The following is a 54,890-nucleotide window of genomic DNA, read 5'->3' as shown; positions in this document are numbered from 1 at the left end:
GGCACCGCCACCCGCCACTCCGCAGACCCCTACGACGCCTCCGCCTGGGCGCGCGCCTACCCCTCGCAGGACCGCGCCTACGTCCGCGGGGCGGGAGCCGGGGGCTCGGGATCCGCTGCCATCGTCCGGGAGGGTCCTTCCGTGAACGTGACCCAGCACATCCACCCGCAGCCGCGACAGTCCGAGCGCGAGATCGGTCAGGCCGCCTCGGACTGGACGACGATCAGACTGCGGGGGCTGCTGTGAAGCGGATCGGCGACCAGATCACCGTGGACGGTTTTGTTCTGCACACGGAAGACGCACACACCGGATTCTCGATCGAGCAGGACAAGTTCCTCGGCTGGTACGACTCCGTCGACTTCCGCCGCGACGAGACTCTCTTCGCGGCCGCGCACGGCGGGTTCGATTCACCGGGATGGCTGGGCGCGCGCACTCTCACGTGGGGCGGGCTCGCTGAGGCGCCGAGCGCGCAGGAGCTGCGGCGCAAGGCGCGGGCCTTCGCCGCGCTCCTCGCTGACGGCGGCTCCGGTCGCGTTGAGGTGCAGCGCGATGGCGAGGTGACTCACGCGCTCGCGACCCGGCAGCTCTCGAGCTTCCAGATGCTGCCGGGCGACGAGCTCGCACGATGGACGCTGCAGCTGCGGTGCGCTGACCCGCGCATCTACGGCCAGCGGTTCGTCTATGAGAACGAGCCCGCCTTCCACTACGGCTCGTTCCCGGCGTTGCCGGTCATCGACGTCTTCGGGGTGCTGCCCGCGGGGACGACGATCAACGGCCCGGAGGGGCGTCAGTACGAGATCCTTCGCCCGATCGCGGCCGGGGAGCAGGCGTCGGTCGACATGCGCGACGGCCGTCTCCGCATCAACGACCAGTTCGTCGCGGGCGGCGTCGGCCGAGCCGACACGTGGGCGATCCCGCCCGGCGTCCAGTTCCAGCACACCGCGACGAACCTCGCGGTCCTGAAGGTGACCCTCACGGACACGCACCTCGCCGGCTGATCGGAGCACACATGTGGAACTGGTGGATCTGCGACCTCCAGACCGGGCAGCGCCTCTACCGCGTGATCCCGGCCGACGGCAACTGGAACATCTCCGCCAGCCAACCCGGCGGCGGCGCGCACAGCTTCATCCTCCACGGGCCGGTGCTACCCGGCCTGAGCAAGGCGCAGTGGCAGGACATCGCGCACTCCTGGACGCGCGTGCTCGTGCAGTCCTGGAACGACGAGGACCCGATCTACGCCGGACTGCTCATCGCGTGGGAGTGGGACGAGGACGCGGCCCGGCTCATCCTGAACCACGTGGAGCTGCGCGCGCTCTTCTCCCGCCGCTTCACCTGGGGCCACCGCGGCTACGACGTCGGATCACCCCTCGAGTTCGCTGACCGCGCTCCCGCCGGCGCCCTGCGCGCGATCGTCGAGCGGGCGACGAACGACGGGGCTCCCGACGACCATCCGTGGCGACTCCGCGTCGCTCGCCCGGCTGACGCGGCCGGCGACATGTCGATGACGTGGCCGAACGACACCTTCCAGACGATCGAGGACGCCCTCGTGTCCCTCGAAGACGCCGGCACCCACATCTGGTTCCGGCCCCGCTGGGACGACGACCACCGCCTCGAGCACCTCGCCCTCATCGGCACGCCGCTGATCGCCGGGGAGACGGTCGACATCGTCGCGACGTCGCCGAGCCCGATCGCGCGGAAGCTGCGCGTGAAGAGCGACGGAGCCGGGCAGCTCACCGGCGTCTTCGCGATCGGCAACGGATCCGGCGAGTCGATGAAGGTCGGCTTCGCCGGCACCTTCGAGAACTTCACGACCCCCATCCTCGACCGCACCATCTTCGGCAAGTCAGACGAGAGCGGCGGGCAACTCGAAGCGATGGCCGCAGTGGACCTCGAGACGCACCGCGACCCCATCGAGCAGCGCACCTTCAGCGTGCTCGCCTCCTTGCTCCCCGTACCGCCGGGCCGCCTCACCATCGGCGGCCGCATCCACCTCGGCTGGTTCGGCCACGTCTTCATCGACGACGGCTGGAGCGAGCTCTACATCATCGCGATCGCCGGCGGCCTCGACGAGGAACTCGCCCTGACGACCCAGGAGGTGGCATGAGATGGGAATCGACAACCCCGAGGACCTGAGCCTCGCCGCGCTCTGGCGACTCGTGAAGCGCCTCGCGCTCGCGAACCCCCTCAACAACGGATCCGTCGACCGCGGCGCCCTCACCATCCGCTCGCCCGAGGGCCTCGTCGTCGGCGACGTCGAATCCGGCGCTGACGGCGGCGGATCCGCGAAGGTCTACGGCACCATCAACATCACCGGCCGCCTCGAAGGTGACGGCACCCTGGTCTGGGACGGACCCGCCGAGCTGACCGGCAAGGTCGACCTCGTCGGATCGATGCACGTCTTCGGCGGAGGCCAAGTCATCGTCTCCCAGGAGGGCGACGCGAACTACTCCATGCGGGTCCTCTTCGAGGACGGCAAGGGCAAGCTCGTCGCCTACGGCGTGCCCGTCGAGCTGCGCGCTTGGGCGTCCACCGTGCAGCTGAACCAGAACAGCCTTCTCGTCGAGGGCGGCGGCGGACGCTTCCAGATCGAGGACGGCGCCGTCACCATCGAGCGCGGCGCCTCCCGCATCGTCATCGGCACCGACGACGCGATCGAGATCCGCGGCAAGGACGGCTCTTTCGTCCTCATGGACGCCGGCAACGTGCGCATCAAGCAGAAGACCGGCCCCGGCCTCGAGCTGCGCGACGGCAACGCCTACGTCTCGGATGTGCCGCAAGGAACTGGCGCAGCCCTCGGGATCGAGCCTTCCGGGCGCCTCGTCCAACTCTCTGGCGGCGGCGGCAACCCCGGGGACCCCGGTGGCCCGGGGCCTCAGTCGGTGAAGACGTTCTACGCGCTCGATCACTGGGGCGACGAGTACGGCGCCGAAGAGAACCGACCAAACCCGCACCGCGGCCAAGACATCAACGGATGGGACACCGGCACCCCCGTCCCCGCCCTCTCCGGCGGGACCGTCGTTCTCTCGGAGTGGGACGACGCGCTCGGCTGGGTCGTCACGATCGACCGCGGGGACGGCCTGAACTTCGGGTACTCGCACCTCAACGCGAAGGGCATCGCCGTCGGCACCACCGTCGCGGCGGGCGATTCGGTCGGCCCGATCGGCGACACCGGATCCCTGTCTTTCGGCACGCACGTGCACTTCACCGCGTCCCGCGTCTCGATCAAGCCCTGGGAGGGCGGCGTCGAGGACCCGCGCCCGTACATCCGCGCCGCGATCGCGGCCTGATCTTGAGGAGGCCCTCGTGCCCCACAACCCGTTCGCGCGCTGGCGCATCACCGGCACGTGGGCCGCCCACGCCTCCTACTCGCTGGGCGGCGAGGATTACCCCCTCCCGTACGGCACGCTGCTGCCGGCGCCCGCGAGCGGCTCGCTCTTCACCTCGGGCCGGCCTCGTCCGTTCCCGGAGTTCCAGTGCGGCCAGGTCGGATCCGCGGGGCGTCGCTCGGTCCTGATGCTCGACGTCCCCATCCGCGATGTCGTCGCTGTCGTGCTGCAGCACCAGTCCGCCTTCGGCGCGGCAAAGCACTACGCCGAGGGCGAGACTTGCGGATTCTCGGGTGCCTCCGCGAAAGGCCACGACCGTGGCGGGGATGTGCACCTGCACATCCACTGCCTGACCGCGACCGGCCAGCGGCGCCGCTTCACCGACTACTTCCCGGCGGCCGCGACCACGCAGCCGACACGCCCAGCGGCGCCCGCCGCGCCCATTGAGGAGGACGACATGTTCACGGACGAAGACCGAGCGCTGCTGCGCACGATGAAGCAGGACCACGACAACATCGGAGACCGCCTCAACACGCTCGAGGACAACCTTCGCGCGCTGCTCCGCAACGTGATCGACATCATCGCCCGCGAGGGCCGCGGGCCGGGCGTCGCCCGCGTCTACGAGGACGTCGAGCGCGGCGAAGTGTCGATCGGCGTCTTCGGACAGTTCTGGTACACCCTCGGCGCCGGCGTCGACGCGCAGCTCACCATCGCCCTGTTCGCCGCCGACGGCTTCGTCCAGAACTGGGCGGACCGCAAGGCGTACCCGACGCTGCGCTACAACTTCGCGAGGATGCTCTGCGGATCCCCGCGCACCTACGACGCAGCCCAGATCGCCGAGCTCGCCCGCCAGATCGACGAGATCGGCGACGAGGAGCTCGAGCGCATCGACGCCGAAGCGAAGGCCGGCGACCAGCCCGTCCTCGTGCCGACGGCCGTCTAGAGCCCGCGGCATGGACCGCTACCCGATCCCCGACGAGAAGCGCCGGCGCCTCGAGGCGCTCATCCGGATCATCGACATGATCATCTACCTCGCGATCGTCGCCGGCGGCGTCTACGCGTTCTTCTTCACGCCGACGTCGGTCGTCGTCGAGCTCGCAGGCTGGGACTGGCTCATCACCGTCTGGTCTGCGCTCCTCCTCGTCGGCGGCGCACTCGGCTTCTTCGGGCGTCTCACCCGCTACTGGGTGTTCGAAGTGCCCGCAGCGCCCGCCGGCGTCTTCGGGATCCTGATCTACCTCGTGATCCTCGGCCGGACCGCGTTCGACTCGATCACCGCGGCCGTCGCGACGACGCTCGTGTTCGTCGCGATGCTCGTCCTCATCCGCCGGTACATCGAGCTGCAGATCTTCGCGTCCGACCCCACGCACAAGGACTTCCAGTCGAGGGTCGCCGAGATGCTGCGGAGGCGAACTCAGGACGTCGCGCCGCGGCTCGAGTAGGGGAGCCCATGGAGAACGTGAACGTCGTCGCCCTCGTCGTCGCGGTTCTCGGAGCGGGCGGCATCGGCGTCTTCTTCCGCGAGCTCGTCTCGATCATCACCCTCATCCGCACCGGCGTCTCCGCGAAGGAAGCGAACCGGAAGAACGACCTCGTCGCGCAGCGCGACCGCGAGTACCACCGCGCGGAAGCCGCCGACCAGCGCGCCGACGCCGAGGGCCGCAACCGCCGGCGCCTCGAGGAGTACTCCTCTGTCCTCCGCCGGCGCCTCATCGACCACGGCCTCCCCCCGGCCGAGCTCCCCAAGTGGCCCGACCTCGAGCCCATCCCCGCACCCACGCTGCCCACCGGGACAGCCACACCCATCAAGGAGACCCCGTGATCCGCAACTACCTCGCCGCGCTCCTGCCCGGCCTCATCCTGCTCGTCGCCTCCCTGCAGGCGGCCCTCGACGACCAGACCGTCGACCAGACCGAAGCCGGCCAGCTCCTCGCACTGCTCGCCGGCGTCATCACCACCTACCTCGTGCCGCTCCTGCGCGGCCGATGGGCCGGCGGCCTCAAGACCGGCGCCGCGATCCTCGCCGCGATCGCGACCCTGATCCTGCCGCTCATCCTCGGCTTCACCCCGCAGGACCTCGTCATCGTCATCTACGCCGCGCTGTCCGCGCTCGCGACCGAGATCGGCGCGAAGGTCCGCGAGGACGGCCAGCGAGACGGCCGCCACGAGGCCAAGCCGGTGACCGTCAACATCACGGCCGCCCCAGGCACCTCCGAGTCCGCCCTGGCAGCCGAGGTCCTCCGAGCTCAGAAGGAACAGGCGACCCTCGGCGCTCGCCGCTGACCCTCACCGCACCCGTGCTCCACCCTCAGCCCCTGTCGATTCCGGCGGGGGCTTTCGCATGCCCGGATGCCGGGCGCCTGACGCCCTCTGAGGAGCTTCAACATGCCCGGACCCGCCCCAGCCAAGTACGGCCCCGCCACCGACCTTCACCCCGAGCGCACCCCCACCCGCGCCGAGGCGCTCACCTTCCCCGCCTCCCGCCAGAAGGAGGCCGCGTTCACGCCGGCCGCGATCAAGGCCGCGCTCGAAGGCTTCTCTGACGCCGAGTGGGATGCGGGGGTCGTCGTCTGGCTCCTCGACGGCACCGCCGCGCCTGACGGTGCGGGAGCTGGCTCCACGATCTGGCTCGACTACGGACGCACCGGCCGCAAGCGCCGCGCGCTCGTGATCAACAAGAACCCGTGGGGCTCGGTCACCTTCTCCAAGTCGGTGCGCCTCCGCATCCCCGGTGTCGCCCTCGGCGGCATCGAGTTCAACGCGACGACCTTCGCCTTCGGCGTCAACAAGGGCGTGCTCCTCTCGGACTCGACCGAGGGCGCGATCTTCAACATGGGGAAGCTCTGGTACTTCGGCATCCAGTCGAGCGACAACAAGCCCGTCTCCGGCGTCGAGATCTGCAACATCTCGATCCCGGAGTCGACGCTCAAGAAGTACGCCAACAACAACATGGACGTCGCCGCGATCCGATCGGGCGCCAACGCGAGCATCTCCGGGATCCTCCTCAAGGGCATCCACGTCGCGCCGGCGTTCCACGAGACGCCTAAGACGCAGTCGCAGAAGGACGACCCGTCGCACACCGACTCCTGCCAGGTGTCGGGCAGCTCGGTGATGTCGAACTTCCGGTGGAAGCGGTCGATCATCTACGGCTCCACGAACGCCGCGATTCAGGCCACCGGCGCGCTCACCGGCTACCACTACGAGGACGTCCTGGTCGTCGGTGGTCAGTCGACGAACACCGTCTTCCCGCTGCCATTCGATGCGGTCGGCTACACCCCGGACGGCAAGGGCCGCGTGAACCCCAACGCGATCAACGGCGGGCCCTCCGGGTGCACCGCCACGCGCCTCGTCGTCATCGGCACGGTCGGCTCGTCCGACTTCCTCTGGCAGAAGGACTCTGTGCTCTCCGCCGCCCCGCAGGCCTCGCAGCAGCCATCCTCGGGTGCGCAGTGGGGAGTCGACACCACCCTCGCGAACATGCCGAAGTCGTGGTTCCTCGCGCAGGCTCCCGAGCAGACGCGCGAGTACCTCAAGGCGGTCTACGACAACGCCGCGATCGCGGCACCGTCGAACAAGGCACCCACCGACTTCGCGCTGTCGCAGCCGGTCGTCACGCCCACCTCCGCCACCCTCGAGTGGGGCGTGAGCACGGACCCCGAGGGCGCCGCGATCAAGTACGACATCGTGCGCACGCCCGGCGGGACCATCGCGCAGGGCCTCACCGTGACGACCTACCGCGACTCAGCGGTGCAGACCGGAAGCTCCTACGGCTACCAGGTGGTCGCGACCGACGGCACGCTGCGCACCGAGTCGAACGTGCGGAACGTGACGATCGGCTCGGGCAACCCGGTGGGCGAGCTCCCCGCGCCGGTGCTCACGCTCGTCTCGCTCGAGCCGACGTCGGGGCGGATCGAGTGGACCGCATCGGCCGGCGCGGAGGGCTACGACGTGATGTCGGGCGCCTTCCTGGTCAAGCAGGTGAGTCCGGCGGTGCTTGCGTTCGACCTCTCCGGGCTGACGCCGGGCGAGGAGTACAACGTGCACGTCGTCGCCTGGTCCGCGGCCGCGGGCCGCAAGGCGTCGAACATCATCACGCAGCGGACGCCGCTGAAGCCGACGGACACCCCACCCCCGGCCTTCACCGTCACCGCGGAGGTGCTCTCGCCGACCTCGATCAAGGCGACGGCGGGGCTCCCCGCCGGCGGCGCGTTTGACGTGCAGTGGTACATCGACGACGCCCCGAGCGGCGACGAGACGAAGGACACCGAGCGGACCTTCACCGGCCTCACGACTGCCTTCAACCGCCGCGTGCGAGCGGAGGCGACGAACGCGGCCGGCATCATGCGGCAGTCGACGAACTACGCGCTGACGGTACCCGGCGACGGCGAGGTGGAGGGCACGGTCGAGGTCTGGGGCTTCCTGACCGACTTCGCGCTCGCGCCCATGGCCGACCAGGCCGTGCGGCTCCGGTTCGTCCCCTCGGGCCCCGGGGTCGACAAGGGCCGGCTGCTCTCCGCGAAGCCGATCGATGCGACGGTCGCGTCGGACAGCGCCTTCTCGGCGGCGCTCTACCCGACGATGACCGTCTCGCCCGAGATGTGGTTCACCCCCGAGGTGTCCTATCTCGTCGCGGGGCAGGCGTCGGCGTACGAGCGACTCCCGTGGAAGCTGCGGGTGCCGCGCTCGGGAGGGCGCATCGGTGATCTGCTCCTCGCGCCGGCTCCTCCCGCGGTGATCGTGCCGGGGCTCGGCAACCCCAACATCGTGTACCCCGGGCACCGGTTCCCTGCGTACATCGACCTTCTGACCGCCACCTACTACGAGGACGGAGTCGCCAAGTGGACGAGATAACGATGATCCCGGTCGGGCAGATCGCGGTGATGGGCGATGTGACCGGCGCGATGCTGATCCTCGCCGACGGCACGCAGATGCAGGCCGCGGTCGACGGCCGGGTCCGTCTCGTCGTGGTGAGGACTCTGGCCGAGGACCCCACGATCGTGCAGGAAGGCGTCGACCAGGCGCTCGCGACGGGGCTCGCGGGCCGCGACATCCTGCAGGGCGGCATAGGAGACGATCGGGTGGCTCTGCTGGTGGACGACACGGTCACGGACGCCGCCTGGGGAATCCGCAGCAAGCGGGGATTTCTCGCTTGGAACGCGGTCGACCGCCGCACCGGCGGCCCGATGCCGCATTCGCGCAAGGTGATCGCGAAGCAGTCGGGGCACGTGTTCGTGCCGCAGGACGGCCTCTCCGGCGCGATGGACAAGCGCAGGCGAGGCAGCGAGGCTCTCACGGTCGGCGGCAAGATCACCGCCGGTGTGCTGCGCCGCTGGGCGATGCGGTTCCTCCCGCTGTGGTTCTCCCGCGGCCGCGAGATCACCGTGACGCCGGAGACACTCGAGGCCACGCTGCAGGCGATCGAGGCCGATGCGGTGAACGGCTGGTGGTACGACATCTTCCTCACCCCGGGCGTCTACAGCCTGCGGGAGCGCATCCCGCCGACGCGGGTGCGGCTCATCTCGCCGGTGCGCTACGGCGCCCGCATCCGCTTGGAGAACCCGGACACGGTGTCGGTCGCGGTGGCGAACACGGAGTCGCCGATCTGGCCGATTCACGACATCGAGCTCGTCGGCCTCGAGGTGTCGGTGAAGAACGGCCGCTATGCCGCGCACCACGACCAGGACGCGACGAACGTCAACACCCGGCAGGTGACCACCGACTGCCGCTTCGTTCACGAGGGCAACACTGTCCCCGGCTCCTGGACGGCACCGCCCGCCTGGGGATCCGGGACCGCGCGTGGCCTCGTGCAGGAGCACACCCGGACGACCTTCCAGGCGAAGGGGCACGCCTTCGCGGTGCACTCCAACCGGCCCTTCCTCGACCGGCCGTCCGTGTCGCGTCTCACCGAGTGCGTCCTCGAGCCCGGCGGCGCGCTCTCGATGCTCGTCGCGTCTCTCGGGTCGCAGACCACGGACCGCCTCGAGCTCGTCAACTGCAAGATCGGCGGGCACTACATCCGGCACGAGGCGACGCCCTGGCGCGCGACGGATGGGTCGGCTCCCCACGTCGAGTTCGCGATCACGCTGCTCGGCTGCGACGTCATGGGCTGGGAGGACACCACCGGCTCGGACTACTACCCGTCACAGCCGGACAAGGAGCTCGTCGCGACCGCCTCGGGCCCGATCGCGAAGTGGCAGGCGCTCGTGTTCGACGGCGCCCGCAACGTCGTGAAGGTCGCCCCGACCGACGCGACCGCGGACCAGTTCGTCGGAGTCGCGCTCAACGCTGCAGCCGCGGGCGAGCGGGTGCGCGTTCTCCGCGAGGCGAAGCTGTTCCCCGGCCAGACGCAGACCGGCGGCGCCTGGACCTTCGACCAGAAGGTCTACCTCTCGCCGATCACGCCGGGGGCCTTCTGGTCCGCCGGTGCCCCCGGTGCCGCGCCCGTCGGCGTCGGCGTCGGCGCGCTCAACATCATCCACATCAAGGGCAGGAGCTAACGCATGGCCTCCATCATCACTCAGTCCGACAGCGACTGGCCGGACCCCTACGAGGAGGGGCTCGAGTACGTCTCGCTGATCGACGCGCTCGAGTCTCCCGGCACGCTCGTCCTCGTCACCCCGGGCGGCTTCGGCTCGACACCTCCCGCGAACGGCGGAACCGTCACGAACCGCTTCCGCGATCAGGCGGCAACGCTCATCGGGGCGACGCCATCGGACGCGGACCTGAGCGTGTGGTCGCTCGGCGCATCCCTCGGCGTTCTGCAGGAGATCACGCCGAAGGGCGGCCTGCACGTCGGTATCCCGGTGAGCGCGACCGGCAATGCCGGCATGGACCTGAACATGAAGGCACCGCTCTACAACTACCTGCGGACGAGCGGGCACGAGTTCTACTTCTCGGCCCACTTCTTCCGCACGCGCCTCGCGCTCACCGCTCCTGGGACGCCTGGCAACGGCTCCGCGCTGATGAGCGTCAACGCGGGAGTGACGCAGCTGGCGAGCGGTCAGCTCGTCGGCATGGGCTCGGTGCCGGTCATGCCGTCGCCGCCTGCGATCGTCGGGAAGCAGCGGGGCGTCACCACCAACGTCCTCGGGCCCGTCCTCGCGGACGCGGCGGTGAAGAACACGAGCGCCGCGCTCACCGGTGCGGTCGCCTACGACTCCCAGAACGCCACGCTGTGGAACATGGGCCCCCGCAACTACAACGCGCAGAACAGCCGCCGTGGCGCGCAGGGCGCGACGATCCTGTACCGCCTGGTCGTCGAGGATCTGACCGTCTCCGGCCGCACGTGGGAGCAGGTCGACAAGATCGACCAGGCCATCTACGCGCGCGAGTTCGGCACCGGCGGCACCCTGCTCGCCGACACCTACACCGCAGCCCCCTGACCCGGACACACGAAACGCCCCCTCGCCCTCCTTCGGGAGCGGCGAGGGGGCGTTTCGTCGTGTGTGCTTAGCCGTCGAAGGAGTCGACCGTCGTTGTTAGCCTCCCGTCGCCGTTCACCACGACAGTGCAGGCATAGTTCGATCGGAGCGTCGCGCCGAAGGAGTTCTCCGCATCTACCGAACCGGTCACTTTCCACGTGCCCCCGCCGGTCGCGGAGCTATCGAATTCCGCAGTGGCTGGCGCTTTCAGCAGACGCTCGATCCGCGCCTCGCATTGAGCGATCGCCTCGTACTGGTTGTCGCCGCTGTCGGACTCGCTCGAGATCTCGCTGATGCCCTTGATGCAGCCGGCGAAGGCGAGCACGACGACGCCTACTAGGACGAGGCATCCGATCGGGGGTCGGCGCTTCGCGGGGGCTGGGGGAGTGGGGATGTCCGACACGTGTGGATCGTACCGTCAGAGGTGCGCAGTGAGGCGTGTCAGCGGTGCCCCTCATCATTGGGCCATGTCACACCACTGGACTCCGCTGAGCATGGTCTCTCGCTCGGTCAGTCCGCGCGAGTGGAGGATGGGCGACAAGCGCGAGGAGCTCGGCTGGATCCGCCTGGTCGAGTACCAGGGCCTGCCGACCTACGTCTGCGTGACGCGGGACGAGTGGGTGGTGGGCGGCGGTGACTCGCTGCGCGACGCTGCGGAGGCGTTCCTCGCGTGGCATCGAGGCCGTTCTGGCTGAGGTGCCCCCGGCAGGACTCGAACCTGCGACCGTCAGATTAGAAGGCTGCTGCTCTATCCACTGAGCTACGGGGGCGCCTCGACAGGGTACTACGCGGCCTCTGCGAGCCCTCCCGCTCGGTACCGGCCGCGGGCGGCGGTGATGGGTACGACCACGGAGGGCAGCAGCTCGAGGGCTTCGCGGGATCGGCGGTCGGAGGGTCGCGCGTACTCGCGGAGTGTCTCGCCGGTGGAGTGCCGGGCGAGGTGCTGCGCGACGTCGGGGTGGACGCCGGCCTCGAGCAGTTCCGTGATGAAGAACGCGCGGAGGTGGTGTCCGGTGTGCTCGATGCCGGCGCGCTTGAAGGCGGCGCTGAGGGTGGCGGAGACGGACTTCCCGCCGACGTGGACGCCTTCGATGATGGGGGAGGGGAACCACCATCCGGCGCGGGGGTACTTCTGCGCTTCCTCCCACACGAGGGGGTGTAGCGGGCGCCAGACCTCCTTCCGGCCCTTACCTTCGCGGGTGAAGACGCGGCGCTCTTCCCAGTCGATCGCGTCGCCGGCGATCGCGGCGATCTCGGAGGCGCGGAGCCCGTTGAACGCGTAGAGCAGGATCTTCATGCGGGTCGCGCCGTAGATGCCGCTGTCGAGGACGCGCTGCAGCTGCTCTCGAGTGACGGGGTTGGGTTCGCGCTTCTCGACGCGTGGGCGGGGGAGTCGGGCGGCGGGGTTGTCGAGGCGCAGCTGCTCGTCCTGCATCCACGTGTAGAAGGTGTGGATGTGCGAGCGGTAATTCTGTTTCGTCCGACCGGAGAGGTCGCGGCGGCCGAGGAAGCGGATCAGGTCGTGCCGGGTGAGCTCGAGCAGTGCTCGTTCGCAGAACCGCTCGAGCGCGCGCATCAGGTAGAGGCGCTCGCGGATGGTGCGTTCGCGGCAGTGCTGCGCGCGCATCTCGGCGGACCAGAGGTCGAGGAGGTCGGGTGTGGAGAGCATTCGGTTATCCCCCAGTGGATCGTCGTCGGCGTCCCGCCAGGTGCGGGATGTCCGACGTTAGGCGGATACCCCCCGTCAGGGGCGGCCCCTTTGTGGGCGTAGAGCGACAGGTGTTGTCTAGACCAGAAAGAAGCTGTGTGTCTACTCAGGCGCCGCACGCCAGACGAGCTCGTTGAAGAGCGCGTCGTACTCGGAATGCTCAAGGTGCCCGCAGCGCGAGCATCGTCGAGTGTCGCCTGATGTCGTCCACCTGTGTGGGAGGAGGCACCTTGACCGCTGGGTAGTCACAACCAGCCGGGGCGGACGTCGCTCGGGTGCCAGCGTTCGATCGTGCCGTTCGCCGCGATGCGGACTCGCAAGCCCGACTTCGAGACGCTCAGGAGCGTCGCGTGCGCTCGGCCGTCGCCCAAGATCCCGACGTGGGTGACGCGACGGTAGCCACTCGCCTTCCAGGCTGACCAGTCGGTCAGCGCCATCTCTTGCGCCGCCATCACGCGACCGCCTTCTCTGATCCGAAGAGCGGCGTGACCGGGGCCAAGTAATCTCTTGGCCGCAGGTTCGATTCCTGCCGGGGGCACCCCACTGATACGAGCGGGCGCGACGCGCGCCCACGGCTTAAAGTCACCTAACACACCTCGAATATCGAGGCAACACCGGCGTGTTTCCGAGCAACTGCGTCTTGAGTGTGTTCCAGGCACCTACTGTGGAGGTGTCCGGAATTACAACGACGTAAGGAACGGAGGTACGACCATGCTGCTCCTCGCCATTCTCGGTGGAATCGCCGTTGCGTGGACGATCGTCGCGGCGCCCCTCGCCGTGCTGGTCGGCCGAGTCGCTCGTGCACGTGATGCACACGTCTGAGGCGTACAACCTGCACCATCCGCACCAGGGAGAAGGCCCCCGCCGCATCTGCGGCAGGGGCCTTCTCTCGTTGTCCGATCGGCCTCCGTCGGCCGGCGCCGTGTCAGTCGGCGCTGCGAGCGGAGGGCGCGGTCGTGGGCGACTCCTCGCGGGTCTCGTCGTTCGAGGCCGGGGACGGCTGCTCCACCGGGGGCAGCTCCTCGACCGGGCGCTCCCGCGAGGGCACGTCGAGGCGGTCCACGTCGTCGAGAAGCTGGCGCGTTTCATCGTGTGAGGACGCCGATGGCGCGGGCGGGAGCACGATCGTCGGAGTCGACGGCCGCTGGTAGGAGGTGTCCGACGACTCGGCGGTGCCGGCGCCGATGACGACCGGGGCTGCCGGGGGAGCGGGCTGCGCCGTCGAGGGCTCGGTCGCGACGCGGGTCGTCGGAGCGGTCTCGGACGAGGGGGCCCGCTCGGATCCGGGGGCCGCGGGAGTCTCGGGCCGAGAGGTCTCGGAGAAGCGCCAGCGCTCGAGGTCGGCGAGGAAGGCCTTGCGCGCGCGGCTCGGCTTGTCGCGCCACTGCACGAGGCGGTCGCGGAACTCGCCGATGCTCGCCTGCGTCTGGTAGCCGCCGGTCGAAGAGGTGTGCTTGAGATCGGCGAGCTCGTGCGCCGCCCAGTTCGCGGCGACTCCGGACCCCTTGATCGGGAGCAGGCGGAGGTGCGTCTCGGCCTGCGCGGCGGCGCGGTCGCTGAGGATGCGCTCGGACTGCGTGAGGACGTTCCAGGCGGAGGCGTCGACCGCGGCATCGATGAGCGTCGCGATCACCGCGTTCTTGCGCTCGTGCTCCTGCTGCCGGATCAGGCGCGCGATCGAGCCGCGGAAGACCGCGGCCGTCACGATCACTCCGATCACCACGGCGAGCAGGATGACGACGGCGAGGAACACCGATCGGTGCCCGTCGGTCGTCTGGATCCAGGTCACGAACTCGTTCCACCACTGCATGAGGCGAACGCTAGCCCGCCGTCGTGCCGCCGCCCGTGTGCCGCGCCGACCGACTGGCGATCGGCGCGGCGCGCGGGGGCAGCCGCACGGGACAGCAGCACGGGGGAATGGCACGGCGGCCGCCGAACAGGAGCCTCAGGCGACGCGGAAGACCTCGGCCGCGTCGTCGACGCTCCAGAACTCGCCGATCTCGGCCCCGGACGGCATGCCGTCGCGGAGGAGCCGGGCGCGGAACCGCTCCCCCCGGGGGTCGTCGACCAGCTCGATGTGGCCGACGACGGCACCGGAGGTCGCGGCGACCCGCCAGAGGCGGGGGTTCACCCGCGTGAGAGTGGGCGGGACGCGGGTGGCGTGCAAGGTGGACAGGGACATCGGGACCTCCTGCTCGAGTGCTCGGCGCACCCCGCGGCCGAGTGCCTTCGCAGACTACGAGCGACCACCGACATTCCCCGAGGGCGGCTCAGAGCCCGGTGCCGTGCACGGCGAACTCCTCGATCTCCTCGATCTCCTCTGCGCTGAGCGGGCCGGCGTCCAGGGCCGCCACGTTCTGCTCCAGCTGGCCGATGCTCGAGGCGCCGATCACCGCGCTGGTGACGGCGGGCGAGCGCAGCACCCAGGCCAGGGCGAGCTGCGCCACCGACTGCCCGCGGGCCTGGGCGATCGCGGCGAGACCGCGCACGCGGTCGAGGTAGGCCTGGTCGATGCGCTCGGAGGAGAGGAAGCGCGAGGTCGCGGCGCGCGACCCCTCCGGAATGGCGCCGTCGAGGTAGCGGTCGGTCAGCAGCCCCTGCGCGAGGGGCGAGAAGACGATGCAGCCGGCACCGATCTCCTCGAGGACCGGGAAGAGGCCGTCTTCGACGTGACGGTCGAACATCGAGTAGCGGGGCTGGTGGATCAGCAGCGGCACGCCGGTCTCGGCGAGAGCGCTCTGCGCGGCCCGCGTCTGCTCGGGGTCGTAGTTCGAGATGCCGACGTAGAGCGCCTTGCCCTGCTGCACGGCAGAGGCGAGCGCCCCCATCGTCTCCTCGATCGGCGTGGCCGGGTCGGGGCGGTGCGAGTAGAAGACGTCGACGTAGTCCACTCCGAGGCGCTCGAGGCTCTGGTCGAGCGAGGAGAGCAGGTACTTGCGCGAGCCTCCGTCGCCGTAGGGCCCGGGCCACATGTCGTAGCCGGCCTTGGAGGAGAGCACGATCTCGTCGCGGTAGGGGCGGAAGTCCTCGGCGAAGATCCGCCCGAACGCCGTCTCGGCCGCGCCGTAGGGAGGGCCGTAGTTGTTCGCGAGATCGAAGTGCGTGATCCCGAGGTCGAAGGCGCGGCGCAGGATCGCGCGCTGGGTGTCGAGGGGGCGGTCGGAACCGAAGTTGTGCCACAGTCCGAGTGAGAGGGCGGGCAGCTTCAGCCCGCTCCTTCCCACTCGTCGGTAGTCCATGCGGTCGTAGCGGTCGGGGGCGGCGTCGTAGCTCACCTGTGGACTCTATTCCAGGCCTCCGCCCGGCGGAATGCGCGGGCGTCACAGGGTGTTGACTCGAGTGACGCGACCGGCGCCCCGGCTGCGTCGCTGCGACAGGAAGTGAGCCACACGCAATGCGCACATTCGTACTCGCCGGAGGATGCTTCTGGTGTCTCGACGCCGTCTACCGCGTCCTCGACGGCGTGACCGACGTCGTCTCCGGCTATACCGGCGGATCCACGCCGGACCCGTCCTACGAGGCCGTCTGCACGGGCCGCACCGGCCACGCCGAGGCGGTCGCCGTGACCTTCGACCCCGACGTCATCCCCGAGTCGGTCATCCTCGACGTCTTCTTCACCCTGCACGACCCGCGCCAGCTGAACCGCCAGGGCAACGACGTCGGCACGCAGTACCGCTCGGCGATGTACTACTCGAGCGACGAGGAGAAGGAGCTGTTCGAGACGGCTCGCGACCGCGCCGCCGAGTGGTGGGACGGCCCGATCGTCACCGAGATCTCGCCGCTGGGCGTGTACTTCGAGGCCGAGGACTACCACCAGGACTTCTTCACGAAGAACCCCGGCCAGGGCTACTGCCTCGCCGTGGCGCTGCCGAAGGTGAACAAGATCCGCAAGTCCTACTCGTCCTACATCACGGCGTCCTAGCGCTCCTCCCCAGGCGCCGTCTCGATCGGCTCCTCCCCAGAACGGCCCGCACTCCGAACGGAGGCGGGCCGTTCGTCGTGACACTGTCCCTGCGGCGCCCGGTCGGTACCAGCCCCCTCCGATCGGGCGCCGTTCGATCGCACCCGCGATCACCGACGAGAGGACACGACAATGACCGACACCATGACCGTCATCGGAGTCATCGGCACCGACCCGCGCAGCATCGACACAGCGAACGGCACTGCGATGACGACCTTCCGGCTGGCCTCCGCCCAGCGGCGCTACGACCGCGCCGCACAGCGCTGGGTCGACGCCGCGACCAACTGGTACACCGTGAACGCCTTCAACGGACTCGCCGGCAACGCGCTCGCATCCCTGGCCCGCGGCGACCGCGTCATCGTCACCGGCCGCCTCACCGTGCGTCCGTGGGAGGCGGGAGGCAAGACGGGCACCGACGTCGCGGTCAATGCCGACGGGATCGGCCACGACCTCGCCTGGGGCACGACCAGCTACAGCAGGACGGTCGGCAAGTCCGCCGCCCCCGCAGCTCCCGGCGCCGCGCCCGCGTGGAGCGAGACCGCCCCGTCCGCCGACGGAGCGGAGACCTCGGGCGACTGGGGTGCGGTGTCGCCCGGTGCGGCCGCGGAGCCGTCGTTAGAATCGGTGGACACCCCGTTCTGAGAGCTCCTTCGCGAGCGTCCGCGCGCGGTGGGTCCGGCTCGAGATCCGCTGCCGGCGAGAGGAGCCCCGTGCCACCGAGGAGCAAGGTGCCGCCGCGGGCCGCGGCGTCCTCCGTCATCGCGCAGGGTGCGCTCGTCCTGGGGATGCTCCTGCTCGCGGGCTGCACCGCCTCCGACACTCCTGCTCCGACGGTCTCCTCGTCGGCCGCGGCCGTACCGACCGCCTCCGAGGCTCCCTCCGCTCCGGTCGCCCTCGTGCCCGGGGGCACCGCGGAGGAGAACCGCCCGTTCTTCGAGCAGGTCGTCACCGGAGTCGTCGGCGCCGATCCGTCCGCGCCCGGCCGCAGCGTCGTCGACGCCCTCGTCGCGAACGGATTCGCGAAGGAGTCGATGCAGCTGACGGCCGACGAGACCTCGATCGGTCTCGAGGCCGATTCGGTCCAGGTCTCCGTCAAGATGTCCGACGCGTGCCTCATCGGGCAGTACGGGCCGAAGAGCGACGGTGTGCACGTCGTCGTCGCGGCGCCCATCGCCACCGGCGCCTGCCTGATCGGCCAGACCGTCCCGCTCGACGGCTGACCCGCTCGGAGTCCGGCCGATCGGAGTCCGACCCGCTCGGGGGAACGAGCCGGTATCCTCGAACGGGTCCCCGGCCATCGACTCCGCCGCTCACTCGAGCGGTGCGGCGGTCGACAGACGGCGTCATCCGGCCGAGGCCCTCCCGATCCACGGGACCTGCCCGGCGGAGAGCGGGGCACCGAGAACGTACGAGCGGTTGAGGACTGAAGTGGCTGAATACAATCAGGCGCAGCTAGTCCTAATGCCTGCTGACCTCGTGGAGGTCATCGCCCAGGTCGACGGGCTCGTCCGGCCGGGTGAAATCGTTCGGCGCGAGCTCGCCCGTCGAACGGACGGAATTTTCGTGGCCTACGACGTCGCGGAGGGGGACCCACGATTCGATCTGCGATACGTCTGTCTGCCGTCGTCCGGTTATCCGCGTCTGTGGCAGCGGACGACTGCGCGCGTTCGCGTCGGGGGTGGCTCGCGTGCGTGGACCTCACTCGATCGCGAGTTTGCTCACGACGCTGCACTGCTGTCGAAGCTCGGAGCGGACGAGGTCGCCGTGAAGGTGCGGGTGGAGCGAGTCCGCTTCACGTCAAGAACCGGACCGCGTAGAGGCGAGCAAGTCGATTTGCTGCGGCCAAGGCTGGTCCTCGCGAGCTAGGCCGCCGCGGGCAGCCAGTCGACGACGGTCCCGTCGGGCTCGACGCGCGCCAGGCCGCAACCGAGGCCGCGGGCGCCGGCGGGGATCCAAGCCGAGAAGGAGCCGTCGGCGAGGCTGATTGCGCGTAGCTCGCCCTCGCGACCGGGCCAGGGCTCGATGCGGATCACGTCGGCTGTGGACAGGTGGTCGGTGATCTCGAGGACGAGGGCGTCTGCGGCGCGAGCGACGGTGCTCTTCCGGCGAGTGCGAGTGGTGAAGGTCATGCGCTAAATAGTGCCCTATTAAGTCGGGGCCTGCAACCGTTAATGTGGCGCCATGAGCGAAGCTGCGCGCCTTGGGCGCCCCCCTGTTGAAGACCGCCGCGAGCGGGAGCGGCGCCTCCGCTTCACAGCTGATGAGGACCGCGAGATCGAGGAGGCGGCGAAACGCGCCGGCGTGCCGTTTGCGCGGTGGGTGCGAGAGCGCGCACTCGATGCCGCGCGGTCCGCCCGCTGACCCCTGAACGCCGAAAGGGCCCGCCCCGGATGATGAGTCCAGGACGGGCCCTAGGCGCGTCAACAAACCGCAGGCGTTTTGTCAGAGTGTCTTAGGGTCGCGAGCGGCGCCGGGATGTTCGGCCCCGCTTGTGGTCGGTAGGGTGACGCCTGTGAGTGACGATCGAGACCACGTCCCAGCCGCCTTGAAACGCTCGCTCTACCTCGAGGCGGGGCACCGTTGCGCGATACCGACCTGCCGGAGCACGGTTGCCCTCGAGATGGCACACATCGTCCCTTGGGAGACCGTTCGAGCTCATGACTTCTCGAACATGCTGGTTCTCTGTCACAACTGCCACTGGCGCTATGACACGACGAAGGAGATCGACCGGAAGTCGATCCGCGCCTACAAGATGAACCTGTCGGTTCTGAACGCACGGTACAGCGACTACGAGCGTCGGGTGCTCGAGGCTCTGCACTTGCGGGGCGAAAACTCGTCGTTGCGGTTGTCCGGAGGCGATTCGCTCGACGTGCTGCTCCAGAACGTGCAGCGCGACGGGCTCGTGTCCCGCGAAGCCGACGTAGGGATGATGTACCGCTCCCCGGGCGGGGGGCTGGACATCGTGCTCCCCGGCGCCGTCTTCAACAATGCGGGACTTCCTCGATCTCAGGTCGACATTCGGCCAGAGAACCGCCTCGACGCTGGCCTCGAAACGGTGTCGCTCACGGCAGCCGGCATCCAATTCATCCAGCAGTGGTTCGGGGCCGTTCCACTGGACGATGCACCTCCAGCCACGGACGAGCAGGGGGGCTAGAAGCCGAGGGGCCACTCGCCGGTGCTCGCTGCGAGGGTCTTCTTCGCGTCGTAGTCGTTCACGACGAGGTGCGACTCGCCGTTGGCGAGCTCGCGGACCCACGCGACGACTGAGCCGTCAACGAGGATCGGGCGATCCGCGGCGGGCGCTGCGCCGCCTGCGAGACCTCCGCCGTCGACGGCCGGCGAGGAGAAGCCGGCGGTCGGCTCGACGAGCGGGCGCACCGTAGGCGACGCGAGCGTCGTCAGGGCGGCAACCGCGTCGCCCACCCCGGCGGCCGAGTCGTTGATGCCTCCGACGAAGGCGTCGCCGATCGCGCCTCCGGAGTTGAGGATCTTCGTCCAGCCGGAGCCGGAGAGCGGGCCGCGCTGCGCGGGCGAGTTGGGGAAGAAGCTCGCGGCGAAGTCCATGACCCCGCCGACCGCGTCGCCGACGGCGCCGATCATCCCGGAGATACCGTCGATGAAGCCCTGGATCAGGGCTTGGCCGGACTCGAGGAAGAGGCCGCCAAGATCGCCGAGCGCGGCCAGGGCTGCCCCGGGGAGTCCGCCGATGAACTCGAGCGCGGTTGTGATTCCAGCGCTGATCGCGGTCGTGATGTTGTTCCACGCATCGGTGACGAAGGACCCGATGGCGGTCCATGCGTTATTCCAAATACCGGAGATCGCGGCGAGGACGGCGCCGATGATCGACATGACGATGTTGATCGCGCCCGTGACGAGAGCCACGATGACGTTCCACACGCCGGAGAGGATCCCGAGGATGCCTTCCCAGACCATCGACCAGTTGCCGGTGATGATGCCGGTAACGACGTCGATGATTCCCTGGACGATCTGCATAGCCGCGGTGATGACGGCGACGATCACGCCGAAGACCGTCGTCACGACGGGGAGGAGAGCTTGAATCACGGGGATCAGAACGCCGAGGAGAATCTCGACCAGCGGCCCGACCGCCGAGACGACGAGCCCGAGCGCGACGACGACGACCGGGATCACGGCGTTGACGAGGTCGAGTAGCGGCGTGATGAGCGCGAGGATCGGGACGAGCAGTCCGACAATCGCGGCGATCAGCGGCGAGGCGGCCGTCACGACCTGAGCCAGCGCGTCGCCGACGACGACGAGGAGCGGGGTCAGGGCGGTGACGGCGCTCGTGAGGAGCGTGCCGAGCGTGCTCGCGAGAAGCCCGATGATCGGCCCGAGGGCCTGGAAGATCGGCATCAGCGCGCCGGCGATCGTGGTCACGAGGGACATGAGCGCGCCCTGGAGCGCAGGCGACGCCGCGGCGGCTGCTGCGAAGAGGCCGATCACGAGTCCGACAGGGCCGAGCGCGGTCAGGAAGCCGCCGCCGAGCTTGGGCAGGATGCCGGCGAGGCCGCCGAGTGCGCTTGTGATCGTCGGGACGATGCTCGCGAGCGGGGCGAAGTTGAGCGCCATGCCGGCAATGAGGGCGCCAAGCGGTGCGAGGAACGGAGCGAGGGAGGCGAGGGAGCCGCCAAGGCCGCCGAAAGCGCTGGCGATTCCTGTGCCGGACGTGCTGAGGAAGCCGGACACGGCGTCGAAGACGTTGCGGAGGATGACGCCGAAGGTGGTCACCGGCTCCGTCAGGGGGCCGAGGTCCATCGTGGGCGGCTTGCCGTTGAAGGCCGCCCAGAGCGTGCCGATCACGCCTACGGCGGTGTGAATCCCGTTGACGGTGCCGTCAATCGCTGGGCCGAGCACGCCGAGGAGGATGCCGGCGCCGGCGGAGACTGCGGGGAGGAGCTCGGCACCAATGCGGGCGCTCGCATCCGAGAGCGTGGCGGCGAGGACCTGCTGTTTCTGAGCGAGGGTGTCGGACTCGCGCCCGAAGTTGCCGTGGGCGTCGGCCGTCTGATCCATGATCAGTGCGAGCGTGGCTGCCTGGCTGGCTTCGCTGGAGAGAGCCCCGCCGACTTTCGAGAAGCCGAGCTCGGCGGCCTTGGCGTCGATGCTCGCCTGGTTCAGTGACACGCCGAATTGCTCAATTGGATCCCTTTCTCCTTTCAGGGCCGACGAGAGAGCGGAGACCGCGTCTTTCGTCGTTCCGCCGAACATGGAGGAGAGATCCGCGCCGAGGCCGATCAGGTCGTTGGTCTTCGGGGCGAGTTCGTCCATCGCCGTGCCCCCGTTGCGAAGCTGCGTGCCGATGAGCGTCCCGAGCTCGTTGAACTCGTTCGCCGTCAGCCCGACGTTGGTCGCTGCCTGGCCGGCCCAGTCGTGCATCTGACCGGCGGAGTCCTTGAAGACGGTGTCGATGGCTCCGACCGACTGCTCGAGCTGACCGGCTGCCTGCACGGCACCCGCCGCGAAATTCACTCCGAACCCGACGCCAGCGGCGACGGCGCCGGCCGCTAGAAGGGGCAGCGCTGCGCCCCGCCAGGTGGCACCGAACTTCGCGCCGGCCGCCTGGCCGCCGGAGCCGAGGGGGCCGTCGACTTCGCCGCTGAGGAGCCGGCCGAAGTCTTTCGCGGACGGAATGATCTGGAGGCTGGCGTAGCCGACGGACGTCATGGGGTCTCCTGTGAGACGGGGCGCCGGCGTTCGGGCGCACGACAAAGCCCCACCGCCGATGTGGCGATGGGGCTGGGGTGATGGTGGGAGCGGGCGCTAGCTGCGGTCGAAGGGGGCCGAGAGGCCGAGCTCGAGCATGAGGAGCGTGAAGGCGAGCGGGCTTGCCTTCGTGGCGGTCGCGTAGAAGCGGTCGAACTGCTCCTCGCCAAGAAGGTCGGTCAGGACGGTGCCGGGGTCATTGCGCTTGAGCGATTCCCGCAGGCGGTCCTGCCAGTCAGGCTCGGCGTCGAAAGTGAAGGTCTCGCCCTGAAAGTGCACTGTCTTGGTCATGTGATGGTCGTCCTCTCGGTGATGTGCAGCGAAGCGCTACGGGGAAGGAGGGTGCCCAGCCCGCCGGGCTGCTCAGAAGGGGAACTCGTCGAGTACCGCCGGCCGGTCGTCGAGGGCGTCGCAGGGCTCGAAGTGGTCGCGGAAGTGGTCGACGCCAGCGAGGCGCTCGCGCACCTCGACGCGCTTGAGGCCCGGCACCGCGCCAAGGAGGGCTTGGTAGGCGGCGCCGGTGCGTCGCCGCTCGTGGCCCGCTGACCGGGCGGCGAAGCTGCACGCTCGGTCGAAGGCGGCGGCGGGCGCCCATCCATCCGACGGAGTCGCGGGCTGCCAGTACTCGACGGCGTCGTCGAGGCGGACTTCCAGGGTCAGCGATCGAGGGGCGGCCCGCTGGCTGGAGGGCGGCCTCAAGTCCGGCCCTGCCAGCGAGCGGCGGCGCCCTGGCGTCCTCGCTCACTTGCGGTGAGCTTGCCGTTCGTCGGGGGCAGCGCGAGTCGCGCCAGGATCCCTGCCGCGGCTGTGCGATTGAGACGCGACTCGATGCTCGAAGGATGAACGACGATCTGTCCGGTAGACCCGGTCGCGACGCCGCCGGCCTCTCGCGCAACCACGGCGTGCGCCTCACCGGCGGCCAGGAGTTCGCACGCGGTCTCAAGAGCGGCGAACTCTGCGCCGGCGAGTTCTGGCCGCTGCGCGATCACGGACTCATAGGCGTCGCGGACGACGGCCGGCCAGTGCTCGGGGTAGGCGGTGGCGTCGGTCATGGGGACTCCTGAAATGGGGTGTTCGGGCGTGCGGCGTTCTAAAAACAGGGGTCATGCCCGCATCGAGTCGAAGACGCTATGCCGCTTCGGTAGAGGTGGGAGGGGGCAGGGGGGAGGGGTGCCCCAGGGTGGGAGTCAAGCTGTGGAGCCGACTCCCAGACTTTGCCCAGGTTCAGAGGGCGCCGGGGTGCGCTTCGGGTCGTCGGTAACGCGAGATCGCGGGCCGTCGTGCGGCTGCCCCTTCGGCGCTGCTCTTGCGTCCGTGGTGCCAGACGCACAGGGCTTGCAGGTTCTCGAGCGAGTGGTCGTCGCCGGCCTTGATGTGGTCGCACTGGTTGGCCGGCGCCTCACACTTCGAGCCCGTCGAGTCGCGGGCCTGGCACTTGTACCCGTCGCGTCGGAGGACGCGGATGCGGCGCGTGCTCCAGTCAGCGGGCAGGGCGCTGTTGCGGTCGGTGCGCGCGCTCGTCTGCCATGCCATGCGCGCGCCTCCGGGTACAACAAAGCCCCCGGCCTCGCCTCGTCTACGAGGGGCCAGGGGCGGGGGAGGAGCGCCCAGTTGGTCAGCGGCGGTCCTGCGAGTGGGAAGAGCCGCTCGAGCGAAGTCACGTCGAGCGCGTGCTAGCCGTGACCCTGGCCCTACCTGGATAATCCGGGTGTGCTTATTTGGTCGTCACTGGACGGAAAACCTGCCATACAAGTTGACGTGGAAGGCGTCGGTCGTCAGCCGCTAATCGGCTCAGTGCAGCGCGCACACCGCGCCCTGGTCAACCGGCCGCTGTGGTCGGACACCGTCGACATGATCGAGTGGCACTTCGAGCTCGACGTGCATGGTGTCGTCGAGGAAGATGGCTGGCTGCCTCACATGATTGCGATCAGCGATGCATTCACACTCGCCGATCTTGAGGCACTCGCCGCGACGCTAAGCGAGAACGAGGCATCCAGGCTGGAGATCAAGCTTGGAGGCAACCGCGGCGGGGATGGCTTCTACGGTGCCATCTTGGAAGGCGGCGCAGCTCTGCTCGAGGTACTCGGCTATATCGGCATCGCGGAGACGCTTCGACTTCCAGAGTTGTTCCGTCGGATCATCCGCAACAGGCACGGTGTACCGGTTGAGGAGTTCGCAATCTTCCAACGAACGGGAGTGCTGCCGGACGGCGCTCGCGCTTGGCTCCAACGGGATTACTCGCAGCATCTAGACAACATTGCTGGCGTCACCGGGTTGTCGCGTCTCGAGGCTCGCCAGGCGCTCGAGGCGGCGGAGTTCCACTACGTTGAGCCGACCGGCACGTTCTGGGTGCGGGAGAGCCTGGAAAACGACGACTGAGGGAGCGCGGCGAGCTCCCGCGCCTCGATCGAAGCGCGGAGAGCATCGCCGGTGAGGAGCGTCCCATCTGGGGCGCGGTACACGGGGCTACTCGCTCGGGCAGTACCGGAGGCCGGAGCGGCCCGGACGGCCAGGGTGGAAGGCGCCGCACCCGTCTGCGCACGGGAGGTAGCTGCGACCGGGTTCGTACTCGCGCACGGGCGCTGTGGCTTCGGCCGGAGTGGGCGGAGCGGAGGGTGTCGCCGCCTCTTCCGCGGCGAGTTCCGCCGTGATGAGCGCGACGATGTGTGCCCGCCGCTCGGCGTTGCCGAGCGCGATCCACTGCGTCTCGTCGAAGGGAGCGCGCAGGCGAGCGGGAGTGCGGCGGATGTCCTCGCCGAGGGAGAAACGTCGAAGGCCTGAGGCGCGCTTGGCTGCTCGCTGGGCGATTGCTTCGGAGGTCACGGGCTAGCTCCTTCGGATGTCGGCGACGAGCGCCGAGGCGGCATCGGCGGCGTCGAGCTCAACAAGCTGGCGGGCGTGGGCCGCTCGGTACTCGGCGAGGATCTGCTCGGGGGTCACTCCGCGACCTTCCGCGAGGTGCTCGTAGTCCTGGAGCTGCTCGCGCGTCGCCTCAGCGAGGGAAGCGGGGGGCGTGTAGGCGCGGGTCACGCCGGCGACGAGGTCGTCGAGTGAGCGGCTCATACGAGCACGATCGCGGTCGACGTCTTGGCGAGCTCTCGTGCGAGCGCCTCGCCGTGAGCCTCGGTCGGCACTTCCGCGCCTTCGGTAGCCTCGGTGACCCGCTGCACGTCGAAGCTCTCGAGGCGACTGCGGAGCGCGACGAGCGCCACGCGCTGATCGTCGGCGCCGGACCCGATCACGTTCGCGCGCCAGGAGCGCCCAGGGCTGCCAGCCAGGTGCCAAGCGGCGTCGACGTGGTCGATGGTCGCCTCGAGCTCGGCGAGAGCCGCCGAGGCGCGCGCGTGGTACTCGAGCGCGCGGCGCGCCGCCTCCTGACGAACGTCTGGCGTGCCACGGCCGCGATCGACCGTTCGCTTGAACTGCTTCTCTGTCGTGTCGGAGACCCGCGCGACACGGTCAAGCGCACGCTGCGCATCCGCCGATCGTCGCTGCGCGTCCTCGAGGTCGTGCGAGTGGGGATCCGTCGAGCGCAGAGCGTTTGCCTCGAGGACCCGGTCGCGGTGAGCGGCTCTCGCTGCGTCCAGCGCGGGGAGCGTCCCGAGATATGAGTCATGGAGCTCGCGGGCGCCGGGGACGAGGTCGACGACCCAATCGGCGTACTGCTCAGCGGCGAGTGCGGGAGAAACGATCATCGGGTAGTGCCTTTCGTCGCCGCGAGGGCGAGGTCAGTCGTCGTCGGCGAGGTCGCTGGCGGCGAAGAAGGGGATCCACTTGTCCGACGGGTTGCCGTCGGCCTGGACGCTGGGGAGGTAAATCGTCTCGGCGATTTCGACGCGGCCGTCGCTTGCGCGGGTCACACGCCGAGAGCCGCTCGAGCGCGGCGGGCGAGTGCGGCGGCGGACGCGGGGTCGGCGACGGCGGCGTCGAGGTAGCCGAGAGCCGCTTCGCGACGCTGGCGCTCCGCGGTGCGATGTCGCTTGGAGCGGCAGCGCTGGGAGCAGAGCTCCTGACGGCCTCGGAGGGGGCCGGAGCATTCGGGGCAGAGCATGGCTGCTCCCTTCCTGTTGCGGAACGGCGATGGGCAAAAAGGGGGAGGGAAGCCCGGTCTACGCGGACTTCCCTCTACTAGAGGAGAGGGCCACGGCGCTCGCGAACCTGAGAGCCGCCCCGCCGAGACCCGCGTCGTTCTGCGGATCTTGGCGAGGCGGCTGCCGGAGCATTCGGGACACTGTCAGGAGAAAAGCCCTCGGGTGGCAGTCACGACGCCTTGCGGCGCGAGGCGAGGTCGATCACCGGGGCTCCGGCGGAGGACGCCTGGAGGGTGAGGGCCGCCGCGCGCTCGCCACGCTCCATGAGTGTCGAGATCGCTGCGCGGAAGTCGCCGCCGTGCGCCTCGAGTACTTCGTCGGCGAGCCGCGCGACGACGCGGTCGAGCACTGCGGTTGCGATGTCCATTTCTGGGCCTCCTTGAAGGATGCGGTCGGCGCGAGCGATGGCGGGCGCGAGGGGTGGGATCTGGAAGACGTAGCCCGCCGACGTTCGGCGGCGCTCGCCGAGGACGGCGTCGGCGACCTCGTAGAAGACGCGGACGCCGGGGACCCGCGGGCTGAGCGGGAGGCCGTCTTCCGCGGCGATCTCCTCCCAGTCCTCGCCGAGATCTGATGCCGACCGCTGCTCGGCAACGGCGAGGGCGATTGCCTCTTTCGCGGAGGCGTGGAGCTCCGGAGCGGGTACTCGACTCCCCACGGGAGGGACGTCGTCGGCGCCGTCCCAACCGGTGAGGAACTGGCGCACGTAGTGGGCGCTCGAGGTGCGTTCGTGGTGCCCTTTGCGTTCCCGGTAGGCGCGATCGCGTTCTAGTGGAGTAGCGGCCGGCCGGCGGGCCGGGGCTGGTGCCGCGGGGACCGGTTCGGCGTCGGCCTCGAGGTGGGCCACGCTGACGGCTTTGCGAATGAGCTCGGCGGCGGCCGAGGGGTCGAGTGTCGCGAGGCGGCGAAGGTTGCGGTACAGGCTGCGAGCGTCGTTCCGGTCGGGGAGCTCGGCGAGGCGCTGCACGAGAGCGCCGATCGCAGGCTCGCCGAGGTTGACCGGCTCGAGGGGATCCGCGGTGTTGCGCCGACCGACGAGCGTGCCGCTGCGGTTGTAGACCTCGCGGACCTCGCGGATCGTCGGCATGACGAGCGCGCGGGCGAGGCGCCGGGGTGACGGCAGCGTCAGGACGACGGGGCCGTAGGACTCCGCGACGGTGCGGCGGACGTTGGCGCCGTCCCGACGGATGTTGCGGGGGGTGTCTGACAGACGCGCGAGGGCGTCGAGGTAGTTGCCGGGCACGGAGGGCTCCTTGACGAGGGGAGTGCAAGAACGGCCGACGGTGACGGAGCGCTTGTCACTCCCCATCCCTCTCTTGAGAGAGAGAGAACTAGTGGGGGGTATCTAGAAGTGACGTTGTTCGGTCACGTCGGTTGTTCTTGCACTAGCGCGCACCGGCGCTCCACTCGGCGAGGGCGAGCTCGAGGCCGGCGGAGGCATCGGCGACAGTGGCTCGCGCCTCGCGGAGCGTCGTCTCGGCGCCGACCACTGCGGCGCGGACGCGGAGTCGGGACGGATCCGAGACGGTCGCCGGGACGGGGTCCGAGTAGGTGCCCGTCGCCCGACGCCCGTCGGAGTCAACGGTCGGGCGCGGCGAGGCAACCCATTGGACGTCCTGCGCTGCTCCGAGTTGGGAGGAGAGCGCGAGCACGTCCTCGGCGAAGGCACGGAGGAAGTTGGGCAGCGGAAGGGGAGAGGGCACGGGGCTCATTCGGTGTCGGCGGGTTCACCGGATAGACCTCCGGTGTCAAGAGAGGAGAGGGCCAGGGGACCCGCGCCTGCTCAGCGACTCGCCGGGCCTTAGCCGTCCGCGTCGACGTAGTTCGGGTACTCGTCGGGCACTGGTCGGAGGACGAGTCGGACTGGCTCGCTGTGGCTCGACCGCCATACCTCGACGTGATCGAGCGCCGCCTCGAGGTGCGGGCGCCAGGTGGCATCGTCGACGCCCGCAAGCACCTCCGCCCAGGTGCCGCCGAGCTCGACGGCGCGATGAACCACCGGGGGTGCCTGCCTGCGAAGTTCCGACAGGCGCTCGACCAACTGTTGGCGCCGCGCGATCAGGGAGTCGACGTCGGCCTCAGGGTCGGCGAGCTCGGCTCCGACGTCCCGCAGGGCACTGCTCGTCGTCGCGATAGCCTCGTCCAGCTGCGCGTCTCCTCGCTCTTCGACGTACTGCACGGCAGCGAGTCCGCCGAACGATCGCAGGTACAGGTCGCGCACCTGAGACTCGAGGGCTTCAGCCTTCACAGACAGACCCGGGCACTCGACTCCGCGAGCACTTGAGGAGCACCGGTAGTAGACGTAGCGGCGTTGGGTGCTCAGGACGTACATGGGGGAGCCGCACGTCCCGCAGAAGGTCAGGCCGCTCAGGAGGCGCGCTGCGCGGCGCTGTCGCTGCGTCCCTCGTCCGACGTTCCTCGAGAAGCGCTCGCGGAGCGCGATCATCGTTTCGACGCTCAGGATCGGCTCGAAAGCCTGGAGAGGGAGCCCCGTTGCCGGATCGACCACCGGCTCGCCGTAGCGATCGCGTGATCGCTGCTCGGAGGGTCGGGACGCCTGGCCCGCCTGCCGCTCGCCGTGCCGATCGGTCCGTTGCATGATCCTCCCGAGGAGGTGCTCGCTGGCCCATAGCTGCGAGACGCGCGAGGAGCTCCACGTGCCGGTGTCGAGCGAGGCGTCCGGCGTCTCGCCTCGAAGTTGCGCGAGACGGTACGGGCTCCTTGGCATCGGGACGCGCCGCGCGTTGAGATCCTTCGCCACACCCGTCGATGTCTCCCCCTCGAGAATGCGATCGGCGACCTCGCGAATCGTTCCGGCCTCTTTCGGATCGGGGACGAGTCGGCGGCCGGGCCGGCCATCGGTGAAGGGCGCCGATCGGTAGCCGAACGGCGCTGGGCCATTGCCGGGGTTGCGGCCTTCCTGACGCATCCGAGCAATCGCTGCGGTTCGACGCGCGACCATGCGGTCGCGCTCCTTCTGGGCGATGTCTGCCGCGAAGGCGACGCGGATCTCCCACCCCTCTTGATCCGATCGGATCCCTTCTCGTGCTGCGTAGAAGAGAGGCGGTGGCGTCCCTTCCCGCCGTGACCGGGCCTGTCGGTCGGCCACCACTCGGAGTAGGTCAGCGCTGTCCGCGATGCCCATGCGGCTCCAGCGGTCGTAGGCGTAGACCGCGAGGACGTCTGCCTCTCCGTCGCGAAGCATCGCGAGCGCGGCGGCTGCGTTCGCCCGCGCCTTGCCTCCGGACTTCCCGTTATCCTCGAAGGTGCGGATGATCTGCCATCCCTCGCGCTCCGCGAGGGCGTACAGGTCGGCGTTCTGCCCCTGGATCGACGTGCTGACGGCGCTCTCACGCGAGAGTCGCACGTACAGGACGGCACGGGGCTTCGTGGACATGCGACAACTTTAGGACTTGGTGTGGCTGAATACATTTACTCGATGGTGCGCGCCCGCAAGGCGGTCGGCGACAAGCTGATCCTGGACGACGTCACGATGTCGTTCCTGCCCGGCGCCAAGATCGGCGTGGTCGGCCCGAACGGCGCCGGCAAGTCGACGATCCTGAAGATCATGGCGGGGCTCGACACCCCCAGCAACGGAGAGGCACGGCTGAGCCCGGGCTACTCCGTCGGCATCCTGATGCAGGAGCCGGAGCTCGACGAGACGAAGACCGTGCTCGAGAACGTCCAGGAGGGCGTCGGCGAGATCAAGGGCAAGATCGACCGCTTCAACGAGATCTCGCTCGCGATGGCCGACCCCGACGCGGACTTCGACACGCTCCTGGCAGAGATGGGGGTCCTCCAGGAGGCGATCGACGCCGCCGACGCGTGGGACCTCGACTCGCAGCTCGAGCAGGCGATGGACGCGCTGCGGACGCCTCCGGGCGACTCGCTCGTCACGAACCTCTCCGGTGGCGAGAAGCGCCGCGTGGCGCTGACCAAGCTCCTCCTGCAGAAGCCCGACCTGCTCCTGCTCGACGAGCCCACCAACCACCTCGACGCCGAGAGCGTGCTCTGGCTCGAGCAGTTCCTCTCGAAGTACCCCGGCGCCGTCCTCGCCGTCACCCACGACCGGTACTTCCTCGACAACGTCGCGGAGTGGATCGCCGAGGTCGACCGCGGCCACCTCTATCCCTACGAGGGCAACTACTCGACCTACCTCGAGAAGAAGCGCGCGCGCCTCGAGGTGCAGGGCAAGAAGGATGCGAAGCTCGCCAAGCGCCTCACGACCGAGCTCGAGTGGGTCCGCAGCAACGCGAAGGGCCGCCAGGCCAAGTCGAAGGCGCGTCTCGCGCGCTACGAGGAGATGGCGTCGGAGGCCGAGAAGACTCGCGTGCTCGACTTCGAGGAGATCGTCATCCCCGTCGGCCCGCGCCTCGGCGCCCAGGTGATCGACGCGAAGAAGCTGCACAAGGCGTTCGGTGAGCGCGTGCTCATCGAGGACCTCAGCTTCACCCTCCCGCGCAACGGCATCGTCGGCGTGATCGGCCCGAACGGCGTCGGCAAGACCACGCTCTTCAAGACGATCGTGGGCTTCGAGCCCCTCGACTCCGGCGACCTCAAGATCGGCGAGACGGTCGACATCTCGTACGTCGACCAGAGCCGCGGCGGCATCGACCCGAACAAGAACCTCTGGGAGGTCGTCTCGGACGGCCACGACTACATCACGGTCGGCCGGACCGAGATCCCGTCGCGCGCCTACGTCTCGCAGTTCGGCTTCAAGGGCCCCGACCAGCAGAAGAAGGCCGGCGTCCTCTCGGGTGGAGAGCGCAACCGCCTCAACCTCGCGCTGACGCTCAAGCAGGGCGGCAACCTCCTCCTGCTCGACGAGCCCACCAACGACCTGGACGTCGAGACCCTCGGCAGCCTCGAGAACGCGCTCCTCGAGTTCCCGGGCTGCGCCGTGGTCATCACCCACGATCGCTGGTTCCTCGACCGGATCGCGACGCACATCCTCTCCTACGAGGGCACCGAGGAGGATCCGGCGAACTGGTACTGGTTCGAGGGCAACTTCGAGGCCTACGAGGAGAACAAGATCGAGCGCCTCGGCCCCGACGCGGCGAAGCCGCACCGCTCGGCCTACCGCAAGCTCACGCGCGACTGATGCGCCTGCACGTCGCCATCCCGCTGCGCTGGTCGGACTTCGACGCCTACGCGCACGTCAACAACGCCGAGATGCTGCGCCTCCTCGAGGAGGCGCGCATCCAGGCGTTCTGGGCGCCCGACTCGCCGGAGGCGGGCGGGAGGGCGACGGCGGTGCTCGACGCGCGACCGGGCGCTCGCACGATCAGCCTGATCGCGCGCCAGGAGATCGAGTACCTCGCGCCGATCCCGTACATGCGGGCCCCGATCGACATCGAGCTGTGGATCGGACGCATCGGCGGCGCGAGCCTCGAGGTCTGCTACGAGCTGTACTCGCCGGAGGGCGTCACTCCGCGCGTGCTGTACACGAAGGCGGCGACGACCCTGGTGATGGTCACCGCCGCGACGGGGCGGCCTGAGCGCATCCCCGAGGAGCTCCGCACCGTCTGGGCGCCGTACGTCGACGAGCCGATCGCGTTCTCGAAGCGCGGCTGACCGCATCGCCCGGGGGCGCGGCGCCCGCGGCTCGGGTGCGCCCCGGCTCCGTGGAGCGCGGATCGCGACCTTCGGCTCGTCGAATCCGATCCGGCTCGCCGGAATCCTCGGATTCGACGCGCCGAACGTGTCACGACGAGCCGGAGGCCGGGGCTCTCGCGAGCCGGCCGTGGTCCTGCGAGCCGAACGTCTCTCCTGCGAGCGCGAGGTCAGCGGGGGACCCGCACCATGCCCTCCTGGGCGACGCTTGCGACGAGCGCTCCGTCGCGCGAGTAGATGCGCCCGAGCGACAGGCCGCGCCCGCCCGAAGCGCTCGGCGCCTCCTGCACGTAGAGCAGCCACTCGTCGACGCGGGAGGGGCGGTGCCACCACATCGCGTGGTCGAGGCTCGCGATGCGCAGCCCCGGCGTGATCCAGGCCGCCCCGTGCCGCCGCAGGGTCGACTCGAGGATCGTGTAGTCGCTCGCGTAGGCGAGGGCCGCGCGGTGCAGCATCGGGTCGTCGGGGAGCGTGCCGAGTGCCCGCATCCACACGCTCTGCTGCGCGGAGCGGCCCGGGTCGGCCCGGAGGTAGACGGGCTGCTCGACGTGGCGCACGTCGAAGGGGCGCTGCGTGGCCCAGAAGTTGCCGACGGGGTGGTCGATGCCGCCGAGGACCTCCGCGGCACTCGGCAGCGACTCCGGCTCCGGAACACCCTCGGGCATCGGCGTCTGGTGGTCGAGACCCTCGTCCTCCGTCTGGAACGAGGCGATCATCGAGAGGATCGGCACCCCGTTCTGATACGCCTGGGTCCGCCGGGTCGAGAACGAGCGGCCGTCGTGGATCCGGTCGACCGAGAAGGTGATCGGCAGCGTCACATCCCCGGGCCGGAGGAAGTACCCGTGCATCGAGTGGACACCGTGGTCGTCGTCGACGGTGCGCCCCGCGGCGATCAGCGACTGAGCGAGAACCTGTCCGCCGAAGACCCGCCCCTCGGGCTGCCACTGCGAGGGACCGGTGAAGATGTCCTCGCTGGTGCGGGCCCCCGTGTCGGTGAGGTCGAGGGCGGTCAGGAGCGAGGAGAGGGGATCGGGCACAGTACCTCCGGGGTGTCGACCGGCCGGGTGAGCGACCTGAGAGTAAGCTTATCGATGCGATGAGTGCGTCCTTCTCGCTCGCAGATCCCCCCAGCCTGTCCGATCTGCGGGTCTTCCTCGGCAGGTCGGCCCGAGTCGACGACGGCGCCGTGCGCCTCCTCGCGCAGGACCGGATCCTGGCCGCCTACACCGCGATCCTGCAGCCCCGCGGGATCCTCGACCGCTCGTCGACCGTGCTCGGCCTCCGGGTGTTCGCGCTCGACGAGCCCGCCGCGTTCGACCGCGTCGTCCCCATCCGCGCGCTCTCCGACCGGCTCGCCCGGCTCCAGTGGGAACCCGGGGGAGCCGACGGCAAGCCCGTCCCGCTGCCCGACGGCGACGACGCGACCGCAGGGGCCTGGGCGGGCATCGCTCCTCCCCGCGGAGGCTGGCTGCGCCGCGAGCCCGTCGATCCGGTGTTCCTCGAGCGGGTCGCCCGCGAGGGGATCGACGAGATCGCCGCGGCGGTCGGCTCCGAGACCGGCGAGCAGATCGTCTCGCGCGTGCGCTCCTCGGTGTGGGGGCGACCGCTCGACGGGCTCGCGGACGTCCCCGCCGGCGCGGCGTTCGCGCTCTTCGCGCTCGGCTTCCTCGACCCCGCCGACCCCGTGGCGCTGCTCGAGAGCGGACCGTGGCGCCGGCTCACCTCCAAGCGGGGTCACGTGCTGGTGCGCACTCCCGCCTGAGCTACTCCTCGAACGTGTTCACCATCGCGTGGGCGGCGCGCTCCAGGTAGTCCCAGAGCATCGCGTCGTCGGCGGGGGAGAGCTCGAGCTCGTCGACCGCCACGCGCATGTTCTGGAGCCAGTGGTCGCGTGCCTCCGGGTTGATGTGGAAAGGCTGGTGCCGCATCCGCAGGCGCGGGTGACCGCGCTCCTGGCTGTAGGTGCTCGGGCCGCCCCAGTACTGCTCGAGGAAGCCGGTGAGACGCTGGATCGCGCCCTCGAGGTCGTGCTCGGGGTACATCGGCCAGAGCACCGCGTCGTCGCGGACGCCCGCGTAGAAGCGGCGGACCAGCTTCTCGAACGTGGGGCGGCCGCCGATGTGGTCCCAGAAGCTGCGCATCGGAGGCGTCCCGCCGATCTGCAGGCCGCTCATGCGCGCGGCTCCTGCGTCGGTCCTGTGCTTTGGCCGTCGTCCTGTGGACGCGTCTCGCGCTGCTTGCGGGTGGCCCGGGGAAGGCGCACGGGCTTGCCGTGCTCAGTCGTGATCGTCGGCGACGGGGTCGTCCGAGGGCCCTTGGCGCCTCCGACGCTCGCCGCGCCCTCGAAGCCGCTCAGGACGACGGCCGACAGGGAGGGCAGCTTCACGTCGAGCGCGTCGAGCGCACGCTTGAGCCGGACCTTGAGCTCGCGCGCGACGTCGTCCTTGGCCGTCGTGCGGGTCTTCAGCACGAGGCGCACCACGAGGGCGTCGTCGGCGATCGACTCGAGCCCCCACAGCTCGGGCTTGTCGATGATCCGCGCGCGCCAGCGGCTGCTGGCCGCGAGCTCGTTCGCCGTCTGCAGGATCGACGACTGCACCGACTCCAGGTCTGTCTCGTAGGGCACCGCGAGGTCGATGATGACGCGCGACCAGCCCTGCGACATGTTGCCGACCCGGATGATCTCGCCGTTGCGCACGAACCACAGGGTGCCGTTCACGTCGCGGATCTGGGTGACCCGGACGCCGACCGACTCGACGACTCCGGTGGCCTGACCCGTGTCGACGACGTCGCCGACGCCGAGCTGGTCCTCCGCGACCATGAAGAGGCCGTTGAGCACGTCCTTGACGATGTTCTGCGCGCCGAAGCCGAGCCCGGCGCCGAGGGCCGCGGTGAGCAGGGCGAACGAGCCGATCAGGTTCTGGTCGATGGTGCTGACCACCATCACGAGCGCGATGATCACGATGAGGATCGAGCTGATGTTGTTGAGGATCGAGCCGAGGGTCCGCGTGCGCTGGACGACGCGGACCGCCGCGAGCGGCGACGCGGCGATCGACTGGGTGTCCTCGACCCGCTGGCGCTTCTTCACCCCCGAGACGATCTGGTCGACGACGCGGCCGATCACGAAGTGCGCGATGACGCGCACGATGAGCGCGCCGATCACGATCGAGAGGACGGCGATGATCTTCCAGAAGATCTCGGAGTCGAAGAACGAGATCGTGGCGGCGACGGGGTCGGGGGTGGAGGTCTCGAGTAGCAGCATGACCCGTCCAGGCTACGGGACCCCTCCCTCCGAGACCGGCGGACGGAGGCCCTCTTCGGGGCCCCCTCGCCCGAGCCTGCGAGCCGCCGTATAGATTCGACCGGAGGCGTCGACTCGCCTCCGCTCGCACTCAGACCCCGCTGGGGAAGGACGCCCGATGCTCCACTCGACCCGGACCCCCGCTGAGAAGCGCCGCCTCTTCCGCGAGCGGCTCGCGACCGGCGAGCTGCTGCAGCTGCCGGGCGCCTTCACTCCGCTCTCGGCGCGTCTGATCGAGGAGAAGGGCTTCGACGGCGTCTACGTCTCGGGAGCCGTGCTCTCGGCCGAGCTCGGCCTCCCCGACATCGGCCTCACGACGCTCAGCGAGGTCGCGGGCCGCGGTCAGCAGATCGCGCGGATGACCGACCTGCCCGTCCTCGTCGACGCCGACACGGGCTTCGGCGAGCCGCTCAACGTCGCGCGCACCGTGCAGATGCTCGAGGACGCGGGAGTCGCGGCGCTGCACATCGAGGACCAGGTCAATCCGAAGCGCTGCGGGCACCTCGACGGCAAGGCCGTCGTCGACGAGAGCACCTCGGTCCGGCGGATCGCCGCGGCGGTCGACGCGCGCCGCGACTCCGATCTCGTGATCATGGCGCGGACCGACATCCGCGCCCTCGAGGGGATGCAGGCCGCTGTCGACCGGGCGAAGCGCCTCGTCGATGCGGGCGCCGACGCGATCTTCCCCGAGGCGATGCGCGACCTGGGCGAGTTCGAGACGATCCGCGCGGCCGTCGACGTCCCCGTTCTCGCGAACATGACCGAGTTCGGCAAGAGCGAGCTCTTCACCGCGCGGCAGCTCGCCGACGTGGGCGTCAACATCGTCATCTACCCGGTCTCGCTCCTGCGGATCGCGATGGGAGCGGCGATGCGCGCCCTCGACACGCTGAAGGCCGACGGATCCCTCCGCGCCGAGGTCTCCGGGATGCAGACGCGCGCCGAGCTCTACGACCTGCTCGACTACGCCTCGTACAGCCGGTTCGACGAGGGCGTCTTCGACTTCAGCCTCGCCGACCACCACGGCGCCTGACGACGGTGCGCCGCACTCGGCGCACCCAGGCCCCTTTCGCGAAGGAGCGGACATGAGCACCACCGATCAGGACATCCGGAAAGGACTCGTCGGCGTCGTCGTCGACACCACGGCGATCTCGAAGGTCGACCCCGAGTCGAACTCGCTGCTGTACCGGGGCTATCCCGTGCAGGAGCTCGCGGCGACGTGCACGTTCGAGGACGTCGCGTGGCTGCTCTGGCACGGCGAGCTGCCGACGGCGGAGGAGGCTCGGACGCTGCGCTCCTTCGAGCGGGCCCACCGCGCGCTGGCGCCTGAGATCCGTGCGCTCATCGACCTCCTTCCGATCGGCGCCCACCCGATGGACGTCGTCCGGACGGCCGTCAGCGCGCTCGGGGCGCTCGATCCGGACCCGGACGCGGAGGCGCCGGAGGAGGTGCTGGATCGCTCCGTGCGGCTCTGGGCGGCTCTGCCCGCGATCGTCGCCTACGCCCAGCGCCGCCGACGCGGAGAGGAGCCGATCGCCCCGCGACGCGACCTCGACTACTCCGAGAACTTCCTCTGGATGACGTTCGGCGCCGTCCCGGACGCCGTCGTCGTCGACGCGTTCCGCGTCTCGCTGGTGCTCTACGCCGAGCACTCGTTCAACGCGTCGACCTTCACCGGCCGGGTGGTGACGTCGACGCTGTCCGACGTCTACTCCGCCGTGACGGCGGCCGTGGGCGCGCTGAAGGGGCCCCTGCACGGAGGCGCGAACGAGGCGGTGCTGCACGTGTTCGACGAGATCGGGCTGGGCCCGGAGGCGGCGACGCGCTCGCGGGAGTGGCTCGCGACGGCACTGGGGGAGCGCCGGAAGGTGATGGGCTTCGGTCACCGCGTGTACAAGTCGGGCGACTCGCGGGTGCCGACGATGGAGGCGGCGCTGCGCCGCGTCGCCGCGCACGAGGACGCGGTCGAGATGCTCGAGCTCTACGACGCGCTGGCGGAGGCGATGGCCGAGCGGACGGGGATCCTCCCGAACCTCGACTATCCGTCCGGTCCCGCCTACCGGCTGATGGGTTTCGACACCGAGATCTTCACGCCGCTGTTCGTGGCGGCGAGGGTGGTCGGCTGGACGGCGCACGTGCTCGAGCAGCGCGCGTCGAACGCGCTCATCCGGCCGCTGTCGGCCTACGACGGCCCGGACCGCCGGTCGGTGCCGGGTCGGGCGAGCTGACCGACTCCTCGCAGATCGAGCGTGCGGCCCGGGTGGGAAACGGGCCTCATCCTCGCTGATCGAGTAGCCCGCGCAGCGGGCGTATCGAGATCCACGTGCGTCAGAAGGCCATGGCCGAAGCCTGATCTGCTGACGCTGGTGGGTCTCGAAACGCCCCTGCGGGGCTACTCGACCAGCATGGGATCGAGCTCAGTCCTGCGCGTCGCGCTCCTGCGCGCGCAGGGCGCGCTCGACGCCGGCGAGGTTCTCGATCACCAGGCGTCGCAGCGCCGGGACGTCGGGGTTGGCGGCCAGCCACTCCCGGGTCGCGTCGACGATCTCGCGCGTCGGGGTCGCGGCGGGGTAGAAGCCCACGACCAGGTACTCGGCGATCTTGTAGCTCTTGCTGTCCCACAGATCGCGCAGTGCTCCGAAGTACACCGGCACCATCGCGTCCAGCAGCGCCGGGTCGGAGGTGCGCTGGAAGCCGAGCCCGGTCGAGCGGACGATCGTGTTCGGCGCCGAGTCGTCGAGTGTGACCGAGTCCCAGGCCGCGCGCTTCGCCTCCGCCGTCGGGATCGCGGCCCGGGCGTTCGCCGCGGACTGCGCTCCCGTCGCCGTGTTGTCCTCGGCCAGTGCGGCGTCGATCTCGCTCGCCCCCGCGCGTCCGCCGGCGACCAGCGCGATCAGCAGCTCCCACGCCAGGTCGGTGTCGATCTCGAGTCCGTCGAGCGTCGTCCCGCCGTCGCGCAGCGACTGCACGGCGTCGAGGTGCGCCGGGGTGGACGCGACAGCGGCGAAGAACTTGACGAACTGGAACTGCGCGTCGCTGCCGGCCTCCGCCTCGCGGGCCAGGGCCCAGAGCCGGTCGCCGACCTCCTCGACGATCGCGGTGCGGTGCTCGGGAGCGACGTACTGGGTCGCGGTGGACACGAGCTGGCCCAGCACCGTCCGCAGCGTGGTCGACTCGGTCTCGGTCGCGATGTTGCCGAGCACGAGGCGCACGAAGTCGCGCGGGGCCGCCTCCGCGTCGCGCGTCGCGTCCCACACCGAACCCCAGACCAGCGAGCGCGCGAGCGGGCTCTCGATGCTCGCCAGGTGCTCGATCGCCACGGCGAGCGAGGAGTCGTCGAGGCGGATCTTCGCGTAGGCGAGGTCGTCGTCGTTGAGCAGCACGAGCGCGGGGCGGGTGCGTCCGATCAGCTCGGGCACCTCGGTCCGCTCGCCGTCCACGTCGAGCTCGAGGCGGTCGACGCGCACCAGGCGGTCGCCCTCGAAGTCGTAGAGGCCGATAGCGAGGCGGTGCGGGCGGATGGTCGGGTACTCCTCGACGGCCGTCTGCAGGATCGCGAAGGAGGCGATCGCGCCCGACTCGTCGACGGAGATCTCGGGGCGGAGGGTGTTCACGCCCGCCGTCTCGAGCCAGAGCGACGACCACTCGGTGAGATCGCGGCCGCTGGTGGCCTCGAGCTCGACGAGCAGGTCGCGCAGCTCGGTGTTCGAGAAGGCGTGCTTCACGAAGTACTCGTGCACCCCCGCGAGGAACTCCTTCTCGCCGACCCACGCCACCAGCTGCTTGAGCACCGAGGCGCCCTTGGCGTAGGTGATGCCGTCGAAGTTGACCTGCACGTCCTCGAGGTCGTTGATCGTCGCGACGATCGGGTGGGTCGAGGGCAGCTGGTCCTGGCGGTAGGCCCAGCTCTTCTCCATCGCCGCGAAGGTGGTCCAGGCCTCGGTCCACTCGGTCGCCTCGGCGGTCGCGAGGGTCGACGCGTACTCGGCGAACGACTCGTTCAGCCAGAGGTCGTTCCACCACTTCATCGTGACGAGGTCGCCGAACCACATGTGCGCGAGCTCGTGCAGGATCGTGACGACCCGTCGCTCCTTGATCGCGTCGGTGACCTTCGAGCGGAAGACGTAGGTCTCGGTGAAGGTGACCGCTCCGGCGTTCTCCATGGCGCCCGCGTTGAACTCGGGGACGAAGAGCTGGTCGTACTTGTCGAACGGGTACGGGACTCCGAACTTCTCCTCGTAGAAGGCGAAGCCCTGCTTGGTCTTCTCGAACACGTAGTCGTCGTCGAGGAACGGCGCGAGGGAGGCGCGCGCGAAGACCCCGAGCGGGATTGTCCGGCCGTCGGAGGAGACGAGGGAGTCGGTGCGCACCACGTACGGGCCGGCGATGAGCGCGGTGATGTACGAGGAGATCCGCGGGGTCGGCTCGAAGCTCCAGGTCGCGGTGCCCTCGCCCGCGGGGACCGGCTCGGGGGTGGGCTGGTTCGAGACCACCTGCCAGGCGGCGGGCGCGGTGACCGTGAAGCGGAAGGCGGCCTTCAGGTCGGGCTGCTCGAACACCGCGAACACGCGCCGCGAATCCGGGACCTCGAACTGCGAGTACAGGTAGACCTCGCCGTCGACCGGGTCGACGAAGCGGTGCAGTCCCTCGCCGGTGTTCGTGTAGAGCGCGTCGGCGACGACGGTCAGCTCGTTGTCGGCCGCGAGCGCGTCGAGGCGGATGCGCACGCCGTCGGCCACGTCGGAGGGATCGAGCTCGACGCCGTTGAGCGTCACCGAGTGCACGGTCTTCGTGATGGCGTCGATGAAGCTCGAGGCGCCCTCCGCCGCGGTGAACCGCACGGTGGTGGTGCTGAGGAAGGTCTCGGCGCCCCGGGTGAGGTCGAGAGTGACGTCGTAGTCGGTGACCTGGATCAGCGAGGCGCGCTCCTGCGCTTCGCTCCGGGTGAGGTTGTCTCCTGGCACGTGGTGCTCCATCCGTTCGTCGCGGGCGCGGCATTGCCGGGCGCCGGGGTGCTGGCGCCGCCGATCTACCCTAGAGCCGCCTGGGGGAGTCGCGCCGGGAGGTAGCGTTGTGCCATGACCACCGTCGATTTCTGGTTCGATCCCTCCTGCCCCTGGGCCTGGATGACCTCGCGGTTCGTGGACGAGGTGACTCCCGCCCGCGAGCTCGAGGTGCGCTGGCACATCATGAGCCTCGCCGTCCTCAACGAGGACAAGGACGTGGACGAGTCGTACCGCGCCTTCTTCCCGCGCGCGCTGCGCTTCACCCGCCTGGTCGCCGCGGTCGCCGCGCGCGAGGGAGAGCAGCACGTCAAGCCGCTCTACGACGCTCTCGGCACGCGGATCCACGTGGGCGGCCGGAAGGACGTCGACGCGATCATCGCCGAGTCGCTCGAGGAGGTCGGTCTCGACGCGGGGCTGGCCGCCTTCGCCGACACCGACGAGTACGACGAGCCGATGCGCGCCTCGCACTTCGACGGTATCGAGCGCGTCGGCCAGGACGTCGGCACCCCCGTCATCGCGATCGGGGACGTCGCCTTCTTCGGCCCCGTCCTCTCTCCGGCGCCCAAGGGCGAGCAGGCGCTCGCGCTGTGGGACGGCATCGTGGCCGCCGCCTCGTACGACGGCTTCTTCGAGCTGAAGCGCTCGCGCACCCGCGACCCGATCTTCGACTGAGCGCTCGGGCGCTACCCTGACATCCGGCCCGGCTCCCCGGGCGTCGAACAGTACTTCCGGAGGACGAGCGCGTGCGCATCCACATCGCAACGGACCACGCAGGGCTGGACTTCAGCCGGCACCTGATCGATCACCTCGGTGCTGCGGGCCACGAGGTCGTCGACCACGGACCGACGTCGTACGACCCGCTCGACGACTACCCGTCGTTCTGCATCAACGCGGCGGCGGCGGTCGTCCGCGACCAGGAGGCGGGCGTCGAGGCGCTCGGCATCGTCTTCGGCGGCTCGGGCAACGGCGAGCAGATCGCCGCCAATAAGGTCACCGGAGTGCGCGCCGCCCTCGTCTGGAGCCTCAGCACGGCCGTGCTCGCCCGCCAGCACAACGACGCCAACGTGATCTCGATCGGCGCCCGCCAGCACACGGTGGAGGAGGCGACCGGCTTCATCGACGCGTTCGTCGCCGAGCCGTTCTCGTTCGAGGAGCGGCACGTCCGCCGCATCGCGCAGCTCGCCGAGTACGAGGCCACCGGTGACATCGCCGGGCGCGTGGTCGACTCCGCCGTGAGCGGCCGCTAGGTGCCGGAGGGGCATTCCGTCCACCGGATCGCGCTGCAGTTCGAGCGCGACGTCGTCGGGCACCGGGTCGCGACCAGCAGCCCGCAGGGCCGTTTCGTCGAGGGCGCCGCGCTCCTCGACGGGCGCGAGGTCCTCGCGTCGACCGCGGTCGGCAAGCACCTCCTGCTGCGGTTCGAGGGCGACGCGACGCTGCACGTGCACCTCGGGCTCTACGGGGCCTGGGACTTCCTCGGTCACGTCTCACCGCTGTTCCCCGACGGCGAGGCCGGCAGCAGCATCGGGGCTCCCCGCCGGCGCCGGGCGGTCCGCCTGTCCGAGACGGAGCACGAGACCGACACCGACCTCGAGGAGTTCCCGCCGCCGCCGATCGGAGCGGTGCGGGTGCGCATCCGGACGGAGGAGACGGTCGCCGACCTGCGCGGCCCGACCGCGTGCGAGGTGATGGACCCCTCCCAGGTCGAGGCGCTGCTCGCCCGGCTCGGGCCCGACCCGGCGGACGACGACTCCGACGAGGCGCGCGATCGTTTCGTGAACCGCCTGCGCAAGACCGCGACTCCGGTCGGCCTCGTGCTGATGGACCAGTCGGTGGTCAGCGGGATCGGCAACATCTACCGCGCCGAACTGCTCTACCGGGCCGGCCTCGATCCGCACACTCCCGGCAAGCAGGTGCCGCTCGAGCTGGCGCGCGAGCTGTGGACCGACTGGGCGCTGCTGCTCGAGGACGGCATCCGCACCGGGATGATGATCACCCGCCGCGGACTCACGAAGACCGAGCGGTCCAAGGCCGTCAGGAGCCGTGCCGAGCGCAACTACGTCTACAAGCGCGAGGGGCTGCCCTGCCGCGTCTGCGGCACCAACGTCCTCATCGAGGAGATCGGCGCGCGCAAGCTCTACTGGTGCCCGGTGTGCCAGTCGTGACCGTCTGACCCTCGAGAGGACCCGATGCGCCAGAACCCGAGCTCCCTGCTCAGCGACACCGAGGGCGTCCGCGCCCGCCGGGACGCGCGATGAGCGGCGACCTGCTCCTGCGCGGCGCGCGGCTGCTCGGCGCGGACGAGCCGGTCTCGGTCCTCGTGCGCGACGGCGCGATCGCCGCGATCGGACCCGACGGCTCGCTCGCCGCGGATGAGGTGCGCGAGTTCGACGGCCGCTGGGTGATGCCGGGGCTCTGGGACGAGCACGTGCACTTCTCGCAGTGGTCGATGACGGCGCCGCGGCTCGACGTCTCGGCGGCGCAGTCGGCGAAGGAGGCGGTGGAGGCGGTCCGCGGGCGCCTCGCGTCCTCGACCGATACGAGCTCGACGCTGATCGGCTTCGGGTTCCGCGACGGTCTGTGGCCGGATCTGCCGACCACGACGCTGCTCGACGAGGCGGCGCCGGCGCACCCGGTCGTCCTCGTCAGCGGCGACCTGCACTCGGCGTGGGCGAACTCGGCGGCGCTGAAGCGCTACGGCTTCACTCCCCAGGACGACATCCTCCGCGAGGACTCGTGCTTCCGTCTCGTCGGAGCACTCGAGGCCCTCAGCGACGACGATCTGGACGACCTGGTCGACGTCGCGGCGCGCCGAGCGGCGGCGCGCGGAGTCGTGGGAGTCGTCGACCTCGAGATGAGCTGGAACGTCGGCGACTGGACGAGGCGGGTCGCCCGCGGCACCCGAGCGCTCCGGGTCGACACGGGCGTGTACCGCGACGATCTCGAGCGCGCGATCGCCGCGGGCCTGCGCACGGGCGACGAGCTCGCGGGCGGGGAGGGGCTCCTCCGGATGGGGCCGCTCAAGGTTCTGATCGACGGATCGCTGAACACCCGGACCGCGTACTGCACGCACCCCTACGAGGGCGAGGGCGCCGGCCGCGGGGTGCTGACCGTCGGACCCGACGAGCTCGACGGCCTGCTCGCGCGGGCCTGTGCCGCCGGGATCCGGCCGACCGTGCACGCCCTCGGTGACGCCGCTGTCTCGGTCGCGCTCGACTCCCTCGCGCGGGTCGGCGGTGGCCGGATCGAGCACGCCCAGCTGGTGGCGGCGGCCGACCTGCCCCGGTTCGCCGAGCTCGGCGTCGTCGCCGGAGTGCAGCCCGCCCACGCCCTCGACGACCGGGAGGTCGCAGAGCGGTACTGGCGCGGCCGGACCGACCGGGCGTTCGCCCTCCGCTCCCTCGTCGACTCCGGAGCGACCGTCGTCCTCGGTTCCGACGCGCCGGTCGCGCCGCTCGACCCGTGGGTCGCGATCGCGGCCGCCGTGGCGCGGGCACGGGCGGGCGAGGAGGCCTGGCACCCGGAGCAGCGCCTCACCGTCGAGGAGGCGCTCGTCGCGTCGGTTCGGGCGCGCCGCCTCCGCCCTGAGCACGGCGATCCCGCCGACCTCGTCGTCCTCGACCGCGACCCGCTCGCCTCCGACGCCGAGGAGCTGCGGACGATGCCGGTGGCCGCGACCCTCGTCGGCGGCCGCTTCACCCACGAGCTCTGACGCCTCCCGCGAGATACCCACGCGTGCGTGCCGGAGCAGCATGTCGCGGGGACGGACGGACGACGAACGGCCCGCCGGATCCGGGGATCCGACGGGCCGTTCGCGAGGGGGGAGTGCGCTCAGCTCTCGCTGACGTGGGCGAAGAGGAACCAGCGGTCCTTCTCGAGGCCGCGGCCGATCTCGATCGCGACGTCCTGGCTGCTCGCGTCGATGTCGGCGAGCTCGGCGATCGCGGTGTTGACCGTGGTGATCGCGACGTCCATCAGGTTGATGACCTCGACGATGGCGTTCTCGGAGCGCTGGAAGCCGGGGGTCAGCGGCTGGGTCTGCGTCGCGGCGGCGACGGTCTGGATGCGGGCGTCGACCGGGAGGCCGAGGGCGACGACGCGCTCCGCGGCGAGGTCGGCCCACTCGATGGCGTGCGCGACGATCGTGTCGAGCAGCTCGTGGACGCCGATGAAGTTGGCGCCGCGGACGTGCCAGTGCGCCTGCTTGCCGTTGACGGCGAGCGCGGTCATCTCGATGACGACCGGGCTGAGGAACTGAGCGACTCCGGATGCGACATCCGGGTTCGACGAGGTGAGCGACGTGACGGATGCAGTGGACATCGTCTTCCTTTCGAGAGGGGGTGACTGATCGTCAACTGTACGCCGCAGCCCAGCGCTCGCAAGGAAGCGGAGGCTCCGCTAACGCCGGAGAAGGGCAGGCTCGCCTGGGTGCGCACCCGCCTCCCGCCGCCCCTTCAGCGCCTCCTTCAGGGGGTCAGCCCCCGCGTCCGACCCGCCGTGCGCCGATACTCTCGAAACGGTGCCCGGCCCTCCGCCGAGCACGGGAGGAGAGTCGGATGAGCACTGCACCCTCCGCTCTCGCCGAGGCGAGCCGTGCCTACCTGCGCCTGTGGCGCGACCTCCCGCGCGAGGTGCTCGCCCTGCTGCTGGCCCTCCCGCTCTCCACCGTCGGCTCCCTCGCCGTGGGCGCCGCGCTGGTGCTGGCCTTCGGACTCGCGGGCCTGCTGATCGGGCTGGTCTTCCTCCCGCTCGCCCTCCTCGTCTCGCGCTTCTTCGCGCGGATCGCCGCCGCCCTGGACTCGCTGGCGGGTCGTCCGAGCATCCCCGAGCCGCAGTGGCGGCGCGCACCCGCCTCGGTGGCTCCCGCGACCTTCTCGCTCTACGGACCGGTGATCGACGGCCACTACTGGCTGGCGCTCCTGCACACCCTGGTGGTCGCGCCGCTGCTCGCCCTGCTCTTCGCCACCGTCGTCGCGATCTGGATCTGGGCGGGGCTCGGCACCCTGGTCGCGATGCTCGGCGGCTCGGGCGGCGGAGCGGCGGGCCTCGCCGAGTGGCTCGCCGCCCGCGCGACCGGCGTCCTCGGTCTCCCGGAGCCGCCGGCGGTCCTCATCGCCCTGGCCGGGGCGGCCATGGTCGTCCTCTTCGTCTCGACCCTTCCGTTCGTCACGCGCGGGCTGACCCTCGCCCGCTACCTGGTCGACCGGCTGCTGCTCGGCCCGTGGGGATCGGAGGCGCTGCAGCGCGAGGTGGCGGAGCTCAGCGCATCCCGGGGTGCCGCGGTCGCGGCCGAGGACCGGGCGCTGCGGCAGCTCGAGCGCGACATCCACGACGGTCCGCAGCAGCGCCTGATCCGGGTGCAGATGGACCTCGGGTCGGCGCGGAGTCGGGTCGGCACCGATCCCGAGGCGGCGGCGGTGCTGATCGACGAGGCGCGCGAGCACGTCAGATCGGCCCTGGACGAGCTGCGTGCGCTGTCCCGCGGAGTCGCGCCGCCGATCCTGCAGGACCGCGGGTTCGAGGCCGCGGTGCACTCGCTCGCGGTGATGAGCCCGGTCCCCGTGCAGGTCCTCACCGAGCACGCGATCGACGGCGTGCCTCCCGAGGTCGAGCGCAGCGTCTACTTCGTCGTCGCGGAGCTGCTCGCGAACGCCTCCAAGCACGCCTCGGCGCAGGCCGTGCGAGTGCACCTCGACGTGCGAGACGCCGGGGCTGCGGGGGAGCGCTGGCTCGACGTGTGGGTGATCGACGACGGAGTCGGCGGTGCCGCGCAGACGCCGGGCCACGGTCTCGAGGGGCTCGAGGGCCGTGTCCGCGGTCTCCGCGGGGTGCTCACCGTGGAGTCGCCCCCGGGCGGACCGACGACGATCGGGGTGCACGTGCCCTTCCGGCCCGTGCCGTCCGATCCGTCCTGAGGCGGTACCGCTCCCGGCTCAGCGACCGAGCAGCGGCGGGCGCTCGGCATCGTACAGCGCCTTCACCAGGTCGGCGGTGAGCGCCGTGTCCCAGACCCGGATCTTGTCGAAGGTGCCCTGCGCGTAGTTCCCGGGCCCGCCCGAGAGCTCGACCGCCCCCACGGTGAAGTCACCCGGGGTGGGGTTGAGGCCCTCGGTGAAGACGTAGGGGTTCTTGGCGTAGGTGTTCTTCTTGTTGTCGGTGAACCGCGGATACTCGACGGCCGTGCCGTCGAGGTACGAGATCGCGGCGGCACCGTCGTAGGTCCCGACGTGGAGCTGCCAGCTGTACCTCGAGAACGTGTTGCCCGACGCGGAGTAGTCGCGGGAGTACGGGTAGCCGGGCGTCGGTCCGCCCGAGCGCGAGACGTGGAAGTTGGCCCGCTCGTCACCGCCGTAGGTGCCGAGGTCGTAGAACAGACCGTAGGAGCGGCTCGGGTTCGCGGCGTTCTCCTTCCACGAGCCCGCGACGAACCCCGTGTTGCTGTCGGTCATGTACACCCAGCTCGCGACGGTCACGGCGTTGCCGGTGGCGCCGATGGTCAGGCGGCCGGTGGACTCGGCCGGGATCCGCAGGTAGCTCGTCCCCGTCATGCGGATGCCGGTGCCCCAGGGGGTCGAGGTCCTCACGGCCTGGGTGCGTCCCGCCTGTACCAGCGGGAGGTCGTTCGCCGTCGAGTAGAAGGGGGCGGAGAGCTGGGAGAAGTCCCACTGGGCCAGGGGCGCGGGCACCCCGGGGGCGGGGGAGGGAGTCGGGCTCGCGGTGGGCGTGGGCGTCGCGGTCGGGGTCGGAGTCGGGGTCTGCGTCGGAGAGGCGGTCGGGGTCGGGCTCCTGGTCGGCGTCGGCGTCGCGGAGGAGGTCGGCGTCGCCGTCGGTGTCGGTGTCGCGGAGGACGTCGGCGCAGCGGTGGGTGTCGGCGTCGGTGTCGCGGAGGCGGTCGGCGTCGCTGTGGGCGTCGCGGAGGCGGTCGGCGTCGCTGTCGGTGTCCGTGTCGGCGTAGGGGTGACGGTGGGCGACGGCGGTACAGCGACCACGGTCAGGGAGATCGTCCGGCTGCTCCCGATGTTGCCCGCCGCGTCGCGGGCCTTCGCGAGGACCGTGTGGGTCCCGACCGTCAGAGTCGAGGGCGAGGTGACGAGCACCCACTCACCGGCGCTGGTCTGGGCGGCGTTCCCCAGCCGGGTCGAGCCCGACCAGAAGGAGACGTTCGTCACGCCCACGTCGTCCGCCGCGGTGGCGGTCAACGTGGTCGTGCCGCCGACCGTCGCTCCGCTCGAGGGCGACGTGATCGCCGCGGTCGGCTTGACGGTGTCGGGCCGGGGCGAGCCGGTGGGCGCCGCGGTCGGCGTCGGAGCAGCGGTCGGCGAGGGCGTCGCGGTCGGCGTCGGCGACGCGGTCGGCGTCGGTCGGGGTGTCGGCGACGACGCGGTGGGCGACGGAGTCGGCGCGACCGTGGGTGTCGCGCCGGTCGTGGGTGTCGCTGATGGCACGGGCGTCGCGGTCGGGCTGGGTGCGGGCGTCGCGGAGGACGTCGGCCCCTGAGTCGGCGACGGGCTGGTCGTCGGTGTCGGCGAGGGAGTCGCGGCGTTCGCGACCGAGAAGCGGACGGTGGCGCTGTCCTTGATGTTGCCGGCGGCGTCGCGAGCCTTCGCCAGGAGGAGATGACTGCCGTCGGTCAGCGAGCGGGTGTCCAGGAGGAGCGTCCAGCCGTCGGGCTGGGCGGTCGCGTAGCCGAGTCGGCGCGAGCCCTCCCAGAACGAGACGACGGTGACCGCGACGTCGTCCGTCGCTCTCGCCTCTAGAGAGGTCGTCCCTCCGACGCTCGAGCCCGCTGTCGGCGCCGTGATGGTGACGGCGGGCTTCACGGTGTCGGGGGCGGCGACCGCCGTGCTCCCCGGCCCGGAGAGGGCGATCGGCACGACGAGGAGGGCGGCCAGCACTCCGATCAGCGTCGCGCGCCTGCCGGATCGATGCACTACGCCCCCTGTCGCCTCGACAGGAAGTCCTGACGCGAAATCAGCCTAGGAGAGGCGGCCTCGACGCCGCGCGCCCGGCGGGGGGACACAGGGTCACCGGGATGGAGCGCATTCTCAGACTCCGCCGTTCTCGCCGACGGAGACGGCGTCCGCGGAACGCACGGGGGCCGCCGACGACGGCTCCGCCGGCGAGAACGGGCCCCGGGCGGGGCCGTCCGGTCGCCCTATCCTGGGGTCGTGCCGCCCGCTGCTGTGATCCGTGTCGCCATCGCCGAGGACTCCGTGCTCCTGCGCGAGGGTCTCGTCCGACTCTTCGAGGACGCCGGCTTCGCCTCGGTCGGCGCGTACGGCGATGCCGTCGGACTCCTCGCAGCCCTCGCGGCCGCGCCGTCCTCGGTCGACGTCGCCGTCCTCGACGTGCGCATGCCGCCGACCTTCCGCGACGAGGGAGTGCGCGCCGCCCTCGAGATCCGGCGCCGACACCCGCGCGTCGCCGTGCTCCTCCTGAGCCAGTACGTCGAGGTCACCTACGCCCACGAGCTGCTCGGATCGGGCGAGGGCGGGATGGGCTACCTGCTCAAGGACCGGGTCGCCTCGGTCGACGAGCTGCGCGACGCGGTCGAGCGCGTGTCCGCCGGCGGGACCGTTCTCGACCCGCAGGTGGTCGCGTCACTGCTGCAGAGCAACCGCGATCCGCTCGCCGGTCTCACCCCGCGCGAGCGCGAGGTGCTCGAGGCGATGGCCGAGGGACGGACCAACGCCGGGATCGCCTCCGCCCTGTTCATCGGGGTCGGGGCCGTCGAGAAGAACGTGACGTCGATCTTCCAGAAGCTGGGCCTGGAGGACTCGGGCTCCGACCACCGGCGGGTGCTGGCCGTGCTCGCCTGGCTGCGGAACGGCCGCTGACGCCCTAGGGGCTGATGAACACGGGACCGCCGTCGCAGATCGTGCGATCAGGCCGAGCGGAGCACACGGGATCGTGCTCGACAGACCCTAGCCGAGCGCCGTGCGCTCCGTGTCGTAGAGCGCCTTGACCTGCGCGGGGGTGAGCGCCCTGTCCCAGACGCGGACCTTCGCGAACGTCCCCTGCGCGTAGTTCCCCGGCCCTGACGTGAGCTCGACCGCTCCGACCGTGAAGTCGCCGGCCTTCGGGTTCAGGCCCTCGGTGAAGAGGTAGGGGTTCTTGGCGTAGGTGCTGCCCTGGTTGTCGACGAAGCGCGGATACGCGACGGCGCTCCCGTCGAGGTACGAGGTCGCGTAGGTGCCGTCGTAGGTGCCGACGTGCAGCTGCCAGGTGTTGCGGGTGAAGAGGTTGCCCGACGCGGAGTAGTCGCGCGAGAAGGGGTAGCCCGGCGTCGCGCCTCCGGTGCGCGAGACGTGGAAGACGGAGCGCTCATCGCCTCCGTAGAGACCGAGGTCGTAGAAGAGGCCGTACGAGCGGGTGGGGTTGCCCGTGTGCTCGGTCCACGACCCGGCGACGTAGCCGGTGCTGGCGTCCGTCATGTAGACCCAGCTCGCGACGGTCACGGCGTTGCCGCTGGCTCCGACGGTCAGCCGGCCGGTCGATTCGGCCGGGATGCGCAGGTAGCTCGATCCCGTCATCAGGATGCCCGAGCCCCAGGGGGTGCCGACGCTCGTCGCCTTGGTCCGGCCGGCCTGGAGGAGCGGGAGGTCGTTCGCGGTCGAGTAGTACGGCGCCGCTGGCTGGGTGAAGTCCCACTGGGCCAGCGGTGCGGGCACGGCGGGGTTCGAGGGCGCGGGAGTGGCGGTCGGGCCGGGCGTGGCGGTCGGACTCGCCGTGGGCGTCCGCGTGGGGGTGGGCGTGGCTGTCGGGGCGGGCGTGGCCGTCGGGGTGGGCGTTGCGGGGGGGCCCGGGGTCGCCGTCACTACGAGGGTGATCGAAGCGCTGCTCCCGATGTTGCCGACGGCGTCGCGCGCCTTCGCGATGATCGTGTGCGTCTTGACGGGGAGGATCGTGGCCGAGGTCACCAGGACCCACTCGCCCGCGCTGTTCTGCGTGGCATTGCCGACCCTCAGCGACCCCGACCAGAACGACACGGCGGTCACGGCGACATCGTCCGTCGCCGTCGCGACCAGGGTGGTGCTGCCCGAGACGCTCGTGCCGCTCGCGGGCGACACGATCCTCGCGGTGGGCTTCGTGGTGTCGGGGCGGGGCGACCCGGTGCTTGTCGGAGCGGGGGTGGCGGTCGCGGTGGGCTTCGGAGTCGCGGTGGGAGTCGGAGTCGCGGTCGGGGTCGCGGTCGGCTTCGGGGTCGCCGTGGCGGTCGGAGTCGGAGTCGGAGTGGGAGTCGTGCCGGTGTTCGCGACCGAGAAGCGCACGGCGACGCTGTCGCGGAGGTTCCCCGCCGCGTCGCGCGCCTTCGCCACGACGACGTGCGAGCCCTCGGCGAGCGTGCGCGTGTCGAGAGGGAGCGACCAGGCCGACCCCTGCGCCGTGGCGTAGCCCAGTCGGCGCGACCCCTCCCAGAACGAGACCGCGGTGACGCCGACGTTGTCGGTCGCGGTGGCCTTGAGGGTCGTCGACCCGCCGAGGGTCGCCCCCGCGGTCGGAGCCGTGATCGAGACGGCCGGCTTCACCGTGTCAGCGGCGGCCACAGCGCTGCTGCCCGCCGAGAGCGCGAGCGGCACGACCAGGACCGCGGCGAGCAGTCCCACGGTCATCGCGCGCAGAGTCGGTCGTTGCATGTCGTTCCCCCCGGTGGAGTCGAGAGGCAGTCCCCCTGAACCGGGGACAGATCGCGACGTTCGTAGGATAGGACCCGCCGTCCTGTCGGCGCGAGCCCGAGGCGGTGACACGCCCGGAATCAGCCCCAGGAACAGGCGCGGCTCCATCGCTGTCGATTCCTCGTCACTGTCGATACTGGGAACTCCTCGGAAGGACCGTACCCATGACCTCGTCTCACGATCAGCCCCGACTACTCGATCTCGGCGCGGGCCGCTCGCCGATGCTGGCGGCCTCCGCGTGGGTCGCTCCGGGCGCGGTGCTCGTCGGCTCGGTCGAGCTGGGGGAGGAGTCGAGCGTCTGGTACGGCGCCGTCCTCCGCGCCGAGAGCGCCCGCATCCGTCTGGGCCGAGGCAGCAATCTGCAGGACGGTGTGGTGGTCCACGTCGATGCGGGGTTCGACACCACGATCGGTGCGGGCGTCTCCGTTGGGCACAACGCAGTGCTCCACGGCTGCATGCTCGAGGACGAGGTGCTCGTCGGCATGAACTCCACGGTGCTCAATGGGGCCGTCATCGGCACCGGTTCGCTCGTCGCCGCCGGGGCCGTCGTCCTCGAGGGCACGCGGGTCCCTCCGGGCTCGCTGGTGGCAGGTGTCCCGGCGAAGGTGCGACGCGAGCTGACGGAGGAGGAGCGCGCGGGGATCCGGCGCAATGCGGCCTCGTACATCGCCCTCGTCGATCTGCACCGCGGAGCGATGGCCGTTGACTGACTGATTCGGCGATCGGAGGTCCGGGCACTTGCCCGGGTGTGCGGACGCCGACAGACTCGGGCCGATCCGTCCCTTCGGATCCGGCGCCCCATCGCCGGTCTCCTCCGACCGCCGGCCGCCGTGCACCGCGCCACCTCCTTCGAGAGCAGTGACATGCCCGCCCCCGCCCACCGGCGACCGATCCGATCGCTCGTCGTGTTCGTAGCACTGCTGCTCCTCGGCAGCGCCGTCGCCGTGCCGGTCTCCGCCGCCGAGCGGCCCGCGATCTCCGTAGTCTCGTTCGGCGACTCCGTCACGCGCGGCACCGCGAGCTGCACCTCGAGGGCCGACTGCCCCGTCAACTCGTGGGCGACCGGATCCGCGCCGCTCGTCCGGTCGATCGCGACCAGGCTGCAGGAGGTGAATCCCGGCAGCGTCGTGACCGCGGAGAACTACGCCAAGAGCGGGAGCAGGATCAGCGCCGTGTCGGCGATGGTGACCGCAGCCGCAGGCGCGCGGCTCGAACCGGACTACGTCACGCTGCTGATCGGCGGCAACGACCTCTGCCACGGCGACCTCAAGGCGGCGGCCGACGGCTACACGATGACCACGACCGCCGCGTTCTCGGCGTCGGCCTCGAGCCTCCTGCGGCAGATCGGCACCACCTGGCCCGAGGCGACGATCCTTCTCGGCTCGTTGCCGGACGTCGCCTCGGAGTGGGCGGGCCTGCGGGGCGGACCCGCCGAGACCGCATGGCCGAAGAGCAAGCTGTGCCGGACGACCCGGGGCGTGACGTCCGAGAACGTGGCCTTGACCGGAGACGCCTACGCCGCCTCCTTGCTCGCGGCGGCCACCCGCACGAAGGACTTCAACTCCGCGCTCGCCGCGGCCTGCTCCGCGGTGGGCCCGCGCTGCGTCTGGGACGGTGGCGCCTTCACCGCGACACCGCTGACGCCCGACATCGTCTCGACGGTGGACTGGTTCCACCCGAACCCGCGCGGCCAGGCGCTGATCGCCGGCGTGCTCTGGGGGCCGGCGCCGGTGCCGGCGTGGGCCGTGCCCGAGGGGACGCAGGGCCCGACGCCCGTGCCGACCTCGAGCGGTCCGACGGCCGTGCCGACCGCTGTGCCGACTGCTGTGCCGACGGAGACCTCGACGGTCGCCCCGACCGCGGATCCGACCCCGACGCCGACGGCGACGTCCGCGCCCGCACCGACCGCGGCGCCGTCGGTCACGCCGACTCCGACACCGTCCGTCCCTGCGACGTCGTCATCGACTCCGTCTCCTGCTGCGACTCCGACCCCGTCGATCACGGCGACCCCCGCGCCCACCGTCTCGCCGACTCCTGTGGCCACGCCGTCGCCGACCGCCGCGCCGACCCCGTCGCCGACCGCCGCGCCGACCCCGTCGCCGACCACGGCTCCTGCGCCCACCGCCACGCCGTCGCCGACTGCGACTGCGACACCCACAGCGACCGCGGCGCCCACCCCGACGCGCACGCCCACGCCGACCGCGACCCCCTCCCGAGCGCCCTCGACCACGCCGACGCCCGTTCGCGACAGCACGGCACCCGTCGCGCGGATCACCAGCCCTGCCGCGGGGAGCACCGTGGTCGGCACCGTGACCCTCGTCGCGGTCTCCGACCCGGACACCGCCTCGCTCGTCTTCTGGACGGGCGGTGTCCGCATCGGGACGGCGAAGCAGGCGACCGACGGCACGTGGAGGCTGACCGTCTCGACCGCCGGATTCGCGAAGGGCCCGCACCCGGTGGTCGCCAAGCCGGTCGACCGGACCGGCAACGCCTCGACCAGCGCGCCGGTGACGCTGACGGTCCGCTGACCGCCGGCGCCGCCTCCGGCTCGCGGAACACGGTTCGGCTCGTGAGAAGCCGTTCGGCTCGCGGGAATCGACCGATTCGACGAGCCGAACGCGATTCCACGAGCCCGGGGTCGATCCGCGCCCGGAAACGGAGAGACCCCCGGCGAACCGGGGGTCTCTCTCCTGGGAGGGGCTGACGAGAATCGAACTCGCATCATCTGTTTGGAAGACAGAGGCTTTACCACTAAGCTACAGCCCCGAATTCGGCGGGCGATCGAGATCGCCGGCTGATCCGGTGGCGCCGGGCGGAGGTTCCCGCGTCGGCTCCCCCGAAACTGTAGTGCATCGCCGGAGCGGTCTCCACCGCGCCGAGCGCGGGACGGGTCCCCGGCGGCCGAGCCGCCGTGCAGTACACTTGCGAAGGCCATTTCGGCGTGTCGCGCGAGCGGACGGGCGGGAAGGGCTCGACGAGAGTCCTCATCGCGTGGACCACGGCCGGTACGGTCCGCTGGCCCGGGCACTCCGGGGCGTAGCTCAGCTTGGCTAGAGCGCCCGCTTTGGGAGCGGGAGGTCGCAGGTTCGAATCCTGTCGCCCCGACCACGAGAACTCATCGTGACGACCTCGACCCGTGACGACCCGTCATACGGCGCCGACACCAACCAGCACAGGAGATCCCCTCACGTGAAGACCACGGTAGAAAAGCTCAGCCCGACCCGCGTGAAGCTCGCGATTTCGGTCAGCCCGGACGAGCTCGGCCCGAGCATCAAGCACGCCTACGGACACATCGCCGAGCAGATCAACGTCCCCGGCTTCCGCAAGGGCAAGGTCCCGCCGGCCATCGTCGACCAGCGCGTCGGCAAGGCCGCCGTCCTCGAGCACGCGGTGAACGAGGGCCTCGACGGCTTCTACCGCGAGGCCGTCCGCGAGAGCGAGGTGCGCCCCCTGGGCCGCCCGCAGGCCGACATCGTGACCTGGCCCAGCGACAAGGACTTCACCGGCGACCTCGAGCTCGCCATCGAGGTCGATGTGCGGCCCGAGATCACCGTCCCCGACTACGACGGCATCGAGCTGACCGTGGACGCCGCCGAGGTCACCGACGCCGACGTCGACACCGAGCTCGACAACCTCCGCAGCCGCTTCGGCACGCTCGTCACGGTCGACCGGCCGGCGACCACGGGCGACTTCGCCCAGATCGACCTCATCGCGACGATCGACGGCGTCGAGGTCGACACCGCCAACGCGATCTCGTACGAGCTCGGCTCGGGCGAGCTCATCGAGGGCATCGACGAGGCGCTCGACTCGCTCACCGCGGGTGAGAGCACCACGTTCACCGCTCCGCTGCTCGGTGGCGACCACGCCGGCGAGCAGGCCGAGATCGCCGTCACGCTGACCGCGGTCAAGGAGCGCGAGCTCCCCGAGGCCGACGACGACTTCGCTCAGATCGCGAGCGAGTTCGACACCATCGCCGAGCTGCGCGAGTCGCTCAAGGAGCAGGCGTCGCAGCAGAAGGTCTTCGGCCAGGGCGGCCAGGCCCGCGAGAAGCTCGTCGAGGCGCTCCTCG

Annotated in this window: 60 protein-coding genes and 3 tRNA genes (2 of these 63 running past the window's edge); 34 read left to right on the top strand and 29 right to left on the bottom strand. The window is 70.5% G+C overall.

The features are described from left to right. From GRS96_RS12355 to GRS96_RS12305, 11 genes are all read left to right on the top strand, one after another. Positions 1 to 246, top strand: the 3' end of a protein-coding gene (locus tag GRS96_RS12355; protein ID WP_159988594.1) for a phage tail tape measure protein. 2,859 nt of this gene lie to the left of the window's left edge; the window shows 246 of its 3,105 coding nt (coding positions 2,860-3,105); its start codon lies beyond the left edge, outside the window; its stop codon occupies positions 244 to 246. Then, the gene (locus tag GRS96_RS12350) at positions 243 to 998 is read left to right on the top strand and encodes a hypothetical protein (protein ID WP_159988593.1); all 756 of its coding nucleotides are present in this window, start codon (positions 243 to 245) and stop codon (positions 996 to 998) included. Before GRS96_RS12355 ends, GRS96_RS12350 begins: the two co-directional genes overlap by 4 nt. Positions 999 to 1,009: 11 nt before the next feature. Next, entirely contained in the window at positions 1,010 to 2,104 is a 1,095-nt protein-coding gene (locus tag GRS96_RS12345) for a hypothetical protein (protein WP_159988592.1), read from the top strand. 1 nt (position 2,105) lies between these two features. Then, a complete protein-coding gene (locus tag GRS96_RS12340; protein ID WP_159988591.1) occupies positions 2,106 to 3,287 on the top strand; it encodes a M23 family metallopeptidase in 1,182 nt (393 codons plus the stop codon). A 16-nt stretch (positions 3,288 to 3,303) separates the two neighbouring features. After that, positions 3,304 to 4,269, top strand: a complete 966-nt coding sequence (locus GRS96_RS12335; protein ID WP_159988590.1) for a hypothetical protein — start codon at positions 3,304 to 3,306, stop codon at positions 4,267 to 4,269. A 10-nt stretch (positions 4,270 to 4,279) separates the two neighbouring features. After that, a complete protein-coding gene (locus GRS96_RS12330) occupies positions 4,280 to 4,768 on the top strand; it encodes a hypothetical protein (protein ID WP_159988589.1) in 489 nt (162 codons plus the stop codon). Between the two features lie 8 nt (positions 4,769 to 4,776). Then, a complete protein-coding gene (locus GRS96_RS12325; RefSeq protein WP_159988588.1) occupies positions 4,777 to 5,148 on the top strand; it encodes a hypothetical protein in 372 nt (123 codons plus the stop codon). Beyond that, positions 5,145 to 5,609: a hypothetical protein gene (locus GRS96_RS12320; protein ID WP_159988587.1), complete on the top strand. Its 465-nt coding sequence runs from the start codon at positions 5,145 to 5,147 to the stop codon at positions 5,607 to 5,609. The genes GRS96_RS12325 and GRS96_RS12320 overlap by 4 nt, the downstream gene beginning before the upstream one ends. Before the next feature lie 102 nt (positions 5,610 to 5,711). Next, positions 5,712 to 8,177, top strand: a complete 2,466-nt coding sequence (locus GRS96_RS12315) for a hypothetical protein (RefSeq protein ID WP_159988586.1) — start codon at positions 5,712 to 5,714, stop codon at positions 8,175 to 8,177. Then, a complete protein-coding gene (locus tag GRS96_RS12310; protein ID WP_159988585.1) occupies positions 8,165 to 9,823 on the top strand; it encodes a hypothetical protein in 1,659 nt (552 codons plus the stop codon). The genes GRS96_RS12315 and GRS96_RS12310 overlap by 13 nt, the downstream gene beginning before the upstream one ends. A 3-nt stretch (positions 9,824 to 9,826) precedes the next feature. Continuing rightward, a complete protein-coding gene (locus GRS96_RS12305) occupies positions 9,827 to 10,708 on the top strand; it encodes a hypothetical protein (protein ID WP_159988584.1) in 882 nt (293 codons plus the stop codon). Positions 10,709 to 10,775: 67 nt separating this feature from the next. Here the strand turns inward: GRS96_RS12305 and GRS96_RS12300 are convergent, their stop codons facing one another. Further along, entirely contained in the window at positions 10,776 to 11,150 is a 375-nt protein-coding gene (locus GRS96_RS12300; protein WP_204162079.1) for a hypothetical protein, read from the bottom strand. A 64-nt stretch (positions 11,151 to 11,214) separates the two neighbouring features. Between GRS96_RS12300 and GRS96_RS12295 the strand changes: the two genes are divergently transcribed. Beyond that, positions 11,215 to 11,442, top strand: coding sequence for a hypothetical protein (locus GRS96_RS12295; protein ID WP_159988583.1), 228 nt, complete (start codon positions 11,215 to 11,217; stop codon positions 11,440 to 11,442). 2 nt (positions 11,443 to 11,444) lie between these two features. On the opposite strand, the gene GRS96_RS12290 is transcribed toward GRS96_RS12295, so the two are convergent. The 6 genes from GRS96_RS12290 to mgrA form a co-directional block, all read right to left on the bottom strand. Further along, positions 11,445 to 11,517, bottom strand: a tRNA-Arg gene (locus tag GRS96_RS12290). 14 nt (positions 11,518 to 11,531) lie between these two features. Next, positions 11,532 to 12,416 carry a tyrosine-type recombinase/integrase gene (locus tag GRS96_RS12285; protein ID WP_159988582.1) on the bottom strand — a complete coding sequence of 295 codons (885 nt, stop codon included), beginning with the start codon at positions 12,414 to 12,416 and terminating at the stop codon, positions 11,532 to 11,534. Between the two features lie 284 nt (positions 12,417 to 12,700). Further along, on the bottom strand, positions 12,701 to 12,892 hold the full coding sequence (locus GRS96_RS12280) for a hypothetical protein (protein WP_159988581.1): 192 nt from the start codon (positions 12,890 to 12,892) through the stop codon (positions 12,701 to 12,703). A 488-nt stretch (positions 12,893 to 13,380) separates the two neighbouring features. Further along, complete coding sequence (locus GRS96_RS12275) at positions 13,381 to 14,265, bottom strand: hypothetical protein (protein WP_159988580.1); 885 nt, start codon at positions 14,263 to 14,265, stop codon at positions 13,381 to 13,383. Between the two features lie 135 nt (positions 14,266 to 14,400). Next, positions 14,401 to 14,637: a hypothetical protein gene (locus GRS96_RS12270; protein WP_159988579.1), complete on the bottom strand. Its 237-nt coding sequence runs from the start codon at positions 14,635 to 14,637 to the stop codon at positions 14,401 to 14,403. An 88-nt stretch (positions 14,638 to 14,725) separates the two neighbouring features. Further along, the gene (mgrA, locus tag GRS96_RS12265; protein ID WP_159988578.1) at positions 14,726 to 15,730 is read right to left on the bottom strand and encodes an L-glyceraldehyde 3-phosphate reductase; all 1,005 of its coding nucleotides are present in this window, start codon (positions 15,728 to 15,730) and stop codon (positions 14,726 to 14,728) included. A 119-nt stretch (positions 15,731 to 15,849) separates the two neighbouring features. Between mgrA and msrA the strand changes: the two genes are divergently transcribed. The 4 genes from msrA (at position 15,850) to GRS96_RS12245 (ending at position 18,282) form a co-directional block, all read left to right on the top strand. Then, positions 15,850 to 16,377, top strand: coding sequence for a peptide-methionine (S)-S-oxide reductase MsrA (msrA, locus tag GRS96_RS12260; protein WP_159853818.1), 528 nt, complete (start codon positions 15,850 to 15,852; stop codon positions 16,375 to 16,377). A 171-nt stretch (positions 16,378 to 16,548) separates the two neighbouring features. Continuing rightward, entirely contained in the window at positions 16,549 to 17,058 is a 510-nt protein-coding gene (locus tag GRS96_RS12255; protein WP_159988577.1) for a single-stranded DNA-binding protein, read from the top strand. A gap of 68 nt (positions 17,059 to 17,126) precedes the next feature. Further along, positions 17,127 to 17,636, top strand: a complete 510-nt coding sequence (locus GRS96_RS12250) for a DUF6993 domain-containing protein (protein ID WP_235021818.1) — start codon at positions 17,127 to 17,129, stop codon at positions 17,634 to 17,636. Positions 17,637 to 17,844: 208 nt separating this feature from the next. Continuing rightward, positions 17,845 to 18,282 (top strand): hypothetical protein, encoded by a 438-nt coding sequence (locus GRS96_RS12245; RefSeq protein WP_159988576.1) that lies wholly within the window; start codon positions 17,845 to 17,847, stop codon positions 18,280 to 18,282. Here the strand turns inward: GRS96_RS12245 and GRS96_RS12240 are convergent. Then, on the bottom strand, positions 18,279 to 18,545 hold the full coding sequence (locus tag GRS96_RS12240) for a hypothetical protein (RefSeq protein WP_159988575.1): 267 nt from the start codon (positions 18,543 to 18,545) through the stop codon (positions 18,279 to 18,281). The genes GRS96_RS12245 and GRS96_RS12240 overlap by 4 nt on opposite strands. 52 nt (positions 18,546 to 18,597) lie before the next feature. Here GRS96_RS12240 and GRS96_RS20920 point away from each other — a divergent pair, with 52 nt between their 5' ends. After that, positions 18,598 to 18,777, top strand: coding sequence for a plasmid mobilization protein (locus GRS96_RS20920; protein ID WP_442966619.1), 180 nt, complete (start codon positions 18,598 to 18,600; stop codon positions 18,775 to 18,777). Between the two features lie 130 nt (positions 18,778 to 18,907). Then, the gene (locus tag GRS96_RS12235; protein WP_328612394.1) at positions 18,908 to 19,570 is read left to right on the top strand and encodes an HNH endonuclease signature motif containing protein; all 663 of its coding nucleotides are present in this window, start codon (positions 18,908 to 18,910) and stop codon (positions 19,568 to 19,570) included. On the opposite strand, the gene GRS96_RS12230 is transcribed toward GRS96_RS12235, so the two are convergent. The 5 genes from GRS96_RS12230 to GRS96_RS12210 form a co-directional block, all read right to left on the bottom strand. Further along, entirely contained in the window at positions 19,567 to 22,098 is a 2,532-nt protein-coding gene (locus tag GRS96_RS12230; protein WP_159988573.1) for a phage tail protein, read from the bottom strand. The genes GRS96_RS12235 and GRS96_RS12230 overlap by 4 nt on opposite strands. 96 nt (positions 22,099 to 22,194) lie before the next feature. After that, on the bottom strand, positions 22,195 to 22,428 hold the full coding sequence (locus tag GRS96_RS12225) for a hypothetical protein (protein WP_159988572.1): 234 nt from the start codon (positions 22,426 to 22,428) through the stop codon (positions 22,195 to 22,197). 72 nt (positions 22,429 to 22,500) lie between these two features. Then, positions 22,501 to 22,836, bottom strand: coding sequence for a hypothetical protein (locus GRS96_RS12220; RefSeq protein ID WP_159988571.1), 336 nt, complete (start codon positions 22,834 to 22,836; stop codon positions 22,501 to 22,503). Beyond that, complete coding sequence (locus GRS96_RS12215) at positions 22,833 to 23,189, bottom strand: hypothetical protein (RefSeq protein WP_159988570.1); 357 nt, start codon at positions 23,187 to 23,189, stop codon at positions 22,833 to 22,835. Before GRS96_RS12215 ends, GRS96_RS12220 begins: the two co-directional genes overlap by 4 nt. Positions 23,190 to 23,361: 172 nt before the next feature. Beyond that, entirely contained in the window at positions 23,362 to 23,670 is a 309-nt protein-coding gene (locus GRS96_RS12210; protein WP_159988569.1) for an HNH endonuclease, read from the bottom strand. Between the two features lie 177 nt (positions 23,671 to 23,847). Here GRS96_RS12210 and GRS96_RS12205 point away from each other — a divergent pair, with 177 nt between their 5' ends. After that, positions 23,848 to 24,516: a hypothetical protein gene (locus GRS96_RS12205; RefSeq protein ID WP_159988568.1), complete on the top strand. Its 669-nt coding sequence runs from the start codon at positions 23,848 to 23,850 to the stop codon at positions 24,514 to 24,516. Between the two features lie 87 nt (positions 24,517 to 24,603). Here GRS96_RS12205 and GRS96_RS12200 read toward each other — a convergent pair whose 3' ends face one another. The 8 genes from GRS96_RS12200 to GRS96_RS12170 form a co-directional block, all read right to left on the bottom strand. Next, the gene (locus GRS96_RS12200; RefSeq protein ID WP_159988567.1) at positions 24,604 to 24,960 is read right to left on the bottom strand and encodes a hypothetical protein; all 357 of its coding nucleotides are present in this window, start codon (positions 24,958 to 24,960) and stop codon (positions 24,604 to 24,606) included. A gap of 3 nt (positions 24,961 to 24,963) precedes the next feature. Continuing rightward, positions 24,964 to 25,200 (bottom strand): hypothetical protein, encoded by a 237-nt coding sequence (locus tag GRS96_RS12195; protein WP_159988566.1) that lies wholly within the window; start codon positions 25,198 to 25,200, stop codon positions 24,964 to 24,966. Continuing rightward, positions 25,197 to 25,832, bottom strand: coding sequence for a hypothetical protein (locus GRS96_RS12190; protein ID WP_159988565.1), 636 nt, complete (start codon positions 25,830 to 25,832; stop codon positions 25,197 to 25,199). The genes GRS96_RS12195 and GRS96_RS12190 overlap by 4 nt, the downstream gene beginning before the upstream one ends. 33 nt (positions 25,833 to 25,865) lie before the next feature. After that, a complete protein-coding gene (locus tag GRS96_RS20805) occupies positions 25,866 to 25,997 on the bottom strand; it encodes a hypothetical protein (protein WP_268893228.1) in 132 nt (43 codons plus the stop codon). After that, a complete protein-coding gene (locus GRS96_RS12185) occupies positions 25,994 to 26,188 on the bottom strand; it encodes a hypothetical protein (protein ID WP_159988564.1) in 195 nt (64 codons plus the stop codon). Before GRS96_RS12185 ends, GRS96_RS20805 begins: the two co-directional genes overlap by 4 nt. Positions 26,189 to 26,397: 209 nt before the next feature. Beyond that, positions 26,398 to 27,537, bottom strand: a complete 1,140-nt coding sequence (locus GRS96_RS12180; protein ID WP_159988563.1) for a hypothetical protein — start codon at positions 27,535 to 27,537, stop codon at positions 26,398 to 26,400. Between the two features lie 76 nt (positions 27,538 to 27,613). Then, positions 27,614 to 27,931 (bottom strand): DUF7169 domain-containing protein, encoded by a 318-nt coding sequence (locus GRS96_RS12175; protein WP_159988562.1) that lies wholly within the window; start codon positions 27,929 to 27,931, stop codon positions 27,614 to 27,616. A 98-nt stretch (positions 27,932 to 28,029) separates the two neighbouring features. Beyond that, complete coding sequence (locus GRS96_RS12170) at positions 28,030 to 29,625, bottom strand: recombinase family protein (RefSeq protein ID WP_159988561.1); 1,596 nt, start codon at positions 29,623 to 29,625, stop codon at positions 28,030 to 28,032. Between the two features lie 21 nt (positions 29,626 to 29,646). Here GRS96_RS12170 and ettA point away from each other — a divergent pair, with 21 nt between their 5' ends. Continuing rightward, the gene (gene ettA, locus GRS96_RS12165) at positions 29,647 to 31,329 is read left to right on the top strand and encodes an energy-dependent translational throttle protein EttA (RefSeq protein WP_159853814.1); all 1,683 of its coding nucleotides are present in this window, start codon (positions 29,647 to 29,649) and stop codon (positions 31,327 to 31,329) included. Then, positions 31,329 to 31,802 (top strand): acyl-CoA thioesterase, encoded by a 474-nt coding sequence (locus GRS96_RS12160; protein WP_159853812.1) that lies wholly within the window; start codon positions 31,329 to 31,331, stop codon positions 31,800 to 31,802. The genes ettA and GRS96_RS12160 overlap by 1 nt, the downstream gene beginning before the upstream one ends. A 209-nt stretch (positions 31,803 to 32,011) precedes the next feature. On the opposite strand, the gene GRS96_RS12155 is transcribed toward GRS96_RS12160, so the two are convergent. After that, positions 32,012 to 32,878, bottom strand: a complete 867-nt coding sequence (locus GRS96_RS12155) for an acyl-CoA thioesterase (RefSeq protein WP_159853810.1) — start codon at positions 32,876 to 32,878, stop codon at positions 32,012 to 32,014. A gap of 59 nt (positions 32,879 to 32,937) precedes the next feature. On the opposite strand from GRS96_RS12155, the gene GRS96_RS12150 reads away from it, so the two are divergent. After that, on the top strand, positions 32,938 to 33,603 hold the full coding sequence (locus GRS96_RS12150; protein WP_159853808.1) for a hypothetical protein: 666 nt from the start codon (positions 32,938 to 32,940) through the stop codon (positions 33,601 to 33,603). A gap of 1 nt (position 33,604) precedes the next feature. On the opposite strand, the gene GRS96_RS12145 is transcribed toward GRS96_RS12150, so the two are convergent. Together GRS96_RS12145 and GRS96_RS12140 are read right to left on the bottom strand one after the other, a co-directional pair. Next, positions 33,605 to 34,015 carry a globin gene (locus tag GRS96_RS12145; protein WP_327437422.1) on the bottom strand — a complete coding sequence of 137 codons (411 nt, stop codon included), beginning with the start codon at positions 34,013 to 34,015 and terminating at the stop codon, positions 33,605 to 33,607. Continuing rightward, entirely contained in the window at positions 34,012 to 35,103 is a 1,092-nt protein-coding gene (locus GRS96_RS12140) for a mechanosensitive ion channel family protein (RefSeq protein ID WP_159853806.1), read from the bottom strand. The genes GRS96_RS12145 and GRS96_RS12140 overlap by 4 nt, the downstream gene beginning before the upstream one ends. A gap of 157 nt (positions 35,104 to 35,260) precedes the next feature. Here GRS96_RS12140 and prpB point away from each other — a divergent pair, with 157 nt between their 5' ends. Both prpB and GRS96_RS12130 read left to right on the top strand, forming a co-directional pair. Further along, a complete protein-coding gene (gene prpB / locus GRS96_RS12135) occupies positions 35,261 to 36,172 on the top strand; it encodes a methylisocitrate lyase (protein ID WP_159853804.1) in 912 nt (303 codons plus the stop codon). 52 nt (positions 36,173 to 36,224) lie between these two features. Beyond that, complete coding sequence (locus GRS96_RS12130; protein WP_159853802.1) at positions 36,225 to 37,367, top strand: bifunctional 2-methylcitrate synthase/citrate synthase; 1,143 nt, start codon at positions 36,225 to 36,227, stop codon at positions 37,365 to 37,367. 189 nt (positions 37,368 to 37,556) lie between these two features. Here the strand turns inward: GRS96_RS12130 and pepN are convergent, their stop codons facing one another. After that, complete coding sequence (gene pepN / locus GRS96_RS12125) at positions 37,557 to 40,103, bottom strand: aminopeptidase N (RefSeq protein ID WP_159853800.1); 2,547 nt, start codon at positions 40,101 to 40,103, stop codon at positions 37,557 to 37,559. Positions 40,104 to 40,217: 114 nt separating this feature from the next. On the opposite strand from pepN, the gene GRS96_RS12120 reads away from it, so the two are divergent. From GRS96_RS12120 to GRS96_RS12105, 4 genes are all read left to right on the top strand, one after another. Next, positions 40,218 to 40,817 (top strand): mycothiol-dependent nitroreductase Rv2466c family protein, encoded by a 600-nt coding sequence (locus GRS96_RS12120; RefSeq protein WP_159853798.1) that lies wholly within the window; start codon positions 40,218 to 40,220, stop codon positions 40,815 to 40,817. Positions 40,818 to 40,888: 71 nt separating this feature from the next. Beyond that, positions 40,889 to 41,392, top strand: coding sequence for a ribose-5-phosphate isomerase (locus tag GRS96_RS12115; RefSeq protein ID WP_159853796.1), 504 nt, complete (start codon positions 40,889 to 40,891; stop codon positions 41,390 to 41,392). Further along, complete coding sequence (locus GRS96_RS12110) at positions 41,393 to 42,310, top strand: Fpg/Nei family DNA glycosylase (RefSeq protein ID WP_159853794.1); 918 nt, start codon at positions 41,393 to 41,395, stop codon at positions 42,308 to 42,310. Between the two features lie 89 nt (positions 42,311 to 42,399). Continuing rightward, entirely contained in the window at positions 42,400 to 43,857 is a 1,458-nt protein-coding gene (locus GRS96_RS12105) for an amidohydrolase (protein WP_159988560.1), read from the top strand. A 119-nt stretch (positions 43,858 to 43,976) separates the two neighbouring features. Here GRS96_RS12105 and GRS96_RS12100 read toward each other — a convergent pair whose 3' ends face one another. Next, positions 43,977 to 44,465: a Dps family protein gene (locus GRS96_RS12100; protein ID WP_159853790.1), complete on the bottom strand. Its 489-nt coding sequence runs from the start codon at positions 44,463 to 44,465 to the stop codon at positions 43,977 to 43,979. Positions 44,466 to 44,701: 236 nt separating this feature from the next. On the opposite strand from GRS96_RS12100, the gene GRS96_RS12095 reads away from it, so the two are divergent. Further along, positions 44,702 to 46,060, top strand: a complete 1,359-nt coding sequence (locus GRS96_RS12095) for a sensor histidine kinase (protein ID WP_159988559.1) — start codon at positions 44,702 to 44,704, stop codon at positions 46,058 to 46,060. An 18-nt stretch (positions 46,061 to 46,078) separates the two neighbouring features. Here the strand turns inward: GRS96_RS12095 and GRS96_RS12090 are convergent, their stop codons facing one another. Then, on the bottom strand, positions 46,079 to 48,076 hold the full coding sequence (locus GRS96_RS12090; protein WP_159988558.1) for an Ig-like domain-containing protein: 1,998 nt from the start codon (positions 48,074 to 48,076) through the stop codon (positions 46,079 to 46,081). Positions 48,077 to 48,313: 237 nt separating this feature from the next. Between GRS96_RS12090 and GRS96_RS12085 the strand changes: the two genes are divergently transcribed. Next, the gene (locus GRS96_RS12085) at positions 48,314 to 48,982 is read left to right on the top strand and encodes a response regulator transcription factor (protein ID WP_159853784.1); all 669 of its coding nucleotides are present in this window, start codon (positions 48,314 to 48,316) and stop codon (positions 48,980 to 48,982) included. A gap of 87 nt (positions 48,983 to 49,069) precedes the next feature. Here GRS96_RS12085 and GRS96_RS12080 read toward each other — a convergent pair whose 3' ends face one another. After that, complete coding sequence (locus GRS96_RS12080; RefSeq protein WP_159988557.1) at positions 49,070 to 50,782, bottom strand: Ig-like domain-containing protein; 1,713 nt, start codon at positions 50,780 to 50,782, stop codon at positions 49,070 to 49,072. A 203-nt stretch (positions 50,783 to 50,985) separates the two neighbouring features. Here GRS96_RS12080 and GRS96_RS12075 point away from each other — a divergent pair, with 203 nt between their 5' ends. Next, positions 50,986 to 51,531 carry a gamma carbonic anhydrase family protein gene (locus GRS96_RS12075; RefSeq protein ID WP_159853780.1) on the top strand — a complete coding sequence of 182 codons (546 nt, stop codon included), beginning with the start codon at positions 50,986 to 50,988 and terminating at the stop codon, positions 51,529 to 51,531. Positions 51,532 to 51,684: 153 nt separating this feature from the next. Continuing rightward, positions 51,685 to 53,349 (top strand): GDSL-type esterase/lipase family protein, encoded by a 1,665-nt coding sequence (locus tag GRS96_RS12070; protein WP_159988556.1) that lies wholly within the window; start codon positions 51,685 to 51,687, stop codon positions 53,347 to 53,349. A gap of 167 nt (positions 53,350 to 53,516) precedes the next feature. Here the strand turns inward: GRS96_RS12070 and GRS96_RS12065 are convergent. Further along, positions 53,517 to 53,587, bottom strand: a tRNA-Gly gene (locus GRS96_RS12065). Between the two features lie 264 nt (positions 53,588 to 53,851). Here GRS96_RS12065 and GRS96_RS12060 point away from each other — a divergent pair. Continuing rightward, positions 53,852 to 53,929 (top strand) — tRNA-Pro (locus GRS96_RS12060). An 81-nt stretch (positions 53,930 to 54,010) separates the two neighbouring features. After that, positions 54,011 to 54,890 carry the 5' portion of a trigger factor gene (tig, locus tag GRS96_RS12055; RefSeq protein WP_159988555.1) on the top strand. 590 nt of this gene lie beyond the right edge of the window, so the window shows 880 of its 1,470 coding nt (coding positions 1-880); its start codon is at positions 54,011 to 54,013; the stop codon falls past the right edge of the window.

The organism is Rathayibacter sp. VKM Ac-2803 (assembly GCF_009807175.1).
Classification (GTDB): Bacteria; Actinomycetota; Actinomycetes; order Actinomycetales; family Microbacteriaceae; genus Rathayibacter.
Note: the sequence above shows the minus strand (reverse complement) of the source record. Positions and strands in the feature narration are given on the sequence as shown.

Bases quoted from the DNA above. Each gene is read 5' to 3' on its own strand.
- GRS96_RS12285 (WP_159988582.1), bottom strand. From the start codon at position 12,416: ATGCTCTCCACACCCGACCTCCTCGACCTCTGGTCCGCCGAGATGCGC.
- GRS96_RS12315 (WP_159988586.1), top strand. From the start codon at position 5,712: ATGCCCGGACCCGCCCCAGCCAAGTACGGCCCCGCCACCGACCTTCAC.
- GRS96_RS12295 (WP_159988583.1), top strand. From the start codon at position 11,215: ATGTCACACCACTGGACTCCGCTGAGCATGGTCTCTCGCTCGGTCAGT.
- GRS96_RS12240 (WP_159988575.1), bottom strand. From the start codon at position 18,545: ATGACCTTCACCACTCGCACTCGCCGGAAGAGCACCGTCGCTCGCGCC.
- GRS96_RS12190 (WP_159988565.1), bottom strand. From the start codon at position 25,832: ATGATCGTTTCTCCCGCACTCGCCGCTGAGCAGTACGCCGATTGGGTC.
- prpB (WP_159853804.1), top strand. From the start codon at position 35,261: ATGCTCCACTCGACCCGGACCCCCGCTGAGAAGCGCCGCCTCTTCCGC.
- GRS96_RS12070 (WP_159988556.1), top strand. From the start codon at position 51,685: ATGCCCGCCCCCGCCCACCGGCGACCGATCCGATCGCTCGTCGTGTTC.
- GRS96_RS12170 (WP_159988561.1), bottom strand. From the start codon at position 29,625: ATGTCCACGAAGCCCCGTGCCGTCCTGTACGTGCGACTCTCGCGTGAG.
- GRS96_RS12275 (WP_159988580.1), bottom strand. From the start codon at position 14,265: ATGCAGTGGTGGAACGAGTTCGTGACCTGGATCCAGACGACCGACGGG.
- GRS96_RS12145 (WP_327437422.1), bottom strand. From the start codon at position 34,015: ATGAGCGGCCTGCAGATCGGCGGGACGCCTCCGATGCGCAGCTTCTGG.
- GRS96_RS12095 (WP_159988559.1), top strand. From the start codon at position 44,702: ATGAGCACTGCACCCTCCGCTCTCGCCGAGGCGAGCCGTGCCTACCTG.
- GRS96_RS12150 (WP_159853808.1), top strand. From the start codon at position 32,938: ATGAGTGCGTCCTTCTCGCTCGCAGATCCCCCCAGCCTGTCCGATCTG.
- GRS96_RS12255 (WP_159988577.1), top strand. From the start codon at position 16,549: ATGACCGACACCATGACCGTCATCGGAGTCATCGGCACCGACCCGCGC.
- GRS96_RS12195 (WP_159988566.1), bottom strand. From the start codon at position 25,200: ATGAGCCGCTCACTCGACGACCTCGTCGCCGGCGTGACCCGCGCCTAC.
- GRS96_RS12100 (WP_159853790.1), bottom strand. From the start codon at position 44,465: ATGTCCACTGCATCCGTCACGTCGCTCACCTCGTCGAACCCGGATGTC.
- GRS96_RS12185 (WP_159988564.1), bottom strand. From the start codon at position 26,188: ATGCTCTGCCCCGAATGCTCCGGCCCCCTCCGAGGCCGTCAGGAGCTC.
- GRS96_RS12180 (WP_159988563.1), bottom strand. From the start codon at position 27,537: ATGGGGAGTGACAAGCGCTCCGTCACCGTCGGCCGTTCTTGCACTCCC.
- GRS96_RS12105 (WP_159988560.1), top strand. From the start codon at position 42,400: ATGAGCGGCGACCTGCTCCTGCGCGGCGCGCGGCTGCTCGGCGCGGAC.
- GRS96_RS12340 (WP_159988591.1), top strand. From the start codon at position 2,106: ATGGGAATCGACAACCCCGAGGACCTGAGCCTCGCCGCGCTCTGGCGA.
- GRS96_RS12280 (WP_159988581.1), bottom strand. From the start codon at position 12,892: ATGGCGCTGACCGACTGGTCAGCCTGGAAGGCGAGTGGCTACCGTCGC.
- GRS96_RS12080 (WP_159988557.1), bottom strand. From the start codon at position 50,782: ATGCAACGACCGACTCTGCGCGCGATGACCGTGGGACTGCTCGCCGCG.
- GRS96_RS12130 (WP_159853802.1), top strand. From the start codon at position 36,225: ATGAGCACCACCGATCAGGACATCCGGAAAGGACTCGTCGGCGTCGTC.
- GRS96_RS12225 (WP_159988572.1), bottom strand. From the start codon at position 22,428: ATGACCAAGACAGTGCACTTTCAGGGCGAGACCTTCACTTTCGACGCC.
- GRS96_RS12305 (WP_159988584.1), top strand. From the start codon at position 9,827: ATGGCCTCCATCATCACTCAGTCCGACAGCGACTGGCCGGACCCCTAC.
- GRS96_RS12215 (WP_159988570.1), bottom strand. From the start codon at position 23,189: ATGACCGACGCCACCGCCTACCCCGAGCACTGGCCGGCCGTCGTCCGC.
- GRS96_RS12075 (WP_159853780.1), top strand. From the start codon at position 50,986: ATGACCTCGTCTCACGATCAGCCCCGACTACTCGATCTCGGCGCGGGC.
- GRS96_RS12160 (WP_159853812.1), top strand. From the start codon at position 31,329: ATGCGCCTGCACGTCGCCATCCCGCTGCGCTGGTCGGACTTCGACGCC.
- GRS96_RS12270 (WP_159988579.1), bottom strand. From the start codon at position 14,637: ATGTCCCTGTCCACCTTGCACGCCACCCGCGTCCCGCCCACTCTCACG.
- GRS96_RS12120 (WP_159853798.1), top strand. From the start codon at position 40,218: ATGACCACCGTCGATTTCTGGTTCGATCCCTCCTGCCCCTGGGCCTGG.
- GRS96_RS12210 (WP_159988569.1), bottom strand. From the start codon at position 23,670: ATGGCATGGCAGACGAGCGCGCGCACCGACCGCAACAGCGCCCTGCCC.
- msrA (WP_159853818.1), top strand. From the start codon at position 15,850: ATGCGCACATTCGTACTCGCCGGAGGATGCTTCTGGTGTCTCGACGCC.
- GRS96_RS12230 (WP_159988573.1), bottom strand. From the start codon at position 22,098: ATGACGTCCGTCGGCTACGCCAGCCTCCAGATCATTCCGTCCGCGAAA.
- GRS96_RS12330 (WP_159988589.1), top strand. From the start codon at position 4,280: ATGGACCGCTACCCGATCCCCGACGAGAAGCGCCGGCGCCTCGAGGCG.
- GRS96_RS12325 (WP_159988588.1), top strand. From the start codon at position 4,777: ATGGAGAACGTGAACGTCGTCGCCCTCGTCGTCGCGGTTCTCGGAGCG.
- GRS96_RS12140 (WP_159853806.1), bottom strand. From the start codon at position 35,103: ATGCTGCTACTCGAGACCTCCACCCCCGACCCCGTCGCCGCCACGATC.
- GRS96_RS20920 (WP_442966619.1), top strand. From the start codon at position 18,598: ATGAGCGAAGCTGCGCGCCTTGGGCGCCCCCCTGTTGAAGACCGCCGC.
- GRS96_RS12345 (WP_159988592.1), top strand. From the start codon at position 1,010: ATGTGGAACTGGTGGATCTGCGACCTCCAGACCGGGCAGCGCCTCTAC.